Consider the following 56793-nt stretch of genomic DNA (forward strand, 5'->3'; position numbering starts at 1 on the left):
CGCCGCGGTGCCGACCGACCGCATCGCGGTCTCGAGCTCGACCGCCCGGTCGCGCAGCGCATCCGCCGTCGTGCCCCGCTCGACCGGCTCGAGCAGCGCATCCCATCGCGCCGCCTCGGCGTCCATGAGCGCGCGCACCCGCGCGTCGAGGTCGTCGCGCGCCTGCGCGGCGAGCCGGCGCACGGCGTCCTCGCCGAAGATCGTCTCGAGCAGCTTCTGCCCGACGACCGCCGAGCCGCCCGCGATCGCGAGCTCGGCGCCCGTGAGGCCGCCGGTCGAGCCGAACACGACGACCATGAGCGCGACGGTGATGACGTTGAGGCCGAGCGACATGACGCGTGCCTTCGTGCGCTTGCCCGCGGCCTGCTCGGTGATGAGCTCGATGAGACCCTGCTGCCACTCGCGCACGAGCCGGCTCGCGCGCTCCGAGAGGTCGGGGGTCGGATGCGCGAGGTCGACGCCGCTCGTCAGCTGCCGCCCGACCGCGCCCTGCCGCACGCGCGACCAGGCGTCGGATGCGGCGCGGCCGGCCTCGTCGACCATGACGGCGTGCAGTCCGCTCTCGATCTCGTGCTCGATCTCGACGGCCGGCGGCGGTCGGCCGTGGAACCACGCGACGACGCGGTCGCGCGTCTTGGAGTACCAGGACTCGACCGTGCGGAAGACGTCGGAGGTGCCGACGAAGTCCTGCCAGCGGGCGAGCACCTCGCCGCGCAGCAGCACGCCGTCGCGCGTCGCGTCGTGCACGCGCTCGGCCGCGTCCTCGTGCGCCGTGCGCACCGTGGCGCGCAGGTCGCGCACGACGACGAGCTGCTCGTCGCGCGCCTCCGCGACCGCGCGAGCCGTGACCGCGAGCCGCTCGACCGCCCCGGCGAGCGTGCGCCCGGCGACGCGGGCGCGCTCTGCGCGGTCGCCCGCGATGCCCTGCAGCCAGCCGCCGACCGCGGCGGCGGTGCCGGCCGGCAGCATGCCGCGCTCGTCGAGCGGCGACTCGGTGACGACGAAGACGGGTGCGGTGCCGAGCCCGCGCGCGGCGAGCATCTGCCGCAGGTCGGCCTCGACCTCGGCCTCGGCGCCGGGCGGCACGCGGTTCAGCACGACGCCGACCGTGATGTCGCGCGCCGCGGCGTCGTCGAGCAGGCGCCACGGCACCGCGTCGGCGTAGCGGTTGGCGGTCGTGCAGAAGAGCCAGAGGTCGGCCGCAGCGAGCAGCTGGGCGGCGAGCTGCCGGTTCTCGTCGGCGATCGAGTCGACGTCGGGCGCGTCGAGGATCGCGAGGTCGCGCGTCACGCGCTCGTCGGCGACGAGCACGACCGAGCCGACGAGCGCCGCGTCGGGGTCGTCGCCCGCCTCGTGCGACGGCGCCTCGCGCACGACGCCCGTGATGCGCGCGAGCCCGGGGAGGATGCGCGTGGAGGCGAACCACGCGCCGTCGGCCGGGGCGTGGAGCAGGATCGGCTGCCGGGTCGTGGGCCGGATGACGCCCGTGCGCGTGACGGGGTGGCCGACGAGGGCGTTGACGAGCGTCGACTTGCCCGCGCCGGTCGAGCCGCCGACGACCGCGAGCAGCGGCGCGTCGAGGTGCGCGAGCCGCGGCTGGATGTAGTCGTCGATCTGCCGCACCGCAGCCTTCCGCGCGTCGCGCGCGGCGTCGGCGCCCGCGACGGCGAGCGGCAGCGCGACGCCGTCGAGCGCTGCCCGCAGCGCGTCCAGCCGGTCGAGCGCGGCGATCGTCTCGGTCACGCCGCCAGTCTGCCCCATCGCACGCGCTCCTGGCTGGGTGCTGCGCCGCCCTCAGCGGCGCCGGTCGCGGAGTCGCGCAACGACGGTCGCGATCGCGATGAGCGCGGCGGCCACGATCGCCGCGATGCCGGTGGGCACCGACTCCAGCTCGCCCGTGCACCGGCCGACGGCGATCCACGACAGGCCCCACGTCATGGCGAGCGCGGGCGCGATGCGGCCGCGGCTCCAGAGCGCGAGCGCGACGCCCACGAGCGCGACGACCGCGAGCACCGCGATCGCCCACGGCTCGAAGGGCTCCGGCTGGACGCCGAGGTCGGCGAGGAGCGCGGCGGTGTTCGCGGCGGTGGCGACCGAGACCCAGCCGAGGTAGAGGCCGAACGTCCCGTCGACGACGAGCGCCTCGATCCGCGAGTCGGGGCGCCCGCGGCGCAGCAGCACGAAGATCGCGATGAGCACCGCGAGCAGCGCGACGATGATGACCTCGGTGAGCCACAGCACGTCGGCCTGCGCGGCGAGGATCCACGCGGCGTTGAGCACGAGCGAGGCGATCGCGAGCCAGCCGGTCGCGCGCTGGCGGCGGTCGGCGTGCTGCCTGGGCAGCACCTGCCACACCGCGTAGGCGGCGAGGCCGAAGTAGATGACGCTCCAGATCGAGAAGGCCGGGCCGTCGGGCGCGATCGGCGTCGCGGCGTCGGAGAGCGCGCCGCCCGCGGACGAGCCGATCTCCTGGCCGCCGAAGAGCCCGCCGCCGAGCGCGGCGGCGGCGATCGTGATCGGCAGTGCGAGCAGCGCCGCCCACGCGCGCACTCGATCGGCGGTCGTCAAAGCGCCGTTCCTCGAGTGGAGGGCACCGGTCTCGGATGCGGTGGCCATGGCCCGACGATAGGTTGCCAGGCTAACAATCTCCTGGACGAGACGACGAAGGGTCGGTCCCGAGCGGGACCGACCCTTCGAGCGACAGGCTCTCCTAGAGCTTGACGCCGGAGATGAGCGCCTGCTTGACCTCTGCGATCGCCTTGGTGACCTGGATGCCGCGCGGGCACGCATCCGTGCAGTTGAAGGTCGTGCGGCAGCGCCACACGCCCTCCTTGTCGTTGAGGATGTCGAGCCGCACCTGGCTCGCCTCGTCGCGCGAGTCGAAGATGAAGCGGTGCGCGTTCACGATCGCGGCCGGGCCGAAGTACTGGCCGTCGGTCCAGAAGACGGGGCACGAGGTCGTGCACGCCGCGCACAGGATGCACTTCGTCGTGTCGTCGAAGCGCTCGCGCTGCGCGATCGTCTGGTGGCGCTCCTTCTCGGGCTTCGACGCCGCCTGGAGGAAGGGCTGGATCTCGCGGTAGGAGTCGAAGAACGGCTCCATGTTGACGATGAGGTCCTTCTCGAGCGGCAAGCCCTTGATCGCCTCGACGTAGATGGGCTTCGAGATGTCGAAGTCCTTCACGAGCGCCTTGCAGGCGAGGCGGTTCTTGCCGTTGATGCGCATCGCGTCGGAGCCGCAGATGCCGTGCGCGCACGAGCGGCGGAACGCGAGGCTCGGGTCCTGCTCCCACTTGATGCGGTGCAGGGCGTCGAGGATGCGCTCGGTCGGGTACATCTGCACGTCGTAGTCGACCCAGCGCGGCTCGTCGTCGACCTCCGGGTCGTAGCGGCGCACGATGACGGTGACGTTGAACGACTCCGGCACGTCGTGCGACGGAGCCGGCTGCGTCTCCCGGTCGGCGCCGTCGTACTCGTTCTCGACCGGCTTCGGCTCGGTCGACGACTGCGCGGCCGCCTCGGCGACCTGGTGCGCGCTCGACTGGTCGTCGGTCGAGACCGAATCGGGGCGGTCGGCCATCGGCGTCGGAGCGCCGGTGGGGCCGCTCTGCGAGGCGTGGACGCCCGAGTCCTGGCCCTTGGGGTCGCCCTGTGGCAGCTGGCTGTCGCTCATCAGTACTTCCGCTCCGTCGGCTGGTAGTGGGTCATGCGCACCGGCTTCCAGTCGAGGCGGATGCCCTGGCTGGCGCCCGTCTCGGCGTCCGTCCGGTACGCCATGGTGTGCTGCATGTAGTTGACGTCGTCGCGCGTGGGGAAGTCGTCGCGCATGTGCGCGCCGCGCGACTCCTTGCGGTTGATCGCCGACACGACGACCACCTCCGCGAGGTCGAGCAGGAAGCCGAGCTCGACGGCCTCGAGCAGGTCGGTGTTGAAGCGCCGGCCGCGGTCGTGGATGCGCACGTTCGGGTACCGGGAGCGGAGCTTCGCGATGTCGGCGAGCGCGGTCTGCAGCGTCTCCTCGGTGCGGAACACCTGGGCGTTGCGGTCCATCGTCTCCTGCAGCGCCTTGCGGATCTCGGCGACCGACTCGGTGCCCGTGCCCTCGCGCAGCTGGGCGAGCATCTTCACCACGCCGTCCGCGGCATCCGCGGGCAGGTCGACGAAGTCGGCCCGCTGCGCGTAGTCGACGGCGTTGTTGCCGGCGCGCTTGCCGAACACGTTGATGTCGAGCAGCGAGTTCGTGCCGAGGCGGTTCGCGCCGTGCACCGAGACGCACGCGCACTCGCCGGCCGCGTAGAGGCCCGGGATGACGGTGTCGTTGTCGGCGAGCACCTCGGCGTCGTTGTTCGTCGGGATGCCGCCCATCGCGTAGTGCGCGGTCGGGTAGACGGGCACGCGCTCGACGACCGGGTCGACGCCCAGGTAGGTGCGGGCGAACTCGGTGATGTCGGGCAGCTTCGTCTCGAGCACCTCGGCGCCCAGGTGGGTGCAGTCGAGGTAGACGTAGTCCTTGTTCGGGCCCGCGCCGCGGCCGTCGAGCACCTCCTGCACCATCGACCGGGCGACGATGTCGCGCGGCGCGAGGTCCTTGATGGTCGGCGCGTAGCGCTCCATGAAGCGCTCGCCCGAGGCGTTGCGGAGGATCGCGCCCTCGCCGCGCGCACCCTCGGTGAGGAGGATGCCGAGGCCCGCGAGGCCCGTCGGGTGGAACTGGTAGAACTCCATGTCCTCGAGCGGCAGGCCCTTGCGCCAGATGATGCCGACGCCGTCGCCCGTGAGGGTGTGGGCGTTCGAAGTGGTCTTGTAGATCTTGCCGAAGCCGCCGGTCGCGAACACGACCGCCTTGCCCTGGAAGACGTGGATCTCGCCCGTCGCGAGCTCGTAGGAGACGACTCCCGCGACGCGCTTTCCCTGGGGCGTCTCGGTCATGATGAGGTCGAGCGCGTAGAACTCGTTGAAGAACTCGACGCCGTGCTTCACGCAGTTCTGGTACAGCGTCTGCAGGATCATGTGGCCGGTGCGGTCGGCCGCGTAGCACGCGCGGCGCACGGGCGCCTTGCCGTGGTCGCGCGTGTGCCCGCCGAAGCGGCGCTGGTCGATCTTGCCGTCCGGGGTGCGGTTGAACGGCAGGCCCATGTTCTCGAGGTCGTAGACCGCGTCGATGGCCTCGCGCGTCAGGATCTCGGCCGAGTCCTGGTCGGTGAGGTAGTCACCGCCCTTGATCGTGTCGTACGTGTGCCACTCGTTGCTGTCCTCCTCGACGTTCGCGAGCGCGGCGGCCATGCCGCCCTGCGCCGCGCCCGTGTGGGAGCGGGTCGGGTAGAGCTTCGTGATGACGGCCGTCGACGCCTTCGGGGCTGCTTCGATCGCGGCGCGCATGCCCGCGCCGCCGCCGCCGATGATGAGCACGTCGTGCTGGTGGTAGTGGATGCCGTCGGTGACGGTACTCGTCTCAGCCATGTACCTGGTGATCTCCGGATCTCGTGCTTAGAGGTCTGCGCAGAACGACGGCAGCAGCGAGGGGTCTGCGGTCGGCGGGCAGGGGTTGAACGTGAACGTGATGAGCGTGCCGAGCAGGATGAGGATCGCTGCGGCGACCGCGATCGCGCCGAGCGCGATCTGGCGGATGCGCGGCTTGTGCACGTAGTCGTTCACGATCGTGCGCATGCCGTTCGAGCCGTGCAGGATCGCGAGCCAGAGCATCGTGACGTCCCACCACTGCCAGAACGGGTCGGCGAGCTTGCCGCCCACGAAGCCGAAGTCGATGGCGTGGATGCCGCCCGGCGTCCAGATGAGGTTGTAGGCGAGGTGGCCGAAGATGAGCACGACCAGCACGACGCCGGAGGCGCGCATGAAGATCCAGCCGGCCTTCTCGAAGCTCGGTCCGCGCTTCGAGCGCGCGGGGTAGGCGTAGTTCGGGGTCTCGATCGTGGCGGTCATCAGTGGCCACCCTCCATCGGCGAGAAGACGTTGATGAGGTGGTTCGGCACGAAGTAGGCCATCAGCACGACCACGAGCCCCATCACGATCCAGAAGAGCGGGCGCTGGTTGCGCGTCGCCCACGGCCACACGTCGACCAGGATGATGCGCAGGCCGTTGAGGGCGTGGAGCACTACGGCACCGACGAGCACCGTCTCGCCGAGCCCCATGATGGGGTTCTTGTAGGTCGCCATGACGGCGTTGTACGCCTCGGGGCTGACCCGGATGAGTGCCGTGTCGAGCACGTGCACCAGCAGGAAGAAGTAGATCGCCACACCGGTGATTCGGTGCAGCACCCACGACCACATGCCCTCGTTGCCGCGATACAGCGTGCCGCTGAACGAGGTCTTCCGGGGCGCGGGGTCGGGGAGGGTGAGGCTGCTCGATGTCTCAGACACGCGCGTTCCCTCCAAGGATTGACCGGGCTAGTGCCTCCATCCTATGCCCGCGGGGAGCACTGCTCCGGTTCGCGCCCGATCGCGTGCCGCCTCGCGCACGCCCTCGGCGAACGGCCGCGACACGCCGTGCGCACTACGCGTCGACGAGGCCGCCGGCGCCGCGCAGCGCGCGCTGGGCCGCCGCCTCATAGTGGCCGAGCAGCTCGTCGCACACCGCCGACCACGACCGGCCGAGCACGCGCCGCCGGCCGGCCTCGCCCATCCGCGACCGCATCGCCGCGTCGTCGACGAGCGCCCCGATCGCGCTCCGGAGGTCGGATGCGTCGTCGGGCTCGAAGAGGAAGCCGGTCGTGGCGTGCTCCACGAGGTCGATCGGCCCGCCGGCGCGGGGTGCGACGACCGGCAGGCCGCTCGCGGCGGCCTCCTGCAGGGTCTGCCCGAACGTCTCCTCCGCGCCCGTGTGGACGAAGACATCCATCGCCGCGTACGCCGCGCGCAGCGACGCGCCCTGCAGCTGGCCGAGGAAGACGGGCGAGAGCGGGGCGAGCTGGCGCCGCGTCTCGGCCATGCCGGGCCCGTCGCCGACGATCGCGAGCCGGATCCCGCCGAGCCCCTCAAGGGCGCGCAAGCGGTCGAGCCCCTTCTCGGGAGCGACGCGGCCGACGTAGCCGACGATCGTCTCGCCGCCCGGCGCGATGCGGCGCCGCAGCCTCGCCGCGGCGGGGTCCTGCCGGTTGTCGGGGTGGAAGCCGGCGAGGTCGACGCCGCGCACCCACGGGTGGATGCGCTTGACGCCGGCGTCCCGGAGGTCGGCGATCGCGGCGCTCGAGGGGGCGAGCGTGCGGTCGGCGCCGTTGTGGATGAGGCGGATGACGTGCCACGCGAAGGCGGCGCCCGCGCCGAGCCGGTTGCGGCGCGCGAACCCCGCGACATCGGTCTGGTAGATCGCGACGCTCGGCAGGCCGATGCGGGCGGCCTCGGCGATCGCCTGGCCGCCGAGCATGAAGGGGCTCGCCGCGTGCAGCACGTCGGGCTGGAAGCGCGCGAGCAGCGCCGCGACCTGCGGGCTCGGGAGCCCGACGGGGAACTGGCGATACGCGACCGACGGCACCTCGTGCACCGGCACGCCGCGGTAGTGCGCCGGCGCGCCGCAGCGCGGGGCGATGACGATCGCCTCCCGCCCGGTGTCGACGAGGTGGTCGAGCACCCGGCACACCGACGTCGTGACGCCGTTGACCGTGGGGAGGAAGCTCTCCGTGACGATGGCCACCCGCTCGATGCGCACGAGGCCAAGGTAGGGCGGATGCGTGGCCGCGTCACGCGGGCGCGGTGAACGGTGGGTGAACTCACGGCAGCACGCCTGGCCCCTAGAGTCGTCGGCATGCCCGCTCTCGACGACTTCTGCAGCATCATCCCCGCCGGCGGCGTCGGATCGCGGCTGTGGCCGCTCTCCCGCGCGGACGCACCGAAGTTCCTGCACGACCTCACCGGCAGCGGCAAGACGCTCCTGCGCGCGACCTTCGATCGGCTGCAGCCGGTCGCCGGTCCCGGCCGCACGATCGTCGTCACCGGGCGCGCGCACCGCGCGGCCGTCGAGGCGCAGATCCCCGAGCTCGACGACGCGAGCATCGTGCTCGAGGCCGACCCGCGCGACTCGACCGTCGCGATCGCGCTCGGCGCGGCGATCCTGCGCCGGCGGGAGCCCGACGTCATCGTCGGCTCGTTCGCCGCCGACCACGTCATCGACGACGAGCGCTCGTTCCGGCGCGCGGTCGCCGAGGGCGTCGCGGCCGCCCGATCGGGTCGCATCGCCACGATCGGCATCACCCCGACGGAGCCGGCGATCGGCTTCGGCTACATCCGCACGAACGGCTCCGCCGAGATCGAGGGCGCACCGAGCGCCGCGATCGTGCGCGAGTTCGTCGAGAAGCCCTCCGCCGACCGGGCGCGGCGCTACGTCGAGAGCGGCGAGTATCTCTGGAACGCCGGCATGTTCATCGCCCGCGCCGACGTGCTGCTCGGCGAGCTCGCGCGCGAGGAGCCCGAGCTCGCCGCGCACATCGAAGAGCTCGCCGAGGTGTGGGACGAGCCCGCCAAGCGCGGCCCCGCCGTCGACCGGCTCTGGCCGCAGCTCAAGAAGATCGCGATCGACTACTCGGTCGCCGAGCCCGCGGCGGCGCGCGGCAACATGGTCGTCGTCCCCGGCCACTTCGACTGGGACGACGTGGGCGACTTCTCCGCCGTCGCGAAGCTCCACAACGGCGGCCGTCGCGGCCGGCTCGCGATCCTCGGCACCGCCGGCACCGTGCTCGCCGACTCGGCGAGCGGCATCGTCGTGGCGCACTCGAATCGCATCGTCTCGGTGGTCGGCATCAAGGACGTCGTGGTCGTCGACACCCCGGATGCCCTGCTCGTCACGACGACCGCGAACGCGCAGCGCGTGAAGAAGGTCGTCGACGCCGTGCGCCTCTCGGGCAACACCGACGTGCTCTGAGCCGCGGCCCGCCCGCTCTCGCGCTCGACCGGGCGGCTGCGCCCGACCGGGGCCGGCGCGCCCGACCCGCCGGGGCGCACCCGCCCCGATCGGGGTCGGCGAGCACCGAGCGAGCTCGCAGGACCGGACAGCACCGCGCGCCTCGCCCGCCGGTTACGATGGCGCCGACCCGCTCGAAGGAGACACCGTGGCCCGCTCGCTCGCCATCCCCGCGCTCGCCGCCCTGCTGCTGCTCGCCGGCTGCGCCGCCCCGCCGCCCGCCGAGACCGCCGCGCCCGGTGCCTCGGGCGACGCCGAGCAGTCGCTCGAGTGCGCGCAGATGGTCACGAACTCCGGCGGCCTCAACGACCGCTCCTTCAACGAGACGAGCTGGGCGGGCATGGAGCGCGCCGAGGCCGAGCTCGGCGTCGAGGCCAACGTGCTCGTCTCGACGACCGAGAGCGACCTCGCGCCCAACGTGCAGGCGGCGGTCGAGACCGGCTGCGGCTTCGTCCTCACCGTCGGCTTCGAGCTCGCGGCCGCGACCGCCGAGCAGGCGGAGACGAACCCCGACGTGCAGTTCGCGATCGTCGACGAGATCGTCGAGGCGCCCAACGTGCGCTCGATCGTCTTCGACACCGCGCAGGCCGCGTTCCTCGCGGGCTACGCCGCCGCATCGGTGAGCGAGACCGGCACGGTCGCGACCTTCGGCGGCGGCAACCAGCCGCCCGTGACCCTCTTCATGGACGGCTTCGCCGCGGGCATCGACGCCTACAACGAGGCGAAGGGCGCCGACGTGCAGCTGCTCGGCTGGGACCCCGAGACGCAGGACGGCACCTTCACCGGCGACTTCGAGAACGTCGCGAACGGCCGCTCGCTCAGCGAGGCGTTCCTCGCGCAGGGCGCCGACGTCATCCTCCCCGTCGCCGGCCAGGTCGGCGAGGGCGCGCTCACCGCATCCATCGACGCGGGCGGCGCGGCGCTCGTCATCTGGGTCGACAACGACGGCTTCGAGACGCTGCCGGAGGAGTACCGCGGCATCCTGCTCACGAGCATCATGAAGAACACCGAGGATGCGGTGGTCACCGCGGTCGGGGACGCCGCCGACGGCACGATCTCCGACGAGCCCATCATCGGCACGCTCGAGAACGGCGGGGTCGACATCTCCCCGTTCCACGACCTCGACGCGCGCGTGAGCGACGAGACGAAGGCCGAGCTCGAGGCGCTCCGCGAGCAGATCATCGCGGGGGAGATCACCGTGGAGTCGCCCTCGAGCCCTTGACGGAGGCTCAGGGTTTGCAACGATTGCGTTTCGGTGGCCCGCGGCGGCGGTTGCGGGCGTCGTCGCGGCCGTATGCTCGACCATCATGCGCTCAGCCGCGTCGCGGCGAGCGTCCTTTGCACTGGAGGATCCCTTGAAGTTCACCCGTTCCGCCGCGCGCGGCGGCGCCATCGCCCTCGGCGCGGCGCTCCTGCTCGCCGGCTGCGCCGCAGCCCCCGACGCCCCGTCGAGCTCGACGGGCGCGTCCGGCGACCCCGCCGCCACCACCGACATCCAGCCCTGCATCATCTCCGACGCGGGCGGCTTCGACGACCGCTCCTTCAACCAGCTCGGCGCTGAGGGCCTCCGTGCCGCGTCTGAGACGATCGGCGTCGAGCCGATCGAGGTCGAGTCGCAGTCGGAGGCCGACTACGCCGCCAACCTGACGAGCGTCATCGACGAGGGCTGCAACATGGTCGTCTCCGTCGGCTTCGCGCTCTCCGAGGCGACCGCCGCGGCTGCCGAGGCGAACCCCGACCTCAGCTTCACGATCATCGACGACAACGCGATCGACCTGCCGAACGTCAAGCCGATCATCTACGACACGGCTGAGGCGGCGTTCCTCGCCGGCTACGCGGCCGCGTCGTACTCGGAGTCGGGCATCGTCGCCACGTGGGGCGGCCAGCAGTACCCGACCGTCACGATCTTCATGGACGGCTTCGCAGCCGGCGTGGAGTACTACAACGAGCAGAAGGGCGAGAACGTCGAGGTCCGCGGTTGGGACCACGAGGCGCAGACCGGCTCGTTCACGGGCGGCTTCGAGGCCGGTCCGACCGCGCAGCAGATGGCACAGACGTTCATCGAGCAGGGAGCTGACGTGCTCCTGCCGGTCGGTGGCCCGATCTTCCTCTCGGCCGCTGAGGCGATCCGCGACGCGGGGGATGACTCCCGCATCGCCATGGTGGGCGTCGACGCAGACCTCTACGAGACGTCCCCGAACTACGCCGACCTCTTCCTGACGTCGATCATGAAGGGCATGTCGCAGGGCGTCCAGACGGTCGTCGAGGAGGCTGCCGCGGGCAACTTCTCGAACGAGCCGTACGTCGGCACGCTCGAGAACGAGGGCGTGAGCATCGCTCCGTTCCACGACTTCGAGGGCTCGGTCGACCCCGAGCTGCAGGCGGAGCTCGACGAGATCGAGGCGGCGATCATCGCCGGCGAGATCGAGGTCGGCTCGCCCTCGAGCCCGGAGTAACCAGGCACAGCGCGCGTGGGGGTCGGCGCAAGCCGGCCCCCACGCGCGTGCGCGGCTCCGCGGATCGCGAGCCACCGATACATTCATCAGTCGTCGCCGTCGTCGTCGAAGGAAGGCCCATGACCGTCGAGCCAACTCCCCTCGGGGCACCTACCCTCGAGCTGCGCGGCATCACCAAGCGCTTCGGCGCGCTGACCGCGAACGACCACATCGACCTCGAGGTGCGGGCGGGCGAGATCCACTGCCTGCTCGGCGAGAACGGCGCCGGCAAGTCGACGCTCATGAACGTCCTCTACGGCCTCTACCGCGCCGAGGAGGGCGAGATCCTCCTCGACGGCGAGCCGCAGGCCTTCGCCGGCCCCGGCGACGCGATGCGCGCCGGCATCGGCATGGTGCACCAGCACTTCATGCTCATCCCCGTCTTCACCGTCGCCGAGAACGTGCTGCTCGGCCACGAGCGCGAGCTCGGCGGCCTGAGCGGCGCGCGCCAGAAGGTGCGCGAGATCTCGCAGCGCTTCGGCTTCCACGTCGACCCCGACGCCAGGATCGAGGACCTCCCCGTCGGCGTGCAGCAGCGGGTCGAGATCATCAAGGCGCTCTCGCAGGACGCGAAGGTGCTCGTGTTCGACGAGCCGACCGCCGTGCTGACGCCGCAGGAGACCGACGAGCTCATGGCGATCATGCAGCAGCTGCGCGACGAGGGCACCGCGATCGTCTTCATCACCCACAAGCTGCGCGAGGTGCGCGCGATCGCCGACCGCATCACCGTCATCCGGCTCGGCAAGGTCGTCGGCACCGCGAGCCCCGAGTCGTCGACGACCGAGCTCGCCTCGATGATGGTCGGCCGCGCCGTCGAGCTGACGGTGCAGAAGAACCCGCCGGTGCTGACCGACAACGCGCTCGTCGTCTCGGGCCTCACGGTGCTGGATGCGGTGGGCCAGAAGGTCGTCAACGACGTCTCGTTCACGGTGCGGGGCGGCGAGGTGCTCTGCATCGCCGGTGTCCAGGGCAACGGGCAGACCGAGCTCACCGAGGCGATCCTCGGGCTGCAGCACCGCGTGAGCGGCTCGATCGACCTCAACGGCAACGAGCTCATCGGCGACTCCGTGCGCGAGGTGCTCGACGCGGGCGTCGGCTTCGTGCCCGAGGACCGCAAGGTCGACGGGCTCGTCGGCGACTTCTCGATCGCCGAGAACCTCATGCTCGACCGCTACAGCGGCGCCCCCTTCGTGCGCGCCGCGACCGTCGACCGCGAGGAGCGCGACCGCTTCGCGACCGAGAAGCTCGAGTCGTTCGACATCCGCGCGCAGGGCATCGAGACGCCCGTCGGCACGCTCTCGGGCGGCAACCAGCAGAAGGTCGTGCTCGCGCGCGAGCTCGGCCGGCCGCTCGCCCTCTTCGTCGCCTCGCAGCCCACGCGCGGCCTCGACGTCGGCTCGATCGAGTTCGTGCACAGCCAGATCATCGCGACCCGCGACGCGGGCATCCCCGTCATCGTCGTCTCGACCGAGCTCGACGAGGTCGTCGGCCTCGCCGACCGCATCGCGGTGATGTACCGCGGCGGGATCGTCGGCATCGTGCCGGCCGACACGAGCCGAGACACGCTCGGCCTCATGATGGCCGGCGAGCGCGTCGCCGGCGCCCCTCACCCCGAGCCCTCGAAGGGAGCCGCAGCGTGAACGAGACGCCGCGCGACGCCGACGACCCGATCGAGCCCGCCGCTCCCCAGCGTCCCGGCGGCTCGCCCGACTCGGGCGCCGCCCCCACGGTCGTCCACGCGCCCGCCGAGGCGGAGGTGCAGGTCGCGGCGCCCGTCGCCCCGACCGACGACCGCACCGCCGACATCGACGACCCGTGGGGCAGCGCCTTCCGTCGCATCATGGGCGGCAACCTCGTGATGGCGCTGCTCGCGATCCTCACGTCCCTCATCGTGGGCGGCATCCTCATCGCCGCGACCGACGAGCGCGTGCAGGAGACGGCCGGCTACTTCTTCGCCCGCCCCGGCGACATGCTCTCCGCCATCTGGACCGCGGTCTCGGGCGCCTACATCGCCCTCTTCCAGGGCGCGGTGCTCAACTTCGCGGCCGCCGACCGCGGCTTCATCTACCTGATCAAGCCGCTCACCGACACGCTGAACTTCGCCACCCCGCTCATCGCGGCGGGCCTCGGCGTTGCGCTCGCGTTCCGCGTCGGCCTGTTCAACATCGGTGGTCGCGGCCAGATGCTCTGGGCCGCGGCGGCCTCCGCGTGGGTCGGCTTCGCGTTCCAGATGCCGCCGATCCTGCACGTCATCGTCGCGATCCTCGTCGGCATCGCCGCCGGCGCGATCTGGGCGGGCATCGCCGGCGCGCTCAAGGCCTACACGGGCGCGCACGAGGTGATCTCGACGATCATGCTCAACTTCGTCGCGTTCTGGTTCATCACCTGGATGCTCCGCACGCCCGGCCTGCTGCAGAACCCCGGCGGCAACAACCCCATCTCGCCGCCCATGCCCGAGACGGCCATCCTGCCGTCGATCTTCGGCCCGCCGTTCGTGCTGCACTGGGGCTTCCTGCTCTCGGTGCTCGCCGTCATCACCTGCGCGTGGCTCATCAACCGCTCGAACCTCGGCTTCCAGTTCCGCGCGGTCGGGTACAACGCATCCGCCGCCCTCAACGCGGGCATGAACGTCAAGCGCCTCACGGTCTACGCGATGCTCCTCTCGGGCGCGTTCATGGGCCTCGCGGGCGCGCAGCAGGTGACGGGTGCCGTCACGACCGGCTTCACCGCCGGCATCGACGCCGGCATCGGCTTCGACGCCATCACGGTCGCGCTGCTCGGCGGCTCGACGCCGTGGGGCACGTTCTTCGCGGGCCTGCTCTTCGGCGCGTTCAAGGCGGGCGGCTTCCGCATGCAGGCCGCCGAGGGCGTGCCGGTCGACATCATCCTCGTCGTCCAGTCGTTCATCGTGCTCTTCATCGCCGCGCCGCCGCTCGTGCGCGCGATGTTCGGCCTGCCGCAGCGCGGCAAGAAGTCGCGCCGCCAGCGCCGCGACGAGGCCGCGCTCGCCGCGATGACCCAGCAGAAGGGAGCGCAGTCGTGACGACCACCGCCGCGCAGCCGCACGCCGAGACGATCGAGCTCGAGCGCGCGGTCGTCAAGCACTGGAAGGCGCCGATCTCGTACGCGGTGCTCACGCTCGTCGCGCTCGTGCTCTTCGTCGTCGCCGCGCGCGACGGCAGCACGACGCTGCGCCTCGCCTCCGTCGGCGACTTCTTCGCGCTCCCGGATGCGGTGCTCCCGGTGCGCGCGACGGGCATCGCCGTGGTCGCGCTCCTCGCCGCCCTCACCGCGGTCTCCTTCTGGCTCGTCGCGACGGTGCGGAAGCAGGGCATCTGGCTGCCGCTCGTGTTCGGCGTGCTCTTCGTGGTTGCCTTCCTCGTCTGGGCGGGCGCCGACAAGATGATCCCGATCCCGGGGCTCCTGTTCGCGACCGTGGGTCTCTCGGTGCCCCTCATCTTCGGTGCGATGGGCGGCGTCATCTCCGAGCGGGCGGGCGTCGTGAACATCGCGATCGAGGCGCAGCTGCTCTCCGGCGCGTTCAGCGGTGCGGTCGTCGCCTCGTCGACCGGCAGCGCCGTGCTCGGCATCCTCGCGGCGATGGCCGCCGGCGTGCTCGTCTCGATGGTGCTCGCGGTCTTCGCGATCCGCTACTTCGTCGAGCAGGTCATCGTCGGCGTCGTGCTCAACGTGCTCGTCGTGGGCCTGACGAACTTCCTCTACTCGTCGGTGCTCACCGCGAACCCGGGGCTCAACTCGCCCGACCGGCTCCCGCGCATCCCCATCCCCGGCATCGAGACGATCCCGATCATCGGCCCGGCGCTGTTCGAGCACACCGTCATCGTCTACGCGATGTTCATCATCGTGCCGGTCATCGCGTGGGGTCTGTTCAAGACCACGTGGGGCCTGCGGCTGCGCGCGATCGGCGAGCACCCGCTCGCGGCCGACACCGTCGGCATCAAGGTCAACCGGCTGCGCTTCTGGAACGTCGCGCTCGCCGGTGCCGTGGCTGGCCTCGGCGGCGCGTACTTCACGCTCGACACGACCGGGGCGTTCAACCGCGAGATGACGGCGGGCCTCGGCTACATCGCCCTCGCCGCGGTCATCTTCGGCCAGTGGCACCCGCTCAAGGCCACCGCCGCTGCGCTGCTGTTCGGCTTCGCGTCGGCGCTGCAGCAGACGCTCGGCGCGATCGGCTCGCCGGTGCCGAGCGAGTTCATGCTCATGCTCCCGTACGTCATCACGCTGCTCGCGGTCGCCGGCTTCATCGGCCAGTCCCGGGCGCCGGCGGCGAGCGGCAAGCCCTACATCAAGCAATAGCCATGGCAGCGATCGACTGGCAGGCGCTGCACGACGCGGCGGTCGCGGCGACGGAGAAGGCCTACGTGCCCTACTCGCGGTTCCCGGTGGGCGCCGCGGCGCTCGTCGACGACGGCCGCATCGTCGCGGGCGCCAACATCGAGAACGCCGCCTACGGCGTGACGCTCTGCGCCGAGTGCTCGCTCGTGAGCGCGATGGTCATGGGCGGCGGCGGCCGGATCGTCGCCTTCGCGTGCGTCAACGGCGCGGGGGAGCGGCTCATGCCGTGCGGCCGCTGCCGCCAGCTGCTCTTCGAGCACGCAGCGCCGGGCATGCTGCTCGACACCGTGAGCGGCATCCGCACGATGGCCGAGGTGCTGCCGGATGCGTTCGGCCCGGCACAGCTCGACGAGTACGCAGAGCACGAGGAGAGGGAGCACCGTGGCTGAGGCCTTCGACGCCGTCGACATCATCCGCACGAAGCGCGACCGGGGGACGCTGTCGACCGCGCAGATCGACTGGCTCATCGACGCCTACACGCGCGGCTACGTCGACGACCCGCAGATGGCGGCGCTCGCCATGGCGATCCTGCTCAACGGCATGGAGCGACGCGAGATCCACGACCTGACGACCGCGATGATCGCCTCGGGCGAGCGCATGGACTTCTCGTCGCTCGACAAGCCGACGGTCGACAAGCACTCCACCGGCGGCGTCGGCGACAAGATCACCCTGCCGCTCATGCCGCTCGTCGCCGCCTTCGGCGTCGCGGTGCCGCAGCTCTCGGGCCGCGGCCTCGGCCACACGGGCGGCACGCTCGACAAGCTCGAGTCGATCCCCGGCTGGCGCGCCGAGCTCTCGAACGACGAGATGCTCGAGCAGCTGCGCACGGTCGGCGGCGTCGTGTGCGCGGCGGGCTCGGGCCTCGCGCCCGCCGACAAGCGGCTCTACGCGCTCCGCGACATCACCGGCACCGTCGAGGCCATCCCGCTCATCGCATCTTCGATCATGTCGAAGAAGATCGCCGAGGGCACGGGCGCGCTCGTGCTCGACGTGAAGTTCGGCTCCGGCGCGTTCATGCAGGAGTTCGAGCGCGCCAGGGAGCTCGCCGAGACGATGGTCGCGCTCGGCCGCGACGCGGGCGTCGAGACGCGCGCACTGCTGACGACGATGGATGTGCCGCTCGGCCGCGCGATCGGCAACGCGAACGAGGTGCGCGAGTCGGTCGAGGTGCTCGCGGGCGGCGGTCCCGCCGACGTCGTCGAGCTCACGGTCGCGCTCGCGCGCGAGATGCTGGATGCGGTGGGCCAGCCCGACGCGGACGTCGAGGCCGCGCTCGCCGACGGCCGAGCGATGGACGTCTGGCGCCGCTTCGTGATCGCGCAGGACGGCGACCCCGACGCGCCGCTGCCCGTCGCGAACGAGACGCACACGGTCGTCGCGGAGCGCGACGGCGTGCTCGGCAGGCAGGAGGCGCTGCCGTTCGGGATCGCCGCGTGGCGGCTCGGCGCGGGCCGCGCCCGCGCGAGCGACCCGGTCGTGCACGCCGCGGGCATCGACCTGCACGTCAAGCCGGGCGACGCCGTGCGGGCGGGCGACCCGCTCTGGACGATCTCCGCCGACGACGAGAGCCGCATCCCGCGGGCGCTCGAGGCGCTCGAGGGCGCGTGGGAGCTCGCGGCGCCGGGCACGGTCGTCGACGTGCCGCCGATCGTGCGCGAGCGCATCGCCTGAGACCGCACGCTCGACCGGGGTCGTGAGCGCTGGCGAGCGCAGGCTCTTGCGCCGCGTGCAGCGCGCGGGGAGACTGGCGCCGAGGCGGCACCCAGCCGTCGTCCAGGCCGCGCGCCGCGCGCCCTGGTTGGCTCGACGCATCCGCACCAATCAAGCACTGAGGAGCCAGTCGTGACCGATCCCCAGCTGAACCGCCCGAGCAGCGCGTACGTCGGCGATGCCACGCAGCCCGCGGGTGCCGCCTACGGCGCGTCCGAGCCGAAGACGCTCAGCGTCGTCGCCCTCGTGCTCGGCCTCGCCTCGATCTTCATCGGCGGCTCGATCCTCGTGCCGATCGCGGGCATCATCGTCGGCGTCATGGCACGCAAGCGCGAGCCGGCGGGCCGCACGATGGCGCTGTGGGGCATCTGGCTGAGCGTCGCGATGCTGGTGCTGTGGGCGTTGCTGTGGATCGTCGCGGGCGGCCTCATCCTCGCCGCGATCGGGCTTGCCGCCTCCGGCGCCTGACACGCCTGCGGGCTCCGATCGCGGCGGCATGCCGCGGCGCGCTCGCGGCCGATACGATCGAGGCTCAATGCACCCCGATGACGGAGGCGGAATGAGCCGGTACGAGGTCGACGGCGTCGACATCCAGACGCTGCCCAAGGTCAGCCTGCACGACCACCTCGACGGGGGGCTCCGGCCGCAGACCGTGCTCGAGCTCGCCGACGAGATCGGCCTCGAGCTCCCGGCGGCCGACGCCGCCGCGCTCGCCGCGTGGTTCGCCGCGCAGTCGAACTCCGGCTCGCTGCCCGAGTACCTCAAGACCTTCGACATCACGACCGCCGTCATGCAGACCGAGCACGGGCTGCACCGCGTCGCGAAGGAGTTCGTGCTCGACCTCGCGGAGGACGGCGTCGTCTACGGCGAGATCCGCTGGGCACCCGAGCAGCACCTGCAGCGCGGCCTCTCGCTCGACCAGGCGGTCGAGGCTGTGCAGGCGGGCATCGAGGAGGCGATCGACCTCGTCGAGACGCACGGCCGCGGCATCCGCATCGGCCAGCTCATCAGCGCCATGCGGCACCTCGACCGCGCCGACGAGATCGCCGAGCTCGCGCTCCGCCACCGCGACAAGGGCGCGGTCGGCTTCGACATCGCCGGCCCCGAGGCGGGCTTCCCGCCGTCGCGGCTCGCCTCGGCGTTCGACCGGCTCGCGAAGGCGCACTTCCCCGCCACCGTGCACGCGGGCGAGGGCGACGGCCTCGCGAGCATCGAGGACGCGCTCTTCGCCGGCCGCGCGCTGCGGCTCGGGCACGGCACGCGCATCGCCGAGGACATCGAGGTCGAGGAGGAGCGCGGCGACGCGATCGTCGTGCGGCTCGGCGAGCTCGCGGAGTGGGTGAAGGACCGGCAGATCCCGCTCGAGCTGAGCCCGAGCTCCAACCTGCAGACCGGCACGATCGTGCAGTGGGGCGACTCGCTCGAGGACCACCCGATCGACCTGCTGCTGCAGCTCGGCTTCACCGTCACCGTCAACCCCGACAACCGCCTGCAGTCGGGCACGACGCTCACGCGCGAGCTCGGACTCATGGTCGAGACGTTCGACTGGGACCTCGACGACCTCGAGGAGGTCACGCAGAACGCCGTCGCCGGCGCCTTCTGCTCGCTCGAGGAGCGGGAGGAGCTCGCCGACGAGATCGCCGACGGCTTCGACGACCTCCGATGACGCTGCCGCTCGACGAGGCGACCTTCTCTCCGGGCGTCCACGCCGCCGACTGGCGCGCCGCGGTGCGCGCCGCGGGGGTCGACCTCGTGACCGCGCGCGCGGTCGGTCGCGCGTACGTCGAGGAGCTCGTGCAGCAGATCGAGCAGGCCGGCCCCTACTGCGTCGTCGCGCCTGGCGTCGCCGTGCCGCACGCGCGGCCGAGCGCGGTCGTGCGCCGCGACGCGCTCGCGATCGTCGTGCTCGACGAGCCCGTCGCGTTCGGCCACGCGCACCACGACCCCGTGCGGGTCGTCATCGGGCTCGCGGCGACGAGCCCCAAGCGCCACTTGCGGATGCTCGCGGAGCTCGCGAACGCGCTCGACGGTGCCGGGGTGGCCGACGCGATCGCGGCGGCCGCGACGCGCGACGAGGCGATCGCGGCGCTGCAGCGGTAGGGAACCCCGGCCCGGACGGGCCGGGGCGCTGGCGTCGCGCCGGAGACCCGGAAGGGTCTCCGGCTTCAGCTCCGGCGCTCCAGCAGAGGGCGCACCGCCTCCGCGATCGCCGCGACCCGCTCGCGCGCCGCGCGCACGCGCGCCGCGGGCGGGCCGTCGGTCGACGTCGCGTCGATGTAGACCTTGAGCTTCGGCTCGGTGCCGCTCGGGCGCACCATCACGCGAGACCCGTCGTCGAGCGTGAAGCGCAGGATGTCACCGATCCCGCCGTGCTCCGGCAGCGCGAGGTCATCGGCCGCGACGACCGCGCTGCCGGCGAGCTCGGTCGGCGGCGCCGCGCGCAGCGCCTCCATGAGCGCCGGGATGCGCGCGAGGTCGGTGACGCGCACGCTCACCTGGCCGGACTCGAACGCGCCGAACTCGGCGGCGAGCGCGAGCAGCTCCTCGGCGAGCGACGAGCCGCGCTCGTGCAGCTCGCTCGCGAGCGTGAGGATGCGCACGAGTGCCGAGATGCCGTCCTTGTCGCGCACGGTGCCGGGGTTCACGAGGTAGCCGAGCGCCTCCTCGTAGCCGTAGACGAGGCCCGGCACTCGCGAGACCCACTTGAAGCCCGTGAGCGTCTGCACGAACTCGAGCCCGTGCGCTGCCGCGATGACGCCGAGCCCGGGGGAGGAGACGATCGAGGCGGCGAGCACGCCGTGCCCGCGCGCGGCGCGGGCCGCGTCCCAGCCGAGCAGCAGGCCGACCTCGTTGCCCGTGAGCATCCGCCAGCCGGCCGGCGCCGACGCATCCGGCACCGCGACCGCGAGCCGGTCGGCGTCGGGGTCGTTCGCGACGATGAGCTCGGCCCCCTCCGCCGTCGCGAGCGCCATCGCGAGGTCGAGCGCGCCCGGCTCCTCGGGGTTCGGGAAGTCGACGGTCGGGAACGCGCCGTCGGGCTCGGCCTGCTCGGGCACGACCGTCACGGGCGGGAGGCCCGCGGCGTCGAGCACCGCGCGCACCGTCTCGAGGCCGACGCCGTGGAGCGGCGTGTAGACGACCTTCGGGCCGCTCGCGCCCGGCATGCCCTGATCGAGCTGGCCTACCGCCGCCGTCGCCGTGACGTACGACTCCCAGACGCCCTCGCCCGCGACCTCCGGCTCGCCCCGCGGGTACTCGGTCACCGGCACCGCGGCCGCCTCGACGATGCGGGCGGCGATCTCGGCGTCGGCGGGCGGCACGATCTGGCTGCCCTCGTCGGCGTCGCCGAGGTAGACCTTGTAGCCGTTGTCGGCGGGCGGGTTGTGGCTCGCGGTCACCACGACGCCGGCGCTCGCACCGAGGTGGCGCACGGCGAAGGCCGTCACGGGCGTCGGCAGGAGGCGCGGCAGCAGGATGGCGCGCACGCCGGCGCCCGCGAACACCTCGGCGGCATCGCGCGCGAACCGCTCCGAGCCGCGCCGACCGTCCCAGCCGATCACGACCGAGGGGTAGGGCTCGCGGTCGACGAGGAAGCGGGCGAGCCCGGCGGAGGCCTGCTGCACGACGACGGTGTTCATGCGGTTCGGCCCAGGGGCGATCCGGCCCCGCAGCCCCGCGGTGCCGAACTGCAGGCGGCCGTGGAACGCATCCGTCACCTCTGCCACCGCGGCCTCGTCGCCCGCCTCGGCGGCGGCGATCGTCGCCTCGAGCTCTGCCCGCATCTCGGGGTCGGGATCGGCGGCGGCCCACGCGCGCGCGGCGTCGAGGCTCATGCGCGAGCGCCGATCGCGGCGACGACGTCGGCGAGCAGGCGCGAGATGCGGCCCTCGGCCTCGCGGCCGGCCTCGATGACCTCCTCGTGCGAGAGGGGCGTGGTCTGGATGCCCGCCGCGAGGTTGGTGATGAGGCTGAGCCCGAGCACCTCCATGCCGGCCTCGCGCGCGGCGATCGCCTCGAGCGCCGTCGACATGCCGCAGATGTGGCCGCCGATCGCCTTCGCCATCTGCACCTCGGCGGGCGTCTCGTAGTGCGGGCCGCGGAACTGCACGTAGACGCCCTCGTCGAGGCTGCCGTCGACCTCGCGCGCGATGTCGCGCAGGCGCGGCGAGTAGAGGTCGGTGAGGTCGACGAACGTCGCGCCCTCGAGCGGCGAGTCGGCCGTCAGGTTGATGTGGTCGCTGATGAGCACGGGCTGGCCCGGCGTCCAGCTCGGCTTGATGCCGCCCGCGCCGTTCGTGAGCACCATGACGGATGCGCCTGCCGCGGCGGCGGTGCGGACGGAGTGGACGACGCGGCGCACGCCGTGGCCCTCGTAGTAGTGCGTGCGGGCGCCGATGACGAGCGCGCGGCGGCCGTCGTCGGTCAGCACGGAGCGGATCGTGCCGACGTGCCCCTCGAGCGCGGGCTTCGAGAAGCCGGTCACCTCGGTCGCGGGGATCGTGTGCGTCGTCTCGCCGAGCAGGTCGGCCGCGCGAGCCCAGCCGGAGCCGAGCGTGAGGGCGATGTCGTGCGACTCGACGCCGGTGATGCGGCGGATGTCGTCGGCGGCCTGGCGCGCGACCTCGCGCGGGTCTGCGGGGGCATCGAGCGGGTGCGTCATGGCGCCCACTCTAAGGGCGACGGAGGCCCGCACCCGTCGGCGCGCTCGCTCGCGGCCCGCCCGTAGGCTGGATCACCATGGCCATCGGCGCGACCGTCCACACCTTCGAGGTGCAGCTCTCCGACGTCGACCGCGGCGTCTACGAGGAGCTCTCGCTCAAGGTCGCGCAGCACCCCTCCGAGACCGCGGCGTTCATGGTGACGCGCGTGCTCGCGCTGTGCCTCGAGCACGAGGAGGGGATCGGGTTCGGCGACGGGCTCTCGGGCGGCGACGAGCCGGCGGTGCTCGTGCGCGACCGCACCGGCGCCCTCGTCGCCTGGATCGAGATCGGCGCCCCCGAGGCCGAGCGCGTGCACCGCGGCAGCATGGCGGCGGATCGCTGTGCCGTCTACACGCATCGCGACCCCGAGAAGGTCGCCGCACGCTGGGCCGGGAAGCGCATCCACCGACCCGAGGACGTGCGGCTCGTCTCGTTCGACCCCGGATTCGTCGACGCGGTCGCCGACGCCGTCGCGCGCCGCACATCGATGACCATCTCGGTGACCGAGGGCGTGCTGTACGCCGAGGTGAACGGCCGCGCGCTGTCGACGGCGATCCACGAGCGCCGGGCGGGCTGACCGCTTTCGGCTCGACTTCGCCGGGACCCGGGACGGGTCCCGGCGCTGGGGTCGCGGCGGAGGGCCGAAAGGCCTCCGCTTTCAGCTCCACCGCGCACATGCGGGATGATGGAGCACGTGAGTGCATTCGAGCGCAAGCAGCGCGTGGTGATCATCGGCGGCGGACCGGGCGGCTACGAGGCGGCGCTCGCGGGAGCCCAGCTCGGCGCGGAGGTGACGCTCATCGAGCGCGCGGGCGTCGGCGGCAGCGCGGTGCTCACCGACGTCGTGCCCTCGAAGACCCTCATCGCCTCCGCCGAGTCGGCCGCGGCGATCGAGCAGGCCGACGAGCTCGGCGTGCAGTTCTTCGCGCGCGGCGATCGCGGCCGGCCGCTGCGCCCCGAGGTCGCGGTCAACTTCACGAAGCTCAACAAGCGCATCCGGAAGCTCGCGCACAGCCAGTCCGACGACATGCGCCAGACGCTCGAGAGCCTCGGCGTGCAGGTCGTCGAGGGCGAGGGCCGCTTCACGAGCCCGACGACCGTGGCCGTCTCGACCGGGGGCGCGAACGCGAAGGACTTCGACTCGTTCGAGCTCGACACCGCGGTCGTCTCGGTGGGCGCGCGCCCGCGCGTGCTGCCGAGCGCCCAGCCCGACGGCGAGCGCATCCTCACGTGGACCGAGCTCTACGACCTCAAGGAGATGCCCTCCCACCTCATCGTCGTCGGCTCGGGCGTCACGGGTGCCGAGTTCGCCTCCGCCTACCGGCTGCTCGGCTCCGAGGTGACGCTCGTCTCGAGCCGCGAGCGCGTGCTGCCGGGCGAGGACACCGACGCGGCCGACGTCATCGAGGAGGTCTTCCGTCGCGGCGGCATGCACGTGCTCAACAAGCAGCGCGCGACGAGCGTCGTGCGTGACGGCGACGAGGTCGTCGTGACGCTCTCCGACGGTCGCGAGATCCGCGGCAGCCACTGCCTCATGGCCGTTGGCGCGGTGCCGAACACCGAGGGCATCGGCCTCGACGCCGCGGGCGTGCAGACGACCGAGTCGGGCCACATCCGCGTCAACCGCGTCGCGCGCACCTCGGTGCCGCACATCTACGCCGCCGGCGACTGCACCGCGTTCTTCCCGCTCGCGTCGGTCGCCTCGGTGCAGGGGCGCACGGCGATCTTCCACGCGCTCGGCGACGAGGTGCGTCCCATCACGCTCCGCAACGTCGCCTCCAACATCTTCACCTACCCCGAGATCGCCACCGTCGGCTGGCAGCAGGCGTCGATCGACGCGGGTGAGCGCGAAGCGCGCGTCGTGAAGCTCCCGCTCAGCCACAACCCGCGGGCGAAGATGCAGGGCGTGCAGGACGGCTTCGTCAAGCTCATCGCCGGCACCGACCTCGGCACGATCGTGGGCGGCGTGGTCGTCGCGCCCCGCGCATCCGAGCTCATCCTGCCGCTCTCGCTCGCGATCGAGCAGCGCCTCACGGTCGACCAGTTCGCGCGCGCGTGGGCCGTCTACCCGTCGCTCTCGGGCTCGGTCACCGACGTCGCCCGCTCGATGCACGTCGCGCAGGAGCAGCTGGAGCCCTGACTCGCCGGGCGCGGGCGTCGCGGCTCAGGCGTCGTCGGGTGTGATCGACACGAGGCGGTGGCCCGAGGGGACCGTCGCGCCCACCGGCGCGTCGATCGCCGTCACGACGCCGTCGACGGGGGAGGAGAGCGGCTGCTCCATCTTCATCGCCTCGAGCACGACGAGCAGGTCGCCCGCGACGACGCGGTCGCCCTCGGCGACGGCCGCCTTCACGACCGTCGCCTGCATGGGCGAGACGATGATGCCGGAGCCGACGCCACCCGCGAGCACCGTCCGCATCCGCCGGGGCGCGGGGCCCTTCGCGTCCTTCGTGTCGGAGAAGAGGCGCTTCGGCATCGAGACCGCGATGCGCTTGCCGTCCGCCTCGACGACGACCGTGCGGCGCGGCTCCGGGCCGCCGAGCTCGGACGGCTCGCCGCCCCACGCGGGGATGTCGTTCTCGAACTCCGTCTCGATCCACGACGTGTAGATCGAGAAGGGCGCGTCGCCCTCGGGCGCGAACGCCGGGTGGTCGACGATGCGGCGGTGGAAGGGCAGCACCGTCGGGAGCCCCTCGACTTCGAACTCCGCGAGCGCGCGGCGAGCGCGGGAGAGGGCCTCGGCGCGGTCACGGCCGGTGACGATGAGCTTCGCGAGCATCGAGTCGAAGTTGCCGCCGATGACGTCGCCGGCGACGACGCCGGAGTCGATGCGGATGCCGGGGCCGCTCGGGGCGCGGAACACCCGCACGGGGCCGGGCTGGGGGATGAAGCCGCTGCCGGCGTCCTCGCCGTTGATGCGGAACTCGATCGAGTGGCCGCGCACCTCGGGGTCGTCGTAGCCGAGCGCCTCGCCCTCGGCGATGCGGAACTGCTCGCGCACGAGGTCGATGCCGGTGACCTCCTCCGAGACCGGGTGCTCGACCTGGAGGCGCGTGTTGACCTCGAGGAACGAGATCGTGCCGTCGGCGCCGATGAGGAACTCGCACGTGCCGGCCCCGACATAGCCGGCGGCGCGGAGGATCGCCTTCGACGCGCGGCGCAGCTCGGCATCCTGCTCCGCGGTGATGAAGGGCGCGGGCGCCTCCTCGACGAGCTTCTGGTGGCGGCGCTGCAGCGAGCAGTCGCGGGTCGAGACGACGACGACGTTCCCGTGCGCGTCGGCGAGGCACTGCGTCTCGACGTGGCGGGGCTTGTCGAGGTACTTCTCGACGAAGCACTCGCCGCGGCCGAACGCCGCGACCGCCTCGCGCGTCGCGGAGTCGAACTGCTCCTCGACCTCCTCGCGGGTGCGGGCGACCTTGAGGCCGCGGCCGCCGCCGCCGAAGGCCGCCTTGATCGCGACCGGCAGCCCGTGCTCGTCGACGAAGTCGAGCACCTCGGCAGCGCCGGCGACGGGGTTGATCGTGCCGGGCGCGAGCGGCGCGCCGACCGACTCGGCGATGTGGCGGGCGGAGACCTTGTCGCCGAGCTGCTCGATCGCGTCGGGGCTCGGGCCGATCCAGATGAGCCCGGCATCGATGACGGCGCGTGCGAAGTCGGCGTTCTCGGCGAGGAAGCCGTAGCCGGGGTGCACGGCGTCGGCGCCCGAGCGGCGCGCGACCGAGAGCAGCTTGTCGATCACGAGGTAGCTCTCGGCGCTCGTCGAGCCGTGCAGCGCGAAGGCCTCGTCGGCGAGCTGCGCGTGCTGCGCGTCGCGGTCGGGCTCGGCGTAGACCGCGACCGAGCCGATGCCGGCGTCGCGCGCCGCCCGGATGATGCGGACGGCGATCTCGCCGCGATTGGCGATGAGGACCTTGGTGATGCGGCGCATGGTTCTAGAGCCTAAGCGGGAGGACATGGCGGATGCGTGCGCACGCCACACAGGAATGCCCGGTTCGGTTGCGGATTCCCACAGTCGGGCCGAGGCTCCCGCGAGCTGTGGGCCCCCGGCGCGGGCCGCTGGCCGTTCGCGACTCGACCCGTCCTCGCCGAGGCGAGCCCTTGCAGCGGGTCGTCTCGGTGAGAAGGGGTCGCGTCGCGCCGGGCGGCGTGCGCGGAGGGGTCGAGTCGCGCGGAAGCGGTCGAGTCGCCTGCAACGGGTCGAGTCTCGCAGGAGCTGTCGAGCCGCGCGACGCGGACGGGCGCGTCCCTGCCTCTCCGCCCCGACCCTGTGCCCGACGGCCCGGCGCACCTAGCATGGAGCCGTGGACCCCGTGGTGCTGGCGCTCGTGGCCGAGTGGTGGTGGATCGCTCCCGCCGGCGCGGGTGCGGGCGCCCTTGGCGTCATCGGCGTGCGGCGCGGCCGCCCCGACGGTCGCCGGCTCGAGCTCGACGCCGCGATGCACGACGTGCGACAGGCGACGGATGCCGTGACGCGCTCGCGCGCGGACCTCAAGGTCGCGCGCGCCGAGCTGCTGCGAACGCAGGCGGAGCAGTCTGCCGGCCGCGTGGGCCTCGGCGCGGTGCTCGAGTCGAAGCGCCGCGCGCAAGCCGCGGAGCGCGCGGTGAAGGTCGCGGTCGCCGACCTCAAGGCCAGGCGCGCGTCGGTGCACGCGGCGCGCGCGACCCTGCCCGCGAGCCGGGCGCCGCTCGAGGCGATGCCGCTCGCGCGGCTGCGAGACGAGCACGACCGCCTCACGGCGCGCTGGATCGCGTACGAGACCGACCCCGCGAAGGCGATCGACTACCCGGCGATGAGCGACGCGTCCTCGCCCGCGCTGCAGGAGTTCCTGCGCGAGCAGCGGCTCGCGCTCGACCTGCGGCCCGCGAGCCTCGACGCCCGCATGGCGCCCGGCGAGTTCGCCGCGTATCGCGACGCCGTGCGACGGGCGACGCACGCCTTCGACGCGGCCGAGCACGCGGCGCGCCGGGGCATCGGCGAGCGGCCCGCGAGCACCACCGGCAGCACCGACTGGAGCGCGCTCGCGCAAGAGCTGCTCGAGTCCGCGCAAGGCGCGATCGCCCGCTCCGCCGAGGCGTGGCAGCGCGACCGGAGGCGTCGGCCCGGCGTCTGAGGTCCGCGCTTGTGAGTGAGTGCTCACTCATCTACGCTGTTCGACGTGCCGCCCCCACCCCGCTTGAGCGCCGACGATCGGCGCGCGCAGATCATCGACGCGGTGACGCCCGCGGTGCTCGAGCACGGCGCCGCGATCACCTCGCGACAGCTCGCCGACGCCGCCGGCGTCGCGGAGGGCACGCTCTTCAAGGCGTTCGGCGACAAGGAGTCGCTGCTCGCGGCGCTCGTCGATCACCACATGACCGACGCGGAGCCCGACCTCGACCTGCGCGCCGAGTCGGTCGTCGAGGTCGTCGCCACCCTCGTGCCCGTGCTCGTCGAGCGGATGCGCTTCATGTACGGCCTCGTGATGGCGCTCGGCCCGATCGCGCAGCGCGTCGCGGGCGAGCGGCGCGACGACTTCGAGCGCTCGAAGCGCTGGATCGCGACGTGCTTCGAGCCGTTCGAGCGCGACCTGCGCGTGACGCCGATGGTCGCCGCCGACGTGCTGCGCACGCTCGCGTGGGCGGCCGCGGCCAGCTGGGGCGAGGACGAGCCCGTGTCATCGGTCGACGACATCATGCAGGTGCTGCTGCACGGCATCGTCGCCGCCCCCGGTGCCGAATCCCGTGCCGAGTCCCGTGCCGAGCCCGCGCAGGGTCGCCGAACCGACGCATCCGCCCTCGCCCCCGTGGAGGCCTGACCCATGCTGTGGAAGCTCATCGTCCGCTACGTGCGGCCCTCGATGCTGTCGCTCCTGCTCGTCGTGCTGTTCCAGTTCGTGCAGTCGGTGCTCACGCTCATGCTGCCGACGATCAACGCCGACATCATCGACGAGGGCGTGCTGCGCGGCGACACCGACACCGTCTGGCGGCTCGGCGTGCTCATGCTCGCGCTGAGCCTCGGGCAGGTCGCCGCGAACGTGCTCGCGATCCTCTTCGGCGCACGCCTCGCGATGCGCGCGGGCCGCGACCTGCGCGCCGACCTCTTCGGCAAGGTCGGCGACTTCAGCGAGCAGGACGTGCAGCGCTTCGGCGCCGCGAGCCTCATCACCCGCAACACGAACGACGTGCAGCAGGTGCAGATGCTCATCCTCATGTCGTGCACGATGCTGCTGTCGGCGCCGATGATGGCGATCGGCGGCGTCATCATGGCGATCCGGGCGGATGCGACCCTCTCGTGGCTCATCGCGGTCTCGGTGCCGCTCATGCTCGTCGTGCTCGGCTTCCTCGTCTCGCGCCTCGTGCCGATCTTCCGGCAGCTGCAGGAGCGCATCGACCGCATCAACAAGGTGCTGCGCGAGCAGCTCACCGGCATCCGCGTCATCCGCGCGTTCGTGCAGGAGCGGCGGGAGAAGGCGCGCTTCGCGGTCGCGAACGACGACGTCACCGACGCCATGATCCGCACCGGCAACCTCTTCGTGCTGATGTTCCCGGTCATCATGCTCATCGTCGAGGTCTCGAGCGTCGCGGTCATCTGGTTCGGCGCGGGACTCGTCGATCGGGGCGAACTCGAGATCGGCACGATGATGGCCTTCCTGCAGTACCTCATGCAGATCCTCATGGGCGTGCTCATGGCGACCTTCATGACGATCATGATCCCGAGGGCCGCGGTGTCTGCCCGGCGCATCGGCGAGGTGCTCGAGACCGAGCCGACGATCGAGCGCGTCGTCGACGGCCGCGAGCAGGTCTCGCCCGGCACCGTCGAGCTGCGCGACGTCGTCTTCCGCTACCCGGGCGCCGACCACCCCGTCATCGACGGCGTGAGCCTGCGCGCCGAGCCAGGCGAGACCCTCGCGATCATCGGCTCGACCGGCGCGGGCAAGACGACGCTCGTGAACCTCATCCCGCGGCTCTTCGACGCGACGGGCGGCGCGGTGCTCGTCGGCGGCGTCGACGTGCGCGAGCTCGACGCCGAGGCGCTCTGGCGCGGCATCGCGCTCGTGCCGCAGCGCCCCTACCTCTTCGCCGGCACGGTCGCCTCGAACCTCCGCTACGGCAACGAGGACGCGACCGACGAGCAGCTGTGGCGCGCGCTCGAGATCGCCCAAGCCGCGGGCTTCGTGCAGCAGATGCCGAAGCAGCTCGAGTCGCGCATCGCGCAGGGCGGCACGAACGTCTCAGGCGGTCAGCGGCAGCGGCTCTCGATCGCGCGCGCGCTCGTCGCCGAGCCCGACGTGCTCGTGTTCGACGACTCGTTCTCGGCGCTCGACCTGACGACGGATGCGCGCCTGCGGGCGGCGCTGCGGGACGCGGTGGGCGAGACCACCCAGATCGTCGTCGCGCAGCGGGTCTCGACGATCGTCGACGCCGACCGGATCGTGGTGCTCGACCGCGGCTGCGTCGTCGGCTCGGACACGCACGAGGAGCTGCTCGCCGGCAACGACACCTACCGCGAGATCGTCGAGTCGCAGATGGCAGTGGAGGCCTGAGATGGCGCGCGTGAAGAAGCAGCGACCGGCGGCGCCGGAGCCCGAGCTCACCGAGGAGGAGCGGCTCGAGGCCGAGCAGGCCGAGGCCGCCCGCATCGGCGCGGGTGACTGGGAGCCGCCGCCCGGCAAGGCGAAGTCGTTCGGCGCCTCGGCGCTGCGGCTGCTGCGCCTCATGCACCCCTACCGCTGGCTGCTCGCCCTCGTGTTCGCGCTCGGATCGATCGGTGTCGTGCTCGTCGTGCTCGGCCCGCGCATCCTCGGCGAGGCGACGAACGTCATCGTGCAGGGGCTCGTGCAGCGGCAGATGCCGGTCGGCGCGACGCAGGCGCAGGTCGTCGAGGGACTCCGCGCCGGCGGCCAGGACGACTTCGCCAACATGATCGAGCGCATGCCCGACCTCGTGCCGGGCGCGGGCATCGACTTCGAGCGGCTCGGCGGCATCCTCCTCGTCGTGCTCGGCGTCTACCTCGCCGGCAGCCTCTTCCAGTGGCTGCAGGGCTTCGTCGTCAACCGCGTCGTGCAGCGCACCGTGCAGGGGCTGCGGCGCGACGTCGAGGAGAAGGTGCACCGGCTCCCGCTCGCGTACTACGACCGCACGCAGCGCGGCGAGCTGCTCTCGCGCGTGACGAACGACCTCGACAACGTCTCGCAGACCGTCTCGCAGACGATGTCGCAGATCGTCACGGGCCTGCTGAGCGTCGTCGGCGTGCTCGTGATGATGCTGACGATCAACGTCTGGCTCGCGCTCATCGCGCTCATCGCGGTGCCGCTCACGGGCATCATCCTCGGCGCCGTGATGGGCCCCGCGCAGGGGCTGTTCAAGGAGCAGTGGCGCCGCACGGGCAAGATGAACGCGATCGTCGAGGAGGCCTTCACAGGCCACGCGCTCGTCAAGGTCTTCGGCCGCGAGCAGGCGGTGCGGGCGCGCTTCAAGGAGGAGAACGACGGCGTCTTCGACGCGGCGTTCAAGGCGCAGTTCATCTCCGGGCTCGTCTTCCCGCTCATGACGTTCGTCGGCAACATCGGCTACGTGCTCGTGGCCGTCGCGGGCGGCCTCTTCGTCGCCGCGGGCCAGATCCTCGTCGGCGACGTGCAGGCGTTCATCCAGTACTCGCAGCAGTTCTCGCAGAACCTCGGCCAGATCGGCCAGACCGTCACGATGGTGCAGTCGGGCGTCGCGAGCGCCGAGCGCGTCTTCGAGCTGCTCGACGCGGACGAGGAGGAGCCCGACGAGGGCGGCGCGACCCCCGCGCCCGGCTCGGGCCGCGTCTCGTTCGAGCGGGTGCGCTTCTCGTACTCGCCCGACAAGCCGCTCATCGACGACCTCTCGCTCGAGGTCGAGCCGGGCCAGACCGTCGCGATCGTCGGCCCGACCGGCGCGGGCAAGACGACGCTCGTCAACCTGCTCATGCGCTTCTATGAGGTCGACGGCGGCCGCATCGCGCTCGACGGTGTCGACACGCGCACGATGACGAGGGATGCGCTCCGGTCGCAGACGGGGATGGTGCTGCAGGACACGTGGCTCTTCGGCGGCACGATCCGCGACAACATCGCTTACGGGCGGCCCGACGCGACGGAGGAGCAGATCCTCGAGGCTGCTCGCGCGACGTACGTCGACCGCTTCGTGCGCGCGCTTCCCGAGGGCTACGACACCGTCATCGACGAGGACGCGACGAACCTCTCGGCGGGCGAGAAGCAGCTCGTCACGATCGCGCGCGCGTTCCTCGCGCAGCCGAGCGTGCTCATCCTCGACGAGGCGACGTCCTCGGTCGACACGCGCACCGAGCTGCTGCTGCAGCACGCGATGGCGGCGCTGCGCACCGATCGCACGTCGTTCGTGATCGCGCACCGGCTCTCGACGATCCGCGACGCCGACCTCATCCTCGTGATGGAGCAGGGCGCGATCGTCGAGCAGGGCACGCACGACGAGCTCGTCGCCGCCCGCGGCGCCTACTGGCGACTGCTCAACTCGCAGTTCGAGGAGGCAGCGGTCGACCTCGAGGCCGATGCCGGGCTCGCCGAGACCGGCGCGGTGCCGACGCAGCAGTCGACCTAGCCGGTCACGGTCGCAGCGCGAGCCAGCCCTCGACGTCGTGCACGGCGATGCCCGCGAAGCGGGTGTCGCCGGCGAGGCGCGCGGCGACCTCCGCGAGCTCGCGCTCCAGCACCGCGCGGCCCTCGTCGGCGAAGGTCTGGGCGGCGGTCGGCTCGGGCTCGGCCACGGCGCCGGTCTCGACGCCGATCCGGTAGGGCCGGCGGGCACCGGCGATCACGCGCCGCGCCGACGCGCTCGACGCGAGGATGTCGGATGCGCGGTCGCGGTACGCCATGAGCGTCACGGCGTCGGCGCGGGCGACGACATCGCGGAACTCGCGCGGATGCGCCTGAGCGAGCCACGGCGCGAGGTCGACCTCGACGGGCAGGCTCGTCCGCGCGGCGACGTCCCGCACGGTGCGCGCGAGCGCGTCGAGCAGCGCGCGCTCCCGGCCGGGCCAGTCGCGCCGCGTCCACGGCTCGATGTCGAGGTGCACGCCCTGGAAGAGGAGCGCCGCGGTCGCGCGTCGCATCCACGTGACCGCGTCGTCGCCCGTCGTCCACGACGGGTCGCCGCCGAGCGCCGAGACGCGCACGCCCTCACCGCGCAGCGCCGCGACCTGCCGCTGCGTCGCGGGGGTCGGCCCTCCCCACGGCACGCTGACGAACGCCTCAGTGACACGCTGCTGCACGGCGAAGGCTGCGACGGCGGCCGGGTCGGGCGGCGCGGCCTCGTGCATCCACACCCACATCGCGCGTCCCGGCGGCATCTCAGCCGCCCGTGAGCGCCGGCCAGGCGACGCCGAGCTCGCGCGCGAGGCGCCGCAGCGCCGGGATGCTCATGCCGACGACCGTCGAGGGGTCGCCGTCGATGCGGTCGATGAACGCGGCGCCGCGGCCGTCGATCGTGAACGCGCCCGCGACCTCGAGCGGCTCGCCCGTCGCGACGTAGGCGTCGATCTCGGCCTCGTCGATGTCGGCGGCGAAGTCGAGGCTCGTCGCCGTCGTCGTGCCCGCAGAGCGGATCACCTCGCCGAACCGCACGCGCAGCAGCCAGTGCCCGGAGTGGAGGGTCGCCGAGCGGCCGCGCTGCACGAGCCACCGCTCCCGCGCGCGCTCGGGGGTGTGCGGCTTGCCGAGCATCGCGCCGTCGAGCTCGAGCGACGAGTCGCCGCCGAGCACGAGCCCGTCGAAGTCGTCGAGCGGGTCCTCATCGAGGAGCGCCTCGGCCTTCGCGCGCGCGAGCACGAGCACGTACCGCTCGGGCGAGAGCGGCCCGTGCGCCGCCTCGTGCGCAGCGATGAGCAGCTCCTCGTCGAGGTCGGCCGGCCGCACGATCGGCTCGATGCCCGCTTGCCGCAAGAGCGCGAGCCGGGCGGGGGAGGCGGAGGCGAGGATGAGCTGCACGCGACGATCCTCGCATCGGCGGCTGAGCCTCGGCGCCGGGCGATCGGCGCTGCGGCAGTGGCGCGCGAGCGGGCGGCTCCCCTAGCGTCGAGCCATGGAGCAGAGCCGACCGACGAAGCTGTCCATCATCGGCGCGGGCGGCGTGGGCGTCGCGATCGCCTACGCCGCGCTCATCCGCGGCTCGGCCGACGTCGTCGCGCTGCACGATCTCGCCGCGGCGAAGGTCGAGGCAGAGGTGCTCGACCTCGCCCACGCGATGCCGTTCCTCGCCGCGAAGGGCATCGAGGGCGGCAGCGACCTCCGCGTCATCGCCGGCAGCGACGTCGTCGTCATCACCGCGGGCGCCAAGCAGCAGCCCGGCGAGCCGCGGCTCGCGCTCGCCGCCCGCAACGCCGACATCGTGCGCGCGCTCGTGCCGGGCATCCGCGAGCACGCGCCCGACGCCATCCTGCTCATCGTGACGAACCCGTGCGACGTGCTCACCGTCGTCGCCCAGCGCGAGAGCGGCCTCGACGGCGCGCGAGTGCTCTCGTCGGGGACGGTCCTCGACACGTCGCGGCTGCGCTGGCGCCTCTCGGAGCTCGTCGGGGTGCACCCGCGCAGCGTGCACGCGCTCATCGTCGGCGAGCACGGCGACAGCGAGTTCCCGCTCTGGTCGCGCGCGAAGATCGGCCCGGTGCTCGTGCGCGAGTGGCGTGAGGGCGGCGAGCTGCGCTTCCCGAAGCCCGAGCTCGACCGCATCGCCGACGAGGTCATGCACGCCGCGTACCGCATCATCGAGGGCAAGGGCGCGACCTCGAGCGCGATCGGCGTCTCGACCGCTCGCATCGTCGAGGCCATCCTGCGCGACGAGCGGGCGGTGCTGCCCGTCTCGAGCGTGCTGCGGGGCGAGCTCGGGCTTCGCGATGTCGCGCTCTCGCTGCCGTCGGTGCTCGGCCGCGGCGGGGTCGAGCGCGTGCTCGAGGTGCCGATGGAGGATGCGGAGCGCGCGGCGCTCGAGCGCAGCGCCGAGGCGATCGCGAGCACCCTGCGCTCGCTCGACTGAGGGTTCGGTGCCGCGATGCGGGAGGATGGAGGCATGCCGCAGGACATCGCAGAGGGCCGGATCGTCGAGCTGACGATCGACAACGTCGCGCACGGAGGCCGATTCGTCGGCCGCCACCGCACCGACTCCGATGAGCGCGGGCGGGTCGTGTTCGTGCCCGACACGATGCCGGGCGAGACGGTGCGCGCGCAGGTCGTCGAGGTGAAGAAGTCGTTCGCGACCGCGGTCGCGCTCGAGGTGGTGTCGGCGTCGCCCGACCGCGTCCCGCACGTGTGGGACGAGGCATCCATCGACCGGCCCCCGCTCGAGCGCGCGGGCGGCGCCGAGTTCGGCCACATCGCGCTCCCGCGGCAGCGCGAGCTCAAGCAGCGCGTCATCGAGGACGCGCTCGAGCGCACGGGCGGCATGACGCGCGAGGTGCCGGTCGCGGCGGCGCCCGGTGACGACGAGCGCGGCGGCCTCGGCTGGCGCACGCGCGTGCGGCTGCACGTCGACGACCGCGGCCGCCAGGGCCCGTTCGCGCCGCGCAGCCACGAGGTCGTGCCGGTGGCCGACCTGCCGCTCGCGACCGAGGGCATCCGCCTCTCCGCCCAGCTCGACCAGCGCCTGCCGGGCGTCACCGCCGTCGACTACGTGCAGTACGGCGACGAGGTCGACGTCATCGCGATGGAGGGCGCGCCCGAGCGAGGCCGCACCGACACGATCGTCGAGACGGTCGGCGGGCGCGAGTTCGAGCTCGACCGCTCGGGCTTCTGGCAGGTGCACCGCGAGGCGCCCGGCGTGCTGACGGATGCGGTGCGTCGCGTGATCGACGCCGACGCGGTCGACGCGGCGGGCTGGTCGCTCGACCTCTACGGGGGCGTCGGCCTGTTCGCGGCGACGATCGCCGAGGTGCTCGGGGAGCGGACGCGCGTGACGAGCGTCGAGGCCGACGAGGTCGCGACCGACCACGCGAGCGAGAACCTCGCCGAGTGGCTCGGTGCGAGCGCCGAGACCGGGCGCGTCGACCGCTGGTTGCGCGAGCTCGCGAAGCGGGCGAGCAAGGCCGAGCGCGAGCGGCTCTCGCGCGGTGTCGTCGTGCTCGACCCGCCGCGCGCGGGCGCGGGCCGCGAGGTCGTCGAGCAGCTCGTCGCGCTCGAGCCGGCGCAGATCGTCTACGTCGCGTGCGACCCGGTCGCGCTCGCGCGCGACGCGAAGCTGCTCGCGGAGCGCGGCTGGAGCGTCGACTCGCTCGAGGCGTTCGACCTGTTCCCGCACACCCACCACGTCGAGGCGGTGGCCTCCTTCCGCCGCTAGCCCCATCGCAGAGTGCCGACACTCTGCTATTCGCGGGCCGGGGAACGGCAGAGTGCCGACACTCTGCGATGCCGCGCGCAGGAGCATCCGCCATGGCCTTCGACGACGTGCTCGCGAGCCGCTTCGAGCGCGCGAACCTGCTCTGCCTGGAGCTCATCGACGCGCTCTCGCCCGCGGGCTCGCCTCGCGCCTGCCCGGCCTCGCTTCGAGCACCATCGCGGGGCAGCTGTGGTGCGTGCTCGGCGCTCGCGAGAGCTACCCGCGCGCCGCTCGGGCGGGGTCGTGGCAGGGCTTCAGCGGCCCGCTGGACGAGGCGGAGATGACGGATGCGCGACAGGCTCAGTCGGCGGCTTCCGCTCTCGGTAGGGCCGACCGACGCCCGGGACGGGCGTCGGCGCTGGTGTCGCGGTGACGGCCCGAAAGGGCCGTCAGGGCGTGTCAGATGGTCTGTGTAAGCGGGGTGTTCCCCTTACGAAGGAGAACAGACTGTGACTATGGCGAAGACGAACCCGGAGCGCGAGGAGCGGCGCCGGAAGCAGAAGGAGATCGCGGACTCGCTCAAGGCCTCGGGCGCGTTGGATGAGATCTTCGCGAAGATCGATGCCGGTGAGGCGCTCACGGGCGAGCAGGGCCTGATCGGCGGCATGCTGAAAGCGGCGCTCGAGCGTGGTCTGGAGGCGGAGCTGACCGAGCACGTCGGCTACGAGCGCGGCGACGCGGAGGCGTCGCTGCACGAGAACTCTCGCAACGGCACGTCGGTCAAGACGGTCGCGACCGAGATCGGTGATCTCGAGCTGGCGATCCCGCGTGACCGCAACGGCACGTTCACGCCGATGTTGGTGCCGAAGGGCTCGCGCCGGCTCGACGGGCTGGACGGCATGATCATCTCGCTCTACGCCGGCGGGATGACGCTGCGCGACATCCAGCACCACCTGGCGTCTACGATCGGCACGGAGCTCAGCCACGAGACGATCTCGAAGATCGTCGACCAGATCGGCGACGAGGTGCTCGCCTGGCAGCAGCGGCCGCTGGAGGCGCTCTACCCGGTGATCTACCTTGACGCGATCGTCGTGAAGGTCCGCGACGGCGGGCACGTGCGCAACAAGGCCGCGCATATCGCCGTGGGCGTGGACATGGACGGCATCAAGCACGTGCTGGGCATCTGGGTGCAGGACACCGAGGGCGCGAAGTTCTGGGCGGCCGTCTGCGCCGAGCTCGCCAACCGCGGCGTGAAGGACGTCCTGATCGTCTGCTGCGACGGGCTGACCGGCTTCCCCGAGGCGGTCGAGGCGACCTGGCGGGAAGCGACCGTGCAGACGGGCGTCGTGCACCTGATCCGGGCCGCGAACCGGTTCGTGAACTACAAGGACCGCAAGGCCGTCTCCGCCGCGCTCAAGCTCATCTACGAGGCCGCGAACGCGGACGCCGCGCTGGCGGAGCTGCGCGCGCTCGAGGCGTCGGAGCTCGGCAAGCGCTACCCGTCAGCGGTGAAGACGTTCCGCGACGCGTGGGAGCGGTTCACGCCCTTCCTCGCCTTCCCGCCGGAGCTGCGGCGCGTGATCTACACGACCAACTCGATCGAGTCGCTGAACTTCCAGCTCCGGAAGGTGACCAAGAACCGCGGCCACTTCCCCAACGACCAGGCGGTCGTGAAGCTGCTCTGGCTGGCGATCTGCGACATCGAGGACAAGCGAGCCAGAGACCGCGCGAAGGAGAAGGGCCTGCGATCAGAGCAGCGCAAAGCCGAAGGCAGGCTCGTCGAAGGACAAGTGACCACGAACTGGAAGCAAGCCCTGCAGCAGCTCTCGCTCGTCTACCCCGAACGCATCAACCGCCACCTCTAACCACCCCGGAACGCGCCGCTTACACAAACAACTTGACAGGCCCGGCCGTCACCCTCAGCTCCAGCGCGCGCTCGCGCTCCTCGAGCACGAGACGCAGCACCACGGGCAGCTCATCCGCTACCTCTACGGGCTCGGCATCCCGCGGCCCCAGTCGTGGCAGCGCCAGTACGCGCTCGACCACGACGACGCGTAGTCAGCCGCCCTTCGCGACGCCGCCGGCCGCCCGAGCCACGACGTGCGCGATGCCGGGGATCGCGGTCGCGCGCCACATCGCCCGCTGCGCCTCGAGCTCGATGCGCGAGTGCGGGGCGAAGGCCGCGGCCAGCCGTCGGCCGCGCGCCTGCTCGCGCTCGACGACCGGCCGCCACTCGCGCTCGAAGGCGGCGAGCCCGCGCGCGACGTCCGTCGCGTGCCGCGCGAACGCGAGCTCCTCCGCGAGCCGCTCGGCGCCTGCGATCGCCATCGACGCCCCTTGACCGGCGAGCAGCGAGACGGCGCCGGCAGCATCGCCCAGCAGCACGACGCGGCCGCGCACCCACGGCTCGACGACGGTCTGCGCGACCCGGTCGAGGTACGGCTCGGTGGCGCTCCGCACCGTGCGGCGGCCGAGCACGCCCATGCCGATGACCGCGGCGCGCGCATCGCGCTCGGCGACGCCGCGCAGCACCGCGAATCCGGTGACGCCCGTCATCCCGAGCGGTGCGACGACGAGCTGCCGGTCGAGCTCGACCTGCATCGCGACGCGGCCGCCCAGATCGGCCGCGAGCTCGGGATCGTCGCCCGTCCACGCCGCCGCGATCAGGTCGCCGACCGGCCGCACGAAGCGCTCGTGCGGCCCCCACGCGAGCTGCCGCACGCGCGAGCCGACCCCGTCGGCGCCGACGAGCAGATCGCCCTCGAGCCGCTCGCCGCTCGAGAGCAGCACGCTCACCCGGCCGCCCTCGTCGTGGACCGTCTCGACCAGCGCGCCCCAGCGCATCCGCACGCCGTCGGGGAGCGCCGCGAGGAGCGCCTCGACGATCTGCGGCCGCAGGATGGTCAGGTAGCGGCCGCCCGCCGCCTGCTCGACGACGGAGATCGGCAGCCGCGCGCGCACGCGGCCTGTCGAGTCGACCGCACGCACCTCGGGGTACGACTCCGCGCGCTCGCGCAGCGCCGGCAGCAGGCCGAGGCGATCGGCGGCATCGAAGCCCAGGCCGAAGAGGTCGACGAGGTAGCCGGCGCGGCGGGGCGCGGGCGCGCGCTCGAGCACGTCGACGCTCCAGCCGTCGAGCGCGAGCCGGCCCGCGAGGGCGAGCCCGGCGACGCCGGCTCCGGAGACGATCGCGCGCATCTGCAGACGGTATCGCCCGCGGCGGTGAGCCGGCTCAGCGGTCTCAGGGCGTTCAGCGCAGCAGGTCGAGCAGCGCGCGCTCGCGCGAGCCCTTGAGCCCCATCGTCGCGCCCTGCTCGAAGCGGGCGAAGACCTCGGGGTCGATGTAGCTCGACTTCGCGACCGTCGGGGTGTTGCCGAGCGCTTCTGAGACGGCCTTGATCGCCTCGCGGACCGCGCGGTTCCGCGCCGTCTTCGTCGCGACGTCGCGCGCTTGCGCGAGCGACTCGGCCGCGACGAGCGTCCCGTGCAGGGTGCGGAAGTCCTTCGCCGTGAACTCGCCGCCCGTCGCCTCCCGCACCGCCGCATTGAGGTCGGCGTCGCGGAGCGCGTGCGCGCCCTCGTCGTCGCGCCACGCGAGCAGGCGCGAGCGGCCCGAGCGGCGCGTCAGCAGCTCCTCGACGCAGCGCGCGAGCGCAGGGTCGTCGATCGTCACGTCGAAGCGCTGGCCGGACTTCGCCGGGAACCGCAGCCGCACCGCGTCGCCGGTGACCTTCGCGTGCCGGCACAGCAGGGTCATGAGCCCGCGCGTGCCGCGCTCCTCGGCGTAGGTGTCGCCGCCCGCGCGGATCGCGACGGCGTCGAGCATGCGGAGGGCGGCGGCGAGCACGCGTTCGCGCGGCAGCCCATCGAGGGCGAGGTCGCGCGTGACCCGGCGCCGCATCGCGGGCAGCGACTCGGCGAGGTCGAGCGCGCGCTCGTGCTTGACGCGGTCGCGGCGCTCGCGCCACTCGGGGTGGTAGCGGTACTGCGTGCGGCCCGCGTCGTCGACGCCGATCGCCTGGATGTGCGCTCGCGAGTCGGAGGCGATCCACACGTCCGTCCAGGCCGGCGGCACGGCGAGCGACTCGGCGCGCTCGCGGTCCTCCGCCGAGACCCTCCGGCCGCTGTCGTGCACGTACGCCCAGCCGCGCCCCGATCGTCGGCGCCGGATGCCCGCATCCGTGCCGGGCTTCGCCCTGCGTAGCCTCGCCATGCGCGGGATCGTATCGGGCGCCCGACGGGCGAACCTGAGCGGCGATCGATATGGTGGAGGGGCGGTCGAGGGCGCCCGCCGCGACCCTCTCGAAGCTCAGGAGCCCATGCACGTCCCCAGTCCGCCGCGCCGTCTCGATGTCCAGGGCCTCCGCGCGATCGCCTCGTTGCTCGTCGCGAGCTACCACGTGTGGTTCGGCAACGTCTCCGGCGGCGTCGACGCGTTCTTCGCCATCGGCGGCTTCTTGCTCGCGACGAGCCTCGCGGGGGAGATCGAGCGGACGGGCTCGATCGACGTGCCGCGCCAGCTGCGCCGCACGCTGCAGCGGCTGCTCCCAATGGCGGGCATCGTCGTGCTCGTCGTCGGCGTCGCGATGGTGCTCTCCGTCGGTCCGATGCGGCTTGTCGACGCGATCCGCGACATCCTCGCGGCGGCCACCTTCACCGAGAACTGGCGGCTCGCCGCGTCGGCCACCGCATACGTCGACGCGGGGCACGACAAGTCGGCGCTCCAGCACTTCTGGGCGATGGGCGTGCAGGGCCAGTTCACGGTGCTGCTCATCGCCATCGCCGGCGGGCTCGCCCTGCTGCTCGGGCGTCGCGCGCGCGACGGCGGGAAGGCGGCCCTCGCCGCGTTCCTCGGCGTGACGGTCGTCGCGTCCTGGGCGTACGCGCGCTGGCGGCTCGCGGCCGACCCCGTGCCGGTCTACTACGACACCTTCGCGCGCGCGTGGGAGCTCGCGCTCGGCGGCTTCGCGGCGCTCGTGCTCACACGGATCCCGCTCGGCCCGGTCGTCCGTGCCCTGCTCGCCGGCATCGGCCTCGGCCTGCTCCTCACGGCCGGGCTGCTGCCCGAGGAATGGACCCAGCCGGGGCCGGTGTCGCTCTGGCCCGTCGCCGGAGCCCTCCTCATCCTGCTCGCCGGGCACGGCGGCGACGGAGGCCCGGTGGCCGCCCTGCTGCGCTGGCGGCCGCTCGTCTGGCTCGGCGGCATCTCATATGGCGTGTACCTCTGGCACTGGCCGCTGCTCAAGGGCCTCATCGCGCTCGACCCCTCGCAATCGGAGCAGGTCGGCGTGCTGCAGGGCGCGGTCGTCATCGTGACCGCGATCGCCCTGTCGTGGTGCTCTGCGCACCTCATTCGCAAGGCCGCGGCTGCGAGCCGGCGGCTCGCGCGCGACGCCGTGCAGCTGCTCGTGCCGGCGATCGCCGCAGCGGCCGTCGTCGCGCTGCTCGTCGTGCCGGTGGTGCAGAAGCGCGTGATCGCCGACCAGTCGACCGCCGTGCCCGCCGCCGCGAGCGCTTGGGAGCTCGAGCGCTGGATCGCCGACGCAGTCAGCACGCCGCCCGCGCTGAGCATCGGCGAGATCGGCGCGGCAGGCCAGCCGTCCGAGTGGGTCATCGACGGCTGCACGACGGTCGCGGTCGGGCGCGAGGACGACTGCCACTACGACGGCGGCGATTCGGCGGAGCGCGAGGTGTGGTTGCTCGGCGACTCGCACGCGGTCGGCCTCGCGCAGCCGCTCCGCGCGGCGCTGCGCGGCACGGCGGACCTGCAGCTGCTCGGTCGCGCGGGCTGCCCGTTCACGGATGCGCCCGACGTGCGGGAGCACAAGGGTCGCGACGCGGCCGCGTGCGAGGAGCACATCGATCGCGTGATGGCGCTCGCGGAGGAGCGACGACCGGATCTCGCCGTCATCACCTACGGCGCGTGGTGGGCGGGCACGGGGTTCGAGCACCTCAGCGACGGCGTCGGCGTGCGGCTCGCCGAAGGCACGCTCGCGCTCGCCGAGCGGCTGCACGCACTCGGGATCGAGACGGTGTGGCTCGACGCGCCGCCGCCCGCCTCGCTCGCCGCGATCGAGCGGTGCCTCGCCGCGCACGCGGCCGAGCAGCCGACCGACCTGTGCAGCGTGCCGCTCGAACCGGGCCAGCTCGAGCGGCACCGGCAGATGGTCGAGGTGCTGCGGTCCGGTTCGATCGACGTCGTCGAGACGATCGGCTGGTACTGCGACGTCGAGCGCATGCTGTGCCCGCTCATCGTCAACGGCGTCCCGACCTGGACCGACGACCTGCACCTCGCCGCCGCCGCGGGCATGCAGCGCGTTGCGGTGCTCGCCGGCGAGCTGTGGCCGCGGGTGCGATGATCGGGCCCACAGCAATCTGGCGTAGCGTGCGCGACGGGACCGGCCGCGTGCGCCGCGGCCCGACTGCGCCATGACGACTCCGAACCCCCGACGCCACGACCTCCAGGGTCTGCGCGCGCTCGCGTCGCTGCTCGTGGCGACCTCGCACATCTGGTTCGGCAACGTCTCGGGCGGGGTCGACGTGTTCTTCGCGATCGGCGGCTTCCTGCTCGCGTCGAGCCTCATCGGCGAGATCGAGCGCAGCGGCCGGGTGGGCGTGATCGCGGCGCTGTGGCGGCAGACGAAGCGGCTCTTCCCGATGGCGGGCATCGTGCTCGTCGTCGCCGGCTCGATCGCTCTACTCGCCTCCGGCCCGCTGCTGTTCAACCGGGTCGCGCACGACATCTCAGCGGCGGCGACCTACCGCATGAACGAGCGGCTCGCGTCGACCGCGACCGACTACCTCGGCGCCGGGCTCGCGAAGTCGGAGTTCCAGCACTTCTGGGCGATGAGCGTGCAGGGTCAGTGGACGGCGCTGTGCATCGTGCTCGTCGGGCTCCTCGCGCTCGCCCTGGGCGACGGCGCTGCCCGACGGGCGCGGACGATCGCGGGCGCGCTGCTCGGCGTCGCCGCCGTCGCGTCGTTCGCCTACGCGAACCAGCAGATCGCGATCGATCCCGTGCCCGCCTACTACGACACGCTCGCGCGGTCGTGGGAGCTCGCGCTCGGCGGCTTCGCGGCGCTCGTGCTCACGCGCATCCCGATCGCGCCGATCGCCCGCGCCGTCATGGGCGTCATCGGCATCGCGCTCGTGCTCACCGCGGGCCTGCTGCCGCAGCACCTCGCGCAGCCGGGAGCGGTGACGCTGTGGCCCGTGACCGGTGCGCTGCTCGTGCTGCTCGCCGGGCACGGCGCCGGCTCGGGGCCGGTCGGCCGGGCGCTCTCGTGGCGGCCGCTCGTGTGGCTCGGCGGCATCTCGTACGGGCTCTACCTCTGGCACTGGCCGGTGCTCAAGGGCCTCGTGGCCCTCGACCCGGCGCAGGGCGACGGCGTCGGGCTCGTGCCGGGGCTCGCGGTGCTCGCGCTCTCGATCGGCCTCGCGTGGGGCTCGACGAGGCTCATCGCGCTCGCGAGCCGGCCGCGCCCGCGCGAGTCGCGGCCGGCGCCGCGGCTCGTGCCGCTGCTGCCCGCGGTCGCGACCGCGGCGGCCGTCGCCATCGCGATCGCGCCAGGCATCCAGGAGCGCGCGATCGCGGCCCAGACGGCTGCGGCGCCGCAGCCCGAGTCGCCCGCGCAGCTGCAGGAGTGGGTCGCGCAATCGGTGTCGAAGCCGACGGCGCCGATGCGCGGCGCGGTCTCGGGGGAGGCGGGCCAGTCGGCCGAGTGGCTCGTCGACGAGTGCTCGACGGTCGACGCGCTCGAGCTCGACGCGTGCCGCTACCCGGCGCCGCCTGCGACGCACGGCCGCGAGGCGTGGCTCGTCGGCGACTCGCAAGCGGTCGCGCTCGCGCCCGGCGTGCGCGCCGCGCTCGCTGGGCACGCCGACGTGCAGCTGCTCGGCCGCGAGATGTGCCCGTTCTCGAGCGCTCCGGTCGTCGCGCGCGAGCTCGGCGAGGGAGCGGCCGCGTGCGAGGAGCACGTCGCGCTCGTGCTCGAGCTCGCCGCGGAGCGGAGGCCCGACCTCGTCGTCATCACGTACGGCGCGTGGTGGGTCGGCGACGGCTACCGCCACCTCGGCGTCGACGTCGGGCGGCGCCTCGCCGAGGGCACGCTCGACCTCATGCGGCAGCTCGACGCGATCGGCGTGCGCTCGGTGTGGCTCGACAGCGCGCCGCCGTTCGCCGCCATGCAGGAGTGCCTCGACGCGGTCGCGACCGACGACGACCTCGCGACGTGCATCGCGCCCCTCGGCGACGAGGAGCTGCGGCGCCACGAGCGCATGGTCGAGACCATCTCGGCCGGCGGCGGCGACCTCGTCGACACGCTCGGCTGGTATTGCGACGTCGAGCGCCGCGCGTGTCCGCTCATCGCGGGCGGCGTCTACACCTGGACCGACGCGCACCACTTGAGCGCCGCCGGCGCGGTGCAGCGCGTCGCGCTGCTCGAGGACGCGCTGCTGCCGCGGCTGCGCGCGGAGCAGCCGGATCGCGACGCGCCGGTCGCCGACGCGACCGCGCCCGACGCGGCGCCCGGCGGCTGAGCCCCGTCAGTCCTGCTGCCAGCGCCGGCCGTCGGCGAGCCGCGACTTCGACTGCCATTCGCTCTCGCGGTCGAGCACGCGGCGGTGCTTCGTCTCGGCCCACTCCGCCGCCATGCCGGTGAGTGCCGCCTCGACGGCGGCCTGCTCCTCGGGCGTCGGCGAGCCCGCGACGACGATCATGACGGCCTCGGATGCGTCGCTCACAGCGGGATGTTCCCGTGCTTCTTCTCGGGTCGGTGCACGCGCTTCGTGCGCAACGACCGGAAGGCGCGCGTGACCATGACGCGCGTCTCGGCCGGCTCGATGATGCCGTCGAGCTCGCCGCGCTCGGCGGCGAGGAACGGCGATGCGACGTTGTAGGTGTACTCGCTCGCGAGCCGCGACCGCACCTCCGCGACGTCGTGCCCGTCGGCCTCCGCCTGCTTGATCTCATTGCGGTAGAGGATGTTGACCGCGCCCTGGCCGCCCATCACCGCGATCTCGGCCGAGGGCCACGCGATGTTGACGTCGGCGCCGAGCTGCTTCGAGCCCATGACGATGTACGCGCCGCCGTAGGCCTTGCGCGTGATGACCGTCACCATCGGCACGGTCGCCTCGGCGTAGGCGTAGAGCAGCTTCGCGCCGCGGCGGATGACGCCCGACCACTCCTGGTCGGTGCCCGGCAGGTAGCCGGGCACGTCGACGACGGTGAGGATCGGGATCGAGAACGAGTCGCAGAAGCGCACGAAGCGCGCCGCCTTCTCGCCCGCCTCGATGTTGAGGGTGCCCGCCATCTGGTTCGGCTGGTTCGCGATCACGCCGATCGTGCGGCCCTCGAGCCGGCCGAAGCCGATGACGATGTTGGGCGCGTAGAGCGGCTGCACCTCGAGGAACTCGCGGTCGTCCATGATCGTCTCGATGATCCCGAGCACGTCGTAGGGCTGGTTGGGCGAATCGGGGATGATCGTGTCGAGGCGGCGGTCGGCGTCGTTGACGACCCGCTCGGCGGTGTGGTCGTAGGCGGGCACCTCCGACTGGTTGTTGTCGGGGAGGTAGGCGAGCAGCGCGCGCACGTAGTCGAGGGCGTCGTCCTCGTCGGCGGCCAGGTAGTGGCTCACGCCCGAGACGGTGTTGTGGGTGCGGCCGCCGCCGAGCTCCTCGAAGCCGACCTCCTCGCCCGTGACCGTCTTGATCACGTCGGGGCCGGTGACGAACATGTGGCTCGACTTGTCGACCATGATCACGAAGTCGGTGAGCGCGGGAGAGTAGACCGCGCCGCCGGCCGCAGGGCCCATCACGATCGAGATCTGCGGGATGACCCCGGATGCGGCGGTGTTGCGCTTGAAGATCTCGCCGTACTTGCCGAGGGCGACGACGCCCTCCTGGATGCGCGCGCCGCCCGAGTCGAGCATGCCGACGATCGGCACGCCGACCTTCATCGCGTAGTCCTGGATCTTGATGATCTTCTCGCCGGCGACCTCGCCGAGCGAGCCGCCGAAGGTCGTGAAGTCCTGCGAGTAGACCGCCACCCGGCGGCCGTGGACCGTGCCGATGCCGGTGACGACCGCATCGCCGTAGGGGCGGTTGCCGTCCATGCCGAACGCGGTCGTGCGGTGCCGCACGTAGGCGTCGAACTCGACGAACGAGCCCGGGTCGACGAACTGCTCGACGCGCTCCCGCGCGGTCTTCTTGCCCTTCGCGCCCTGGCGCTCCTTGGCCTTCGCCTCCTTGTCGACCACCGCCTCGCCGTGGCGGCGGCGGAGGTCCTCGATCCGCGAGGCGGTCGTCGTCAGGGCGTTCGAAGCCGGCGTCTCGTGGGTCACGGATGCCACTCTAGACGGGCCCGCATGCCACGCGTTTGTGGACTCCCACAGCGATGCGCCGCAGATCGGTGGCGCTCCCCTCCATCCTCGCCCGCCGACGCGCATAGGCTGAGGGCATGCTCTTCCCCGGTGCAGCGAGGGCCACGAGCGTCATCGAGCTCGGCACGGTCGGCTCGACGTTCGACGCCGTCGACGAGCGCGCCGAGCACCTCACGACGTGGGCGACGCTCGATCAGCGCGCCGGCCGCGGGCGGCTCGGCCGCGAGTGGGTCTCGCCCGCCGGCAAGTGCCTCGCCGCGACGGTGCTCGTGCGCACGAAGCGCCTGCGCGAGGAGCAGATCGGCTGGCTGCCGCTCGCGGCGGGCCTCGCGCTCGCCGACGCGCTCGACACGCTCGTCGCCGATCGCGCGTCGATCAAGTGGCCGAACGACGTGCTCGTCGAGGGGCGGAAGGTCGCGGGGATCCTGTGCGAGCGGCGCCGGACGGGCGTCGCGGTCGGCTTCGGCGTCAACCTCACGCTCACTCGCGACGAGCTGCCGACCGAGCACGCGACCTCGCTGACCCTCGAGGGCGCGGAGGGGACCGCGCCCGTGCTCGCCGACGCCATCCTGTGCCACGTGCTGCGCTCGCTCGACGGCCTGCTGCCGGCGCTCGGCACCGAGCGGCTGCGCGTCGCGGTCGCCGCGGAGCTCGCCACGATCGGGCGCGACGTGCGCGTGGCGCTGCCGTCCGGCGAGCTGCGCGGACGAGCCGTCGGCCTCGGCCCGGGCGGCGAGCTGCAGGTCGATGTCGGTGACGGGATCGTCGACGTGCGGGCTGGCGACGTCGTGCACGTGCGGTGATGGGGGAGAATCGTCGCGTGCAAGCCGGCGACGAGCGAGTGATCGCGCGCATGCGACCGCATGGTCGCGTGCTCGTCGTGCCTGTGCTCGTGCTGTGGGCGTGCGTCGGGCTCTCGGCACTGCTGCTCGATCGCGTCGACTGGCCGCTCTGGAACGTCGCGGTGCTCACCGTCGCGGGCATCGTGGTGGCGCTGCTGACGATCGTGCCGACGCTCGCGTGGCTCTCGCGCGGCTTCGTGTTCACGACCGAGCGGGTCATCATCCGCAGCGGCTTCGGCGGCACGCGCCGAGAGACGATGCTCTCGCGCGTCCACGACGTGACCGTGCGGCGGCGCGGCCTGCAGGCGCTCTTCGGCGCCGGCGACGTGCTGCTCTCGACCGGGGGCGACCGCGCGGTCGTCCTCGCCGACGTGCCGAGCGCGTCGCTCGTGCAGCGCACGCTCTCGGAGCTGCTGGGCGCCCGCGGGCTCGCCGAGCCCGACAGGGTCGACGCGGCGTGACGCGCGCCGCGCTCGAGGGAGGACGATGAGCTCCATGCAGATCGCCGTGATCGGATGCGGCTACCTGGGCGCCGTGCACGCCGCCTCGATGGCCTCGCTCGGCTTCGAGACGATCGGCGTCGACGTCGACGCGTCGAAGGTCGAGCGGCTGGGCCGCGGCGAGCCGCCGTTCTTCGAGCCGGGGCTCCCCGAGCTGCTGCGCGCGGGTGTCGGGGCCGGTCGCCTCCGCTTCACGACCGACGTCGCAGAGGCCGCCGGGAGCGACGTCGTCTTCATCGCCGTCGGCACGCCGCAGCTGCCCGGCTCCGACGCCGCCGACCTCGCCTTCGTCGACGCGGCGATCGCGTCGCTCGAGCCGCACCTCGGCGCCGGCATGCTCGTGGTCGGCAAGTCGACCGTGCCGGTCGGCACCGCGGCGCGGCTCGCCGAGGTCGTGCGGCCGACGGGGGCGCGCCTCGCCTGGAATCCCGAGTTCCTGCGCGAGGGCTTCGCCGTCCAGGACACGCTCGCGCCGGACCGGCTCGTCTACGGCGTCGAGCCGGGCGACGACGCGGCGGTCGAGCGCCTCGACGCGGTGTACGCCTCGGTGCTCGAACGCGGCACCGAGCGGCTCGTGCTCGACTTCGCGACGGCCGAGCTCGTGAAGGTGAGCGCGAACGCGTTCCTCGCCACCAAGATCTCGTTCATCAACGCCATGGCCGAGCTCGCCGAGACGGTCGGCGCCGACGTGACGCTGCTCGCAGACGCGATCGGCCTCGACGCGCGCATCGGCCGACGCTTCCTCAACGCGGGCCTCGGCTTCGGCGGCGGCTGCCTGCCGAAGGACATCCGCGCGTTCCAGGCTCGCGCGAGCGAGCTCGGGCACGCCGACACGCTCGCGTTCCTCGGCGAGGTCGACCGCATCAACCTGCGCCGCCGCGACCGCATGGCAGCGCTCATCGAGCGCGAGCTCGACGCCGTCGGCGGCGACCGCGTCGCGATGCTCGGGCTCGCGTTCAAGCCCGACAGCGACGACGTGCGCGACTCGCCGGCGCTCGAGGTCTGCCGCCGGCTGCAGCGCGCGGGCCGCTCCGTCGTGGGCTTCGATCCGCAGGCCCGCGAGACGGCCAGCCGCATGCTGCCCTCGCTCGAGATCGTCGGCTCCGTCGCCGACGCGGTGCGAGACGCGGACGTGCTCGCGCTCGGCACCGAGTGGCGTGAGTTCCGGGACCTCGACCCCGTCGAGGTCGCCCGGTGGACACAAGCGCGCGTCGTCGTCGACGGCCGCAACACGCTCGACGCCGCCCGGTGGTCCGCCGCCGGCTTCCGCGTCGTCGGGCTCGGCAAGCCGGAGGTGCAACCAGCATGATCGCCAGCATGAGCGTAGGTGTGGTGGGCGGCGGGCAGCTGGCCCGCATGATGATCCCGGCGGCGGTGGAGCTCGGCATCGAGCTGCGCGTGCTCGCCGAGGCCGATGGCATGTCGGCCGCGCTCGCGGCGACCGCGGTCGGCGACTACCGCGACGCCGAGACGGTGCTCGCCTTCGCGGAGGGCGTCGACGTCGTCACGTTCGACCACGAGCACGTGCCGCAGGACGTGCTGCGCGCGCTCGTCGACGCGGGGCATCGCGTGCACCCCGGGCCCGACGCGCTGCGCTTCGCGCAGGACAAGCGCGCCATGCGCGAGCGCATGGCCGAGCTCGGCGCGCCGCAGCCCGACTGGGCCCCCGTCGACTCCCGCGCCGACCTCGAGCGCTTCCTCGCCGACCACGGTGGCGTCGGCGTCGTGAAGACCGCGACGGGCGGCTACGACGGCAAGGGCGTGCGCGTCGTGCGCGCCGCGGCCGAGGCCGACGACTGGCTCGACGGCGCGGCGGCGGGAGGCCCCCGGCTGCTCGTCGAGGAGCTCGTGCCCTTCTCGCGCGAGCTCGCGCAGCTCGTCGCGCGCCGTCCCTCGGGCGAGACGCTCGTGTGGCCGCTCGTGCAGACCGTGCAGCGCGACTCCATCTGCGCCGAGGTGCTCGCTCCCGCCCGGCACGCCGAGCGCATCCAGCCGCTCGTCGACGACATCGCGCGCGGCATCGCCGACGGGCTCTGCGTCACGGGCGTGCTCGCGGTCGAGCTGTTCGAGACGAGCGACGGGCGCGTGCTCGTCAACGAGCTCGCGATGCGGCCCCACAACTCGGGCCACTGGACGATCGACGGCTCGATCACGAGCCAGTTCGAGCAGCACCTCCGCGCGGTGCTCGACCTGCCGCTCGGCTCGACCGCCCTGCTCGCGCCCGCGAGCGTCATGATCAACGTCATCGGGGGGCCCGCGTCGGGCTCGATGACCGACCGCTACCGCGCGGCGCTCCACGCGCATCCGGACGTCAAGGTGCACTCCTACGCGAAGGCGACGAGGCCGGGCCGCAAGGTCGGCCACGTCACCGCGATCGGCGACGACCTCGACGAGGTCGCCTACCGGGCGCGCGCGGCCGCCGCGCACTTCGACGACTGAGGAGTCGGCTCCTCGGCGTCGACTCGGAGCGCTGCGCGCGGCGGATGCGTCGGGGCGGCGAGGCGATAGGCCGTCCATGGCGAGCGTGCGTACCCTGGAGCCCATGCGTTCGCAGGTCAGCATCATCATGGGATCGGACTCCGACTGGCGGGTCATGGAGGCGGCGAAGGCCGTGCTCGACGAGCTCGGCGTCCCCTCCGAGGTCGATGTCGTCTCGGCGCACCGCACCCCCGACAAGATGGTCGAGTTCGCGCGCGGCGCCGCCGACCGCGGCGTGCGCGTAATCATCGCCGGCGCCGGCGGGGCGGCGCACCTGCCCGGCATGGTCGCCTCGATGACGCGACTGCCCGTCATCGGCGTGCCGGTGCCGCTCGAGCGCCTCGACGGTCTCGACAGCCTGCTCTCGATCGTGCAGATGCCTGCGGGCATCCCCGTCGCGACCGTCTCGATCGGCGGTGCCCGGAATGCCGGCATCCTCGCCGCGCGCATCCTCGGCACGACCGACGACGCGCTCGCCGCGCGCCTCGACGCCTTCGCCGCCGACCTCGAGCGACAGGTCGGCGAGAAGGCCGAGGCGCTCCGCGGACGCGTGGACGCGAGCGCATGACGCTGCTGCAGGCAGCCAACCCGATCCGCGAGCCCGACGCACGTCGCCCGGAGGTCATGGAGCGACGTGGCTGGTGGCTCGTGCTGCTGGGCTTCGTGCTCCCCGGCAGCGCCCAGGTGCTCGCGGGCAGCCGCCGGCTCGGCCGCATCGGGATCGGCGCGACGATGGCGCTCCTCGCGCTCGGCGCGCTCGCCGCGATCCTGTGGTTCGCCTGGCGCTCGGCGCTGCTGACGCTCGTCGGCAACTCGATCGGCCTGCTCGTCGTCGAGGTGCTGCTCATCGCCTACGCCGTGCTCTGGCTCGTGCTCGGGTTCGACACGCTGCGCCTGGCTCGGCTCGGCAAGGTGCGCGGCGGAGCGCGAGCCGCGATCGCGGCCGTCGCCGTGCTCGCGACGGTCGCGCCCGCGGCGCTCGCGGGCTACGGCGCGAGCGTCGTCGACGCATCCCGGGGCCTCGTCACGAACCTCTTCGACTTCGCGCGCCCCGCGGTGGAGCCCGTCGACGGCCGCTACACCTTCCTGCTGCTCGGTGGCGACGCGGGCGACGACCGCGAGGGGCGGCGCGCCGACTCGATGACGGTCGTCACCGTGAACGCCGCGTCGGGTGCGGCGACGATGATCGGGGTGCCCCGCAACCTGCGGAACGCGCCGTTCTCGGCGGACTCGCCCATGTGGGGGCCGTGGCCCGACGGCTTCGACTGCGCGTCGAGCGACTGCCTGCTCAACGGCACCTACACCTACGGCGAGGCGCACCCCGAGCTCTACCCCGACGCAGAGGCGCGTGGCTCGAGCCCCGGCATCGAGGCGACCCGCGACGCGGTCGAGGGCGTGACGGGCATCCCCATCCAGTTCTTCGTGCTCGTCGACATGTCGGGCTTCGAGCAGCTCGTCGACGCACTCGGCGGCCTCGAGCTCGAGGTGACGGAGCGCGTGCCGATCGCGATCGAGGGCGGGCCCGTCGAGGAGTGGATCGAGCCGGGCACGCAGCGCATGGACGGCTACCACGCGCTCTGGTACGCCCGCAGCCGCGCCGGCTCCTCCGACTACGCGCGCATGGAGCGGCAGCGGCAGGTGCAGGAGGCGCTCATCCGCGAGTTCACGCCGCAGACGCTGCTGACGAAGTACACCGAGCTCTCGGCGGCAGGTCAGGACATGGTGCAGACCGACATCCCGCAGGCGATGATCGGCGGCCTCTCCGAGCTCGCGCTCGAGACGCGGGCGCTGCCCATCACGAACCTCGAGCTCGTGCCACCGCAGGTCAACACGGGCGACCCGGACTACGACGCCATCCACGCGATGGTGCAGGCGGCGCTCGCCGAAGCCGATGCGCTCGCGCCGCCGACGGGAGAACCGGCGGAGTCACCGCAGCCGTAGGGGCAGCGGCTCGGCGCGTCAGTGGCGCTCGAGCAGGTCTCTCGCGACGTCGTAGGCGCCGCGCGAGAAGCGCCGGTACCGGCCGGCGGCGATGCCGCGGAGCACGCCGGGGATGCGCAGCGCCCGGGCGTCGGGCAGCGCGGCTCGCGAGCGCTCGTGGCGCGCCTTCTCGACGAGCCGCTCGAGCTCCTCGCCGCTCGCGAGGCCCCGGCGCGCCGCCTCCGTCGCGAGCTGCTCCGCCCGCGCGGCCTTCTGCGCGTGCTTGCCGGAGTCCGGCTCGAGCACGCGGCGCAGCTTGCCGACGAGGCTCAGCCGCTGCACCCCGATCGCGTTCCCGCCGTGCTGGCGGTAGTCGATGGTCGGCTCGGGCACGTAGCGGACGCCGTCGCCGAGCGCGGCGCACACGGCGAGCCACTCGTCGTGGATCCAGGCGGGCGGCACGGGGAGCGCCGCGACCGCGGCCTCGCGCCGCACGATCGCGGTCGCGCCCGTCACGAGGTTCCGCCGCAGCAGCGCATCGATCGCGCGCCCCTCCTCGAGCGCGGCGCGCTCCCACGCCGACATCTCGAGCGACGCCTCGAGCGTCGAGCCGAGCGGCGCGCCGTCGGCGCCGACGAGCCGCGCGTCGGAGTGCACGAGCGCGACGCCCTCGAGGTGAGGCAGCAGCCGCTCGAGCCGGTCGGGGTGCCACACGTCGTCCTGGTCGCTCAGCGCGACGACGTCGCCGCTCGTCGCCGCGATCGCGTCGGCGAAGTTCGCGGCGACGCCGAGCGGCGAGTCATGGCGACGGATGCGGATGGGCACGTCGGTCTCGCTCGCCACGCGCCGCACGACGTCGAGCGTGCCGTCGGTCGAGGCGTCGTCGCCGATGACGATCTCGCTCACCGGTCGCGACTGGCCGAGGATGCTGCGCAGCTGCTCCTCGATCCACCGCTCGCCCTGGTGGGTGCAGAGGGCGACGCTGACGCGCTCGCTCACAGCTCGGCGTGTAGCTGCCACACCTGGCGGGCAGCCGTCTCCCACGTGAACGCGCTCGCGCGGTCCTGCGCGAGCAGCCCGAGCCGCGCGCGCTCGGCGTCGTCGGTGAGCAGATCGGCGAGGGCCCCGGCGAGCTCGTGCGGACCGCCCTCGACCGCGACGCTCGCACCGCTCGCGATCTCGACGAGGGAGCGGGTCGCGGGGTGCACCGTGGGCGTGCCGAGCGCGGAGGCGTCGAGGAGCGAGAGCCCGAGCGCATCCTGCTCGGCGACGTGCAGGTGGGCGAGCGCCCGGCGGTGGGCGAGCGCGAGCTCGGCGTCGTCGAGCTGGCCGAGCATCACGAGCCGGCCGGCGGGGATGCCCGCCTCGACCGCGAGGCCCGCGAGCCTCGACTCGCCCCACTGCACCGGGCCGGCGACGACGACCCGCACATCCGGCATCCTCGGGCTCGCGATCGTCTCGATCAGCCGGCGCGCCTGGCCGAGCGCGCCCGGGTTCGTGATGGCGAGCACGAACTCGTCCGGCAGCGACAGCGCGGCGTCCGACCCGGCCGCGCGCAGCAGTGCGGACGACGGGGCGGGATGCACGACGCGCACCCGGTCGCCGGTCTCGTGCATCAGCGAGAGGTCCTCGGCGATCGCGGTCGATGGCACGACGATCCCGTCGGCGAGCTGCAGCGCGCGTCGCAGCGCCCGGTCGAACCACTGCTGCTTGCGCTTCGAGCGGTCCGAGAGCGGCTGCAGCCCATGCACCGTCACCGTCACCTGATCGCCGGGCGACGGTTCGCGCCGCAGCGGCGCCATGAGGCTCGTCGCATGCACGAGGCCCCGCACGGGGAGCGTCGTGAGCGAGTGCAGCCACGCCTCGCGCAGCTCGCGGGCCGGCACCGCCGTGCGGCGGAGCTCGGCGAGGCCGGGCAGCTGCGCCTCGGCGCGCGCGGCCCGACCGTCGCTCAGCTTCGCGGCGATCGCAGCGACCTCGATGCCGGTGGGCGCCGTCGCGGTGAGCGCGCGCGCCATCTCGGTCGAGTAGCGGCCGACCATCGTCGGGGTGCGATCCCCGACCTCGTCGAGCACGACCGTCAACCTGGTGGTCATGGCGCTCCCGCTCCCGTCTCGGTCGGAACCCCCATCCTATCCGGCGGGGCCGCCGGGCTCAGCGGGTGCCGAAGTCGAGCACGTAGTACCAGGAGCCGTTCGAGCCGCGGTCGACACCGATGCCGATGTGGGTGAAGCTCGCGCGGAGGATGTTGTTCCGGTGCCCCTCCGACGCCATCCACGCGCTCATGATGCGCGCGGGGTCCGGGCTCCCGCTGCTCGTCCGGCCGACGTTCTCGCCCCAGCCGCGGAGCGAGCACGCGCGCGCGTCGGCCGTGAGCGACGGGTTGTGCGCCGAGCCGGCGAGGTTGCCGTCGGCCATCGCGCCCGCCCAGCCGCCCGCCATGCGGGTGAGGCAGCCGTCCGCGACGAGTGGGCGCACGCCTGCGGCGGCGCGCTCGCGGTTGATGCGATCGAGCAGATCGCTCGTCGAGGCGTTGACCGCTCCGCACGGCACGAGCGCGGCGGCGACGGGGGAGACGGTCGTCACGCCGCCGAGCACGGTGATGCCGCGGCTGCCGACGCGGTCGCGCTCCGCAGCGACCGAGCCGCTCGATGCGCAGCCGGGCGTCGTGAGGTAGAGCGGCTCGCCGCGGAGCCCCGCGTACACCGCGCCGACGAGGCCGTCGGGGAAGTCGGTGCCGCTCGCGAGCACGAGCTGGCCCCCGCTGCGCGCGGGAGTGAAGCGCTGGTTGATCTGCACCGCCGTCTCGTAGCGGTCGGCTCCCGGGAAGCGCGTGACCGAGCGGCCCGTGCTCGCGAGCAGCGACTGCACGTCGTCGCCGACGCTCGCGACGCTCCCGGGGATGTGGAAGCGCTCGACGCCGCTCACGCGCGCGCTGAGGTGCTGGCGGAACGCCGCGTCGTCGCCGAGGGTGAGCACGAGCCCGTGGCCGTCACGGGCTGCGACGGCCCCCGCCGCGAGGGCGTCGGGGAAGGTGGCTCCGCTCGCGACCCAGATGTCGCGCACGGGCGTGCGCTCGCGCATGCGGTCGAGCAGCAGCATCGACGTCTCCACTCGGCCGGCGCCGCCGATGCGCGTGACGCTCGCTTGCGGTGCGGTCTGCGCGGCCTGCGCCGCGACGGCGGCGGAGAGCGTCGCCTCCGAGCCGAGGATGACGACCTCCTCGGGCGCGAGTCGAGCGATCTGCGCCTGAACCGATGCCGGGATGCCGTCTGGGCGAACGAGCAACAGGTGCGCTCCTTCCGCAGCCGCGACGGGCGCGGCCGCGAGCGCATCGGGGAAGGAAGCGCCGGACGCGAGGAAGACCGCGTCGCCGGGCGGTAGCTGCCGCGATGCGAGCACGCTCGTCTCGAAGCGATCGGCCCCGTCGAGGCGCGCATCGGCGGCTTGGGCTGCCGGAGCTGGGCCGAGGAGCGCGGAGCCGACGACCGCGACAGCGAGGGATGAGAGCGCGAGACGGCGCATAGAGCTCGATTCATCGAAGGATGGGGTACAAAAGTTTTACTCTGCAGGCAGATTTGCGCCATGTCAAGGGCCATCTGTTGGCTCGCGGACCGGCTCGCTATGGTCGAGGCGATGGAACCACGAGACCAAGGCCGAGCGGCGATGCCGTCCAGCTCAGGGGCGGCACGCAGGTCGATCGCTCGTCTCCGAGGCGCCCTGCGCCGAGCGGCCGTCCGCTGGGCGGGGCTGCCTCACTCGGAGGGGACGGTCGACAGCCCGGATGCCGCCCTCGCCGGCGACATCACGCGGCTCTGGCTGCGCTGCGCGCTGTCGCGCCGGCCGCTCACCGCGAACGGGGGTGCTGCCGTCGTCTGCATGACCACGCACGGCGATCGAGTCGCTCACGCCTGGCTGGCGATCGAGTCGATCGCTCGGGGTGAAGAGCTCCCCGTGCGGTTCGTCCTCTGGCTCGAGGAGGGGACTGCGCTCACCTGGCGACTCCGACGCCAGCGGCGACGCGGACTCGAGGTGCGCTGGGTGGCGAGCGGCTACGGCGTCCACACGAAGCACCGCGGCTACGCGGCGAGCGCGAGCGCGCACCGGCTGCCGATGGTCGTCTGCGACGACGACATCGTCTATCCGCCCTCCTGGCTCTCGGGACTCCTGGCGGCGAGGGCGCGGCACCCCGGACACGTCGTCGCCTTCCGCTGCCACGCGATGCGGTTCCGGGGCGATCGACTGGCCCCGTACACCGAGTGGCCCACGTTCGACACAGCGCTGCCGAGCTTCGCCGCGTTCGCGACGTCGGTCTCGGGGCAGCTGCTGCCCCCGCAGCTCGTCGATGCCTTGCGCGACGCGGGGGACGCCTTCCTCGAGTCGGCGCCGACGGCTGATGACGTCTGGCTGCACAGGCTGTCGGTCGAGCACGGCTTCCGCACCGCGCAGGTCGAGCGCCATCCGGTGCACTTCCCGTTCATCCCGGGGAGCCAGACGAGCGGCCTGAATGCGCACAACGTCTGGTCCGGTGGCAACGACCAGCAGCTCGCTCGCACGCACGGTCCAGTGCTGGCCGCAATCCGCGCGGACGCCGAACGAGACATGCGGCTCTCGCGCGATTGATACGCTGAACCGCACCTCCCCCGATCGGAAAGCAGGGCAATGCGCGGGATCATCCTCGCCGGCGGCTCCGGCACGCGGCTGTGGCCCATCACCAAGGGCATCTCCAAGCAGCTCATGCCCATCTACGACAAGCCGATGGTCTACTACCCGCTGTCGACGCTCATGATGGCCGACATCCGAGAGGTGCTCGTCATCACGACGCCCGAGTACAACGATCAGTTCCGCGCGCTGCTCGGCGACGGGTCGGAGCTCGGCATGCAGATCGAGTACGCGGTGCAGCCGAGCCCCGACGGGCTCGCGCAGGCCTTCATCATCGGCGAGGAGTTCATCGGCGACGAGTCGGTCGCGCTCGTGCTCGGCGACAACATCTTCCACGGCACCGGGCTCGGCTCGAGCCTGCGCCGGCACGGCGACATCGACGGCGGCCTCATCTTCGCCTACCAGGTGGCCGACCCGGCTGCCTACGGCGTGGTCGAGTTCGACGACGAGATGCGGGCGGTCTCGATCGAGGAGAAGCCGAAGCAGCCGAAGAGCCACTACGCCGTCCCCGGCCTCTACTTCTACGACAACTCCGTCGTCGAGATCGCCAA

At 72.9% G+C, this 56793-nt stretch carries 49 protein-coding genes (2 of these 49 running past the window's edge); 30 read left to right on the forward strand and 19 right to left on the reverse strand.

The features are described 5' to 3' along the window. From JSQ78_RS12055 to JSQ78_RS12085, 7 genes are all read right to left on the reverse strand, one after another. A protein-coding gene (locus tag JSQ78_RS12055; RefSeq protein WP_249295682.1) for a dynamin family protein crosses the window boundary here: on the reverse strand, positions 1-1743 show its 5' portion. It extends 186 nt beyond the left edge of the window; 1743 of the gene's 1929 nt are visible here — the first part of the coding sequence; it begins with the start codon at positions 1741-1743; its stop codon lies off the left edge, out of view. A 51-nt stretch (positions 1744-1794) separates the two neighbouring features. After that, complete coding sequence (locus JSQ78_RS12060; protein ID WP_249295684.1) at positions 1795-2616, reverse strand: TspO/MBR family protein; 822 nt, start codon at positions 2614-2616, stop codon at positions 1795-1797. A 94-nt stretch (positions 2617-2710) separates the two neighbouring features. Continuing rightward, positions 2711-3427: a succinate dehydrogenase iron-sulfur subunit gene (locus JSQ78_RS12065; protein WP_051223030.1), complete on the reverse strand. Its 717-nt coding sequence runs from the start codon at positions 3425-3427 to the stop codon at positions 2711-2713. A gap of 245 nt (positions 3428-3672) precedes the next feature. Continuing rightward, the gene (sdhA, locus tag JSQ78_RS12070; RefSeq protein WP_211447874.1) at positions 3673-5460 is read right to left on the reverse strand and encodes a succinate dehydrogenase flavoprotein subunit; all 1788 of its coding nucleotides are present in this window, start codon (positions 5458-5460) and stop codon (positions 3673-3675) included. Between the two features lie 27 nt (positions 5461-5487). Continuing rightward, positions 5488-5940, reverse strand: coding sequence for a succinate dehydrogenase hydrophobic membrane anchor subunit (locus JSQ78_RS12075; protein ID WP_211447876.1), 453 nt, complete (start codon positions 5938-5940; stop codon positions 5488-5490). Beyond that, entirely contained in the window at positions 5940-6287 is a 348-nt protein-coding gene (sdhC, locus tag JSQ78_RS12080; protein ID WP_249296067.1) for a succinate dehydrogenase, cytochrome b556 subunit, read from the reverse strand. The genes JSQ78_RS12075 and sdhC overlap by 1 nt, the downstream gene beginning before the upstream one ends. Before the next feature lie 223 nt (positions 6288-6510). Then, a complete protein-coding gene (locus JSQ78_RS12085; RefSeq protein ID WP_283245023.1) occupies positions 6511-7662 on the reverse strand; it encodes a glycosyltransferase family 4 protein in 1152 nt (383 codons plus the stop codon). A gap of 96 nt (positions 7663-7758) precedes the next feature. Between JSQ78_RS12085 and JSQ78_RS12090 the strand changes: the two genes are divergently transcribed. From JSQ78_RS12090 to JSQ78_RS12140, 11 genes are all read left to right on the forward strand, one after another. Further along, positions 7759-8871, forward strand: coding sequence for a mannose-1-phosphate guanylyltransferase (locus tag JSQ78_RS12090; protein WP_211447879.1), 1113 nt, complete (start codon positions 7759-7761; stop codon positions 8869-8871). Positions 8872-9058: 187 nt separating this feature from the next. Next, a complete protein-coding gene (locus tag JSQ78_RS12095; protein WP_249295686.1) occupies positions 9059-10132 on the forward strand; it encodes a BMP family lipoprotein in 1074 nt (357 codons plus the stop codon). A gap of 85 nt (positions 10133-10217) precedes the next feature. Further along, complete coding sequence (locus JSQ78_RS12100) at positions 10218-11366, forward strand: BMP family lipoprotein (RefSeq protein ID WP_211447881.1); 1149 nt, start codon at positions 10218-10220, stop codon at positions 11364-11366. Between the two features lie 119 nt (positions 11367-11485). Then, positions 11486-13045, forward strand: a complete 1560-nt coding sequence (locus JSQ78_RS12105; protein ID WP_211447883.1) for an ABC transporter ATP-binding protein — start codon at positions 11486-11488, stop codon at positions 13043-13045. Then, positions 13042-14448 (forward strand): ABC transporter permease, encoded by a 1407-nt coding sequence (locus JSQ78_RS12110; protein ID WP_249295689.1) that lies wholly within the window; start codon positions 13042-13044, stop codon positions 14446-14448. Before JSQ78_RS12105 ends, JSQ78_RS12110 begins: the two co-directional genes overlap by 4 nt. After that, on the forward strand, positions 14445-15725 hold the full coding sequence (locus JSQ78_RS12115; protein ID WP_211447884.1) for an ABC transporter permease: 1281 nt from the start codon (positions 14445-14447) through the stop codon (positions 15723-15725). Before JSQ78_RS12110 ends, JSQ78_RS12115 begins: the two co-directional genes overlap by 4 nt. Before the next feature lie 2 nt (positions 15726-15727). Then, on the forward strand, positions 15728-16153 hold the full coding sequence (locus JSQ78_RS12120; protein WP_211447886.1) for a cytidine deaminase: 426 nt from the start codon (positions 15728-15730) through the stop codon (positions 16151-16153). Then, entirely contained in the window at positions 16146-17435 is a 1290-nt protein-coding gene (locus tag JSQ78_RS12125; protein ID WP_249295691.1) for a thymidine phosphorylase, read from the forward strand. Before JSQ78_RS12120 ends, JSQ78_RS12125 begins: the two co-directional genes overlap by 8 nt. A 171-nt stretch (positions 17436-17606) precedes the next feature. Next, the gene (locus tag JSQ78_RS12130) at positions 17607-17942 is read left to right on the forward strand and encodes a DUF4190 domain-containing protein (RefSeq protein ID WP_249295693.1); all 336 of its coding nucleotides are present in this window, start codon (positions 17607-17609) and stop codon (positions 17940-17942) included. 91 nt (positions 17943-18033) lie between these two features. Then, a complete protein-coding gene (locus tag JSQ78_RS12135) occupies positions 18034-19140 on the forward strand; it encodes an adenosine deaminase (protein ID WP_211447890.1) in 1107 nt (368 codons plus the stop codon). After that, entirely contained in the window at positions 19137-19574 is a 438-nt protein-coding gene (locus JSQ78_RS12140; protein ID WP_211447892.1) for a PTS sugar transporter subunit IIA, read from the forward strand. Before JSQ78_RS12135 ends, JSQ78_RS12140 begins: the two co-directional genes overlap by 4 nt. Positions 19575-19639: 65 nt before the next feature. Here the strand turns inward: JSQ78_RS12140 and JSQ78_RS12145 are convergent, their stop codons facing one another. Together JSQ78_RS12145 and JSQ78_RS12150 are read right to left on the reverse strand one after the other, a co-directional pair. Continuing rightward, positions 19640-21307 carry a phospho-sugar mutase gene (locus tag JSQ78_RS12145; protein ID WP_211447893.1) on the reverse strand — a complete coding sequence of 556 codons (1668 nt, stop codon included), beginning with the start codon at positions 21305-21307 and terminating at the stop codon, positions 19640-19642. Continuing rightward, on the reverse strand, positions 21304-22134 hold the full coding sequence (locus JSQ78_RS12150) for a purine-nucleoside phosphorylase (protein ID WP_211447895.1): 831 nt from the start codon (positions 22132-22134) through the stop codon (positions 21304-21306). The genes JSQ78_RS12145 and JSQ78_RS12150 overlap by 4 nt, the downstream gene beginning before the upstream one ends. A gap of 77 nt (positions 22135-22211) precedes the next feature. Here JSQ78_RS12150 and JSQ78_RS12155 point away from each other — a divergent pair, with 77 nt between their 5' ends. Continuing rightward, positions 22212-22751, forward strand: coding sequence for a YaeQ family protein (locus JSQ78_RS12155; RefSeq protein WP_211447897.1), 540 nt, complete (start codon positions 22212-22214; stop codon positions 22749-22751). Between the two features lie 108 nt (positions 22752-22859). Beyond that, a complete protein-coding gene (locus JSQ78_RS12160; protein WP_211447899.1) occupies positions 22860-24314 on the forward strand; it encodes an NAD(P)H-quinone dehydrogenase in 1455 nt (484 codons plus the stop codon). A gap of 24 nt (positions 24315-24338) precedes the next feature. Here the strand turns inward: JSQ78_RS12160 and JSQ78_RS12165 are convergent, their stop codons facing one another. Further along, positions 24339-26105, reverse strand: coding sequence for an acetyl/propionyl/methylcrotonyl-CoA carboxylase subunit alpha (locus tag JSQ78_RS12165; protein ID WP_211447901.1), 1767 nt, complete (start codon positions 26103-26105; stop codon positions 24339-24341). A gap of 373 nt (positions 26106-26478) precedes the next feature. On the opposite strand from JSQ78_RS12165, the gene JSQ78_RS12170 reads away from it, so the two are divergent. Genes JSQ78_RS12170 through JSQ78_RS12185 form a run of 4 tightly spaced genes read left to right on the forward strand, consistent with a single transcriptional unit; the run spans position 26479 to position 31756 of the window. Next, positions 26479-27288, forward strand: coding sequence for a hypothetical protein (locus tag JSQ78_RS12170; protein WP_211447903.1), 810 nt, complete (start codon positions 26479-26481; stop codon positions 27286-27288). Between the two features lie 45 nt (positions 27289-27333). After that, positions 27334-27972, forward strand: coding sequence for a TetR/AcrR family transcriptional regulator (locus JSQ78_RS12175; RefSeq protein ID WP_249295695.1), 639 nt, complete (start codon positions 27334-27336; stop codon positions 27970-27972). A 3-nt stretch (positions 27973-27975) separates the two neighbouring features. After that, complete coding sequence (locus tag JSQ78_RS12180) at positions 27976-29700, forward strand: ABC transporter ATP-binding protein (protein WP_211447905.1); 1725 nt, start codon at positions 27976-27978, stop codon at positions 29698-29700. A 1-nt stretch (position 29701) separates the two neighbouring features. Then, positions 29702-31756 carry an ABC transporter ATP-binding protein gene (locus JSQ78_RS12185; RefSeq protein ID WP_211447907.1) on the forward strand — a complete coding sequence of 685 codons (2055 nt, stop codon included), beginning with the start codon at positions 29702-29704 and terminating at the stop codon, positions 31754-31756. 4 nt (positions 31757-31760) lie between these two features. Here JSQ78_RS12185 and JSQ78_RS12190 read toward each other — a convergent pair whose 3' ends face one another. Both JSQ78_RS12190 and JSQ78_RS12195 read right to left on the reverse strand, forming a co-directional pair. Next, the gene (locus JSQ78_RS12190) at positions 31761-32504 is read right to left on the reverse strand and encodes a hypothetical protein (protein WP_211447909.1); all 744 of its coding nucleotides are present in this window, start codon (positions 32502-32504) and stop codon (positions 31761-31763) included. 1 nt (position 32505) lies between these two features. Beyond that, positions 32506-33141, reverse strand: a complete 636-nt coding sequence (locus JSQ78_RS12195) for a Maf family protein (RefSeq protein WP_211447911.1) — start codon at positions 33139-33141, stop codon at positions 32506-32508. Between the two features lie 94 nt (positions 33142-33235). On the opposite strand from JSQ78_RS12195, the gene JSQ78_RS12200 reads away from it, so the two are divergent. The 3 genes from JSQ78_RS12200 to JSQ78_RS12210 all read left to right on the forward strand — a co-directional run bounded on the left by JSQ78_RS12200 (position 33236) and on the right by JSQ78_RS12210 (position 37326). Then, on the forward strand, positions 33236-34186 hold the full coding sequence (locus tag JSQ78_RS12200) for an L-lactate dehydrogenase (protein WP_211447913.1): 951 nt from the start codon (positions 33236-33238) through the stop codon (positions 34184-34186). Positions 34187-34219: 33 nt separating this feature from the next. Continuing rightward, a complete protein-coding gene (locus JSQ78_RS12205; protein WP_211447915.1) occupies positions 34220-35482 on the forward strand; it encodes a class I SAM-dependent RNA methyltransferase in 1263 nt (420 codons plus the stop codon). Between the two features lie 494 nt (positions 35483-35976). Then, positions 35977-37326: an IS256 family transposase gene (locus JSQ78_RS12210; protein ID WP_211447917.1), complete on the forward strand. Its 1350-nt coding sequence runs from the start codon at positions 35977-35979 to the stop codon at positions 37324-37326. Positions 37327-37519: 193 nt separating this feature from the next. Here JSQ78_RS12210 and JSQ78_RS12215 read toward each other — a convergent pair whose 3' ends face one another. Together JSQ78_RS12215 and JSQ78_RS12220 are read right to left on the reverse strand one after the other, a co-directional pair. Continuing rightward, positions 37520-38659, reverse strand: a complete 1140-nt coding sequence (locus JSQ78_RS12215; RefSeq protein ID WP_211447919.1) for an FAD-dependent monooxygenase — start codon at positions 38657-38659, stop codon at positions 37520-37522. A gap of 52 nt (positions 38660-38711) precedes the next feature. Beyond that, the gene (locus JSQ78_RS12220) at positions 38712-39674 is read right to left on the reverse strand and encodes a DNA topoisomerase IB (RefSeq protein WP_211447921.1); all 963 of its coding nucleotides are present in this window, start codon (positions 39672-39674) and stop codon (positions 38712-38714) included. Between the two features lie 106 nt (positions 39675-39780). Between JSQ78_RS12220 and JSQ78_RS12225 the strand changes: the two genes are divergently transcribed. Continuing rightward, complete coding sequence (locus tag JSQ78_RS12225; RefSeq protein WP_211447923.1) at positions 39781-41820, forward strand: acyltransferase family protein; 2040 nt, start codon at positions 39781-39783, stop codon at positions 41818-41820. A 70-nt stretch (positions 41821-41890) separates the two neighbouring features. After that, entirely contained in the window at positions 41891-43999 is a 2109-nt protein-coding gene (locus tag JSQ78_RS12230) for an acyltransferase family protein (protein WP_211447925.1), read from the forward strand. A 6-nt stretch (positions 44000-44005) separates the two neighbouring features. On the opposite strand, the gene JSQ78_RS12235 is transcribed toward JSQ78_RS12230, so the two are convergent. Both JSQ78_RS12235 and JSQ78_RS12240 read right to left on the reverse strand, forming a co-directional pair. Further along, positions 44006-44203, reverse strand: coding sequence for an acyl-CoA carboxylase subunit epsilon (locus JSQ78_RS12235; RefSeq protein ID WP_211447927.1), 198 nt, complete (start codon positions 44201-44203; stop codon positions 44006-44008). Then, positions 44200-45801: an acyl-CoA carboxylase subunit beta gene (locus JSQ78_RS12240; protein ID WP_249295697.1), complete on the reverse strand. Its 1602-nt coding sequence runs from the start codon at positions 45799-45801 to the stop codon at positions 44200-44202. The genes JSQ78_RS12235 and JSQ78_RS12240 overlap by 4 nt, the downstream gene beginning before the upstream one ends. A gap of 116 nt (positions 45802-45917) precedes the next feature. Here JSQ78_RS12240 and JSQ78_RS12245 point away from each other — a divergent pair, with 116 nt between their 5' ends. From JSQ78_RS12245 to JSQ78_RS12270, 6 genes are all read left to right on the forward strand, one after another. After that, positions 45918-46643: a biotin--[acetyl-CoA-carboxylase] ligase gene (locus tag JSQ78_RS12245; RefSeq protein WP_211447930.1), complete on the forward strand. Its 726-nt coding sequence runs from the start codon at positions 45918-45920 to the stop codon at positions 46641-46643. Positions 46644-46660: 17 nt separating this feature from the next. After that, positions 46661-47143 (forward strand): PH domain-containing protein, encoded by a 483-nt coding sequence (locus tag JSQ78_RS12250; protein WP_211447932.1) that lies wholly within the window; start codon positions 46661-46663, stop codon positions 47141-47143. A 34-nt stretch (positions 47144-47177) separates the two neighbouring features. Further along, positions 47178-48491, forward strand: a complete 1314-nt coding sequence (locus JSQ78_RS12255) for a UDP-glucose dehydrogenase family protein (protein WP_211447934.1) — start codon at positions 47178-47180, stop codon at positions 48489-48491. Positions 48492-48499: 8 nt separating this feature from the next. After that, complete coding sequence (locus JSQ78_RS12260) at positions 48500-49621, forward strand: 5-(carboxyamino)imidazole ribonucleotide synthase (RefSeq protein ID WP_249295699.1); 1122 nt, start codon at positions 48500-48502, stop codon at positions 49619-49621. Between the two features lie 103 nt (positions 49622-49724). After that, entirely contained in the window at positions 49725-50228 is a 504-nt protein-coding gene (purE, locus tag JSQ78_RS12265) for a 5-(carboxyamino)imidazole ribonucleotide mutase (RefSeq protein ID WP_211447938.1), read from the forward strand. After that, the gene (locus tag JSQ78_RS12270; RefSeq protein WP_211447940.1) at positions 50225-51601 is read left to right on the forward strand and encodes an LCP family protein; all 1377 of its coding nucleotides are present in this window, start codon (positions 50225-50227) and stop codon (positions 51599-51601) included. Before purE ends, JSQ78_RS12270 begins: the two co-directional genes overlap by 4 nt. 18 nt (positions 51602-51619) lie before the next feature. Here JSQ78_RS12270 and JSQ78_RS12275 read toward each other — a convergent pair whose 3' ends face one another. The 3 genes from JSQ78_RS12275 to JSQ78_RS12285 are packed head-to-tail and all read right to left on the reverse strand — an operon-like array spanning position 51620 to position 55105. After that, positions 51620-52579: a glycosyltransferase family 2 protein gene (locus JSQ78_RS12275; protein WP_211447942.1), complete on the reverse strand. Its 960-nt coding sequence runs from the start codon at positions 52577-52579 to the stop codon at positions 51620-51622. Next, a complete protein-coding gene (locus tag JSQ78_RS12280) occupies positions 52576-53676 on the reverse strand; it encodes a glycosyltransferase (protein ID WP_211447944.1) in 1101 nt (366 codons plus the stop codon). Before JSQ78_RS12280 ends, JSQ78_RS12275 begins: the two co-directional genes overlap by 4 nt. Positions 53677-53734: 58 nt before the next feature. Beyond that, on the reverse strand, positions 53735-55105 hold the full coding sequence (locus JSQ78_RS12285) for a cell wall-binding repeat-containing protein (RefSeq protein WP_211447946.1): 1371 nt from the start codon (positions 55103-55105) through the stop codon (positions 53735-53737). Between the two features lie 429 nt (positions 55106-55534). On the opposite strand from JSQ78_RS12285, the gene JSQ78_RS12290 reads away from it, so the two are divergent. Continuing rightward, on the forward strand, positions 55535-56203 hold the full coding sequence (locus JSQ78_RS12290; RefSeq protein WP_211447948.1) for a hypothetical protein: 669 nt from the start codon (positions 55535-55537) through the stop codon (positions 56201-56203). Positions 56204-56242: 39 nt separating this feature from the next. After that, positions 56243-56793 carry the 5' portion of a glucose-1-phosphate thymidylyltransferase RfbA gene (rfbA, locus tag JSQ78_RS12295; RefSeq protein ID WP_211447950.1) on the forward strand. The gene runs 325 nt beyond the window's last position, so the window shows 551 of its 876 coding nt (coding positions 1-551); it begins with the start codon at positions 56243-56245; the stop codon falls past the right edge of the window.

The organism is Agrococcus sp. Marseille-Q4369 (assembly GCF_018308945.1).
GTDB lineage: Bacteria > Actinomycetota > Actinomycetes > Actinomycetales > Microbacteriaceae > Agrococcus.

Excerpts from the sequence above, each read along its gene's own strand:
- sdhC (WP_249296067.1), bottom strand. The coding sequence starts at position 6,287 with ATGTGGTCGTGGGTGCTGCACCGAATCACCGGTGTGGCGATCTACTTC.
- JSQ78_RS12260 (WP_249295699.1), top strand. The coding sequence starts at position 48,500 with ATGAGCGTAGGTGTGGTGGGCGGCGGGCAGCTGGCCCGCATGATGATC.
- JSQ78_RS12180 (WP_211447905.1), top strand. The coding sequence starts at position 27,976 with ATGCTGTGGAAGCTCATCGTCCGCTACGTGCGGCCCTCGATGCTGTCG.
- JSQ78_RS12280 (WP_211447944.1), bottom strand. The coding sequence starts at position 53,676 with ATGACCACCAGGTTGACGGTCGTGCTCGACGAGGTCGGGGATCGCACC.
- JSQ78_RS12215 (WP_211447919.1), bottom strand. The coding sequence starts at position 38,659 with ATGCGCGCGATCGTCTCCGGAGCCGGCGTCGCCGGGCTCGCCCTCGCG.
- sdhA (WP_211447874.1), bottom strand. The coding sequence starts at position 5,460 with ATGGCTGAGACGAGTACCGTCACCGACGGCATCCACTACCACCAGCAC.
- JSQ78_RS12150 (WP_211447895.1), bottom strand. The coding sequence starts at position 22,134 with ATGACGCACCCGCTCGATGCCCCCGCAGACCCGCGCGAGGTCGCGCGC.
- JSQ78_RS12060 (WP_249295684.1), bottom strand. The coding sequence starts at position 2,616 with ATGGCCACCGCATCCGAGACCGGTGCCCTCCACTCGAGGAACGGCGCT.
- JSQ78_RS12225 (WP_211447923.1), top strand. The coding sequence starts at position 39,781 with ATGCACGTCCCCAGTCCGCCGCGCCGTCTCGATGTCCAGGGCCTCCGC.
- JSQ78_RS12145 (WP_211447893.1), bottom strand. The coding sequence starts at position 21,307 with ATGAGCCTCGACGCCGCGCGCGCGTGGGCCGCCGCCGATCCCGACCCC.
- JSQ78_RS12135 (WP_211447890.1), top strand. The coding sequence starts at position 18,034 with ATGAGCCGGTACGAGGTCGACGGCGTCGACATCCAGACGCTGCCCAAG.
- JSQ78_RS12200 (WP_211447913.1), top strand. The coding sequence starts at position 33,236 with ATGGAGCAGAGCCGACCGACGAAGCTGTCCATCATCGGCGCGGGCGGC.
- purE (WP_211447938.1), top strand. The coding sequence starts at position 49,725 with ATGCGTTCGCAGGTCAGCATCATCATGGGATCGGACTCCGACTGGCGG.
- JSQ78_RS12285 (WP_211447946.1), bottom strand. The coding sequence starts at position 55,105 with ATGCGCCGTCTCGCGCTCTCATCCCTCGCTGTCGCGGTCGTCGGCTCC.
- JSQ78_RS12100 (WP_211447881.1), top strand. The coding sequence starts at position 10,218 with ATGCGCTCAGCCGCGTCGCGGCGAGCGTCCTTTGCACTGGAGGATCCC.
- JSQ78_RS12190 (WP_211447909.1), bottom strand. The coding sequence starts at position 32,504 with ATGCCGCCGGGACGCGCGATGTGGGTGTGGATGCACGAGGCCGCGCCG.
- JSQ78_RS12205 (WP_211447915.1), top strand. The coding sequence starts at position 34,220 with ATGCCGCAGGACATCGCAGAGGGCCGGATCGTCGAGCTGACGATCGAC.
- JSQ78_RS12160 (WP_211447899.1), top strand. The coding sequence starts at position 22,860 with ATGGAGCACGTGAGTGCATTCGAGCGCAAGCAGCGCGTGGTGATCATC.
- JSQ78_RS12155 (WP_211447897.1), top strand. The coding sequence starts at position 22,212 with ATGGCCATCGGCGCGACCGTCCACACCTTCGAGGTGCAGCTCTCCGAC.
- JSQ78_RS12165 (WP_211447901.1), bottom strand. The coding sequence starts at position 26,105 with ATGCGCCGCATCACCAAGGTCCTCATCGCCAATCGCGGCGAGATCGCC.
- JSQ78_RS12255 (WP_211447934.1), top strand. The coding sequence starts at position 47,178 with ATGCAGATCGCCGTGATCGGATGCGGCTACCTGGGCGCCGTGCACGCC.
- JSQ78_RS12075 (WP_211447876.1), bottom strand. The coding sequence starts at position 5,940 with ATGACCGCCACGATCGAGACCCCGAACTACGCCTACCCCGCGCGCTCG.
- JSQ78_RS12270 (WP_211447940.1), top strand. The coding sequence starts at position 50,225 with ATGACGCTGCTGCAGGCAGCCAACCCGATCCGCGAGCCCGACGCACGT.
- JSQ78_RS12220 (WP_211447921.1), bottom strand. The coding sequence starts at position 39,674 with ATGGCGAGGCTACGCAGGGCGAAGCCCGGCACGGATGCGGGCATCCGG.
- JSQ78_RS12245 (WP_211447930.1), top strand. The coding sequence starts at position 45,918 with ATGCTCTTCCCCGGTGCAGCGAGGGCCACGAGCGTCATCGAGCTCGGC.
- JSQ78_RS12090 (WP_211447879.1), top strand. The coding sequence starts at position 7,759 with ATGCCCGCTCTCGACGACTTCTGCAGCATCATCCCCGCCGGCGGCGTC.
- JSQ78_RS12230 (WP_211447925.1), top strand. The coding sequence starts at position 41,891 with ATGACGACTCCGAACCCCCGACGCCACGACCTCCAGGGTCTGCGCGCG.
- JSQ78_RS12120 (WP_211447886.1), top strand. The coding sequence starts at position 15,728 with ATGGCAGCGATCGACTGGCAGGCGCTGCACGACGCGGCGGTCGCGGCG.
- JSQ78_RS12105 (WP_211447883.1), top strand. The coding sequence starts at position 11,486 with ATGACCGTCGAGCCAACTCCCCTCGGGGCACCTACCCTCGAGCTGCGC.
- JSQ78_RS12185 (WP_211447907.1), top strand. The coding sequence starts at position 29,702 with ATGGCGCGCGTGAAGAAGCAGCGACCGGCGGCGCCGGAGCCCGAGCTC.
- JSQ78_RS12210 (WP_211447917.1), top strand. The coding sequence starts at position 35,977 with ATGGCGAAGACGAACCCGGAGCGCGAGGAGCGGCGCCGGAAGCAGAAG.
- JSQ78_RS12140 (WP_211447892.1), top strand. The coding sequence starts at position 19,137 with ATGACGCTGCCGCTCGACGAGGCGACCTTCTCTCCGGGCGTCCACGCC.